Origin of the sequence: Pseudomonas lyxosi, from assembly GCF_047758685.1 — a bacterium.
Lineage (GTDB): Bacteria > Pseudomonadota > Gammaproteobacteria > Pseudomonadales > Pseudomonadaceae > Aquipseudomonas > Aquipseudomonas lyxosi.
Genome location: NZ_CP180481.1, coordinates 3,750,916 through 3,808,586 on the forward strand (window position 1 = coordinate 3,750,916; position 57,671 = coordinate 3,808,586).

Consider the following 57,671-nt stretch of genomic DNA (forward strand, 5'->3'; position numbering starts at 1 on the left):
AAAAAACCGCCTTCGGGCGGTTTTTTTTATGACTGGATGACGGGTTGCGTCAGCTCGACACCGTTTCTTGCTGGGTGGCAGCGGCCTGTTCGTTCTCGGTCGTGGCGGCCCCAATCTTGACTGCGTGCAGCCCTTTGGGTCCCTGGACGATCTCGAAGCTTACGAGTTGCCCGGCCTTGAGAGTTTTGTATCCGTCCATTTCAATGGCGGAATAGTGTGCAAAGAAATCAATAAGATGACCGTCTTCATCACGGCCTTCTCTGGCGTCGGTGTTAATGAAACCGAATCCCTTGGCATTGTTGAACCATTTCACCTTACCGACTGACATACCCATATCCCTCTGCAACAGACTCCATCACTGGAGTATCATCCAGTTCATCCGCAGTCATTTCCTGGAAATAAGATTGACTCCGCGGACCTTTTTTACCCACTGTGGGCTCTATTGGTTGTAACACCGTTTTGCCGATAGTCAAGGTGACCGGGCGGTCGGAGTTGAAATCGTCCATAGCCGCCCCCACCACTGTATTTGAACAACTGACGAACCTTTCTTTCCATGCATGCAATCAGCCAGATTCGACTAACATTCAATCAGGATCGCCCGGCTCTCCAGAAAGATCACCCGGGGACTCACGACGACGATTCCGCAGGCATTGCTGTTCAGGAGGCAAAGCCTGCTTTACAGGCGCCGCCGATGTACAAGGTGGTTTTGTTCAATGATGACTACACACCGATGGATTTCGTCGTCGAAGTGCTCGAGGTGTTTTTTAACCTGAATCGGGAGCTGGCGACCAAGGTCATGCTGGCCGTCCACACAGAAGGACGGGCAGTATGTGGAGTGTTTACCCGCGACATCGCCGAGACTAAGGCCATGCAGGTCAACCAGTACGCCAGGGAAAGCCAGCATCCGCTACTCTGTGAAATCGAGAAGGACGGTTAATCGCCGACCACTTGGGTATGAGGTGAAGCTATGTTAAACCGCGAGCTCGAAGTCACCCTCAATCTTGCCTTCAAGGAGGCTCGATCGAAACGTCATGAATTCATGACCGTCGAACACCTCCTGCTGGCCCTATTGGACAATGAGGCTGCCGCCACCGTTTTGCGTGCCTGCGGCGCAAACCTCGACAAACTCAAGCACGATCTGCAGGAGTTCATCGACTCCACCACGCCATTGATCCCCGTTCATGACGAGGATCGTGAGACCCAGCCAACCCTGGGCTTCCAGCGTGTTCTGCAACGTGCTGTCTTTCACGTACAGAGCTCGGGCAAACGCGAAGTGACTGGCGCCAACGTACTGGTCGCGATCTTCAGTGAGCAAGAGAGTCAGGCAGTGTTCCTGCTGAAACAGCAGAGCGTTGCGCGCATCGATGTCGTCAACTACATCGCACACGGCATTTCCAAAGTGCCGGGGCATGGCGATCACTCTGAAGGTGAACAAGATATGCAGGACGACGAGGGCGGTGAGTCTTCTTCTTCAGGCAATCCTCTGGATGCTTATGCCAGCAACCTCAACGAACTCGCGCGCCAGGGTCGTATCGATCCATTGGTAGGCCGTGAGCTGGAAGTCGAGCGCGTTGCGCAGATCCTGGCGCGTCGTCGCAAAAACAATCCGTTGCTGGTGGGCGAGGCGGGCGTGGGTAAAACCGCGATTGCCGAAGGCCTGGCCAAACGCATTGTCGACAACCAGGTGCCGGACCTGCTGGCCAACAGTGTGGTGTATTCCCTCGATCTGGGGGCTTTGCTGGCCGGGACCAAATACCGCGGCGATTTCGAGAAGCGCTTCAAGGCGTTGCTCAATGAGCTGAAAAAACGTCCGCAGGCGATCCTGTTCATCGACGAAATCCACACCATCATTGGTGCGGGTGCAGCGTCCGGTGGGGTCATGGATGCCTCGAACCTGCTCAAACCGCTGCTGTCGTCGGGTGATATCCGCTGCATCGGCTCGACCACGTTCCAGGAATTCCGCGGGATCTTCGAGAAGGACCGTGCTTTGGCCCGGCGCTTCCAGAAGGTCGATGTGTCGGAACCTTCGGTGGAAGACACCATTGGCATCCTGCGCGGCCTGAAAGGTCGTTTCGAAGCGCACCACAACATCGAATACAGCGATGAAGCGTTGCGTGCGGCGGCCGAACTGGCCTCGCGCTATATCAATGACCGGCACATGCCGGACAAGGCCATCGACGTCATCGACGAGGCGGGCGCCTACCAGCGTCTGCAGCCAATCGAGAAACGCGTGAAACGCATCGAAGTGCCTCAAGTCGAGGACATCGTCGCGAAAATTGCGCGGATTCCGCCTAAGCACGTCACCAGCTCCGACAAAGAGCTGCTGCGTAACCTTGAGCGTGACCTGAAGCTGACAGTATTTGGCCAGGATGCCGCAATCGACTCGCTGTCGACCGCGATCAAACTGTCCCGTGCCGGCCTCAAGTCGCCTGATAAGCCAGTCGGTTCGTTCCTGTTCGCAGGGCCTACCGGTGTCGGTAAAACCGAAGCGGCGCGTCAGCTGGCCAAGGCGTTGGGCATCGAACTGGTTCGCTTCGACATGTCCGAGTACATGGAGCGCCACACCGTATCGCGTCTGATCGGTGCGCCTCCAGGCTATGTCGGGTTCGATCAGGGCGGTCTGCTGACCGAAGCCATCACCAAGCAGCCTCACTGCGTGCTGTTGCTCGATGAGATCGAGAAGGCGCATCCGGAAGTCTTCAACCTGCTGCTGCAGGTGATGGACCACGGTACGCTGACCGATAACAACGGGCGCAAGGCGGACTTCCGTAACGTGATCGTCATCATGACGACCAACGCCGGTGCCGAAACGGCCGCTCGCGCTTCGATTGGTTTCACCCATCAGGACCACTCGTCCGATGCGATGGAAGTGATCAAGAAGAGCTTCACGCCGGAGTTCCGCAACCGTCTGGACACCATTATCCAGTTTGGTCGCCTCAGTCATGAGGTCATCAAAAGCGTGGTGGACAAGTTCCTTACCGAGCTTCAGGCGCAGTTGGAAGACAAGCGTGTGCAGCTGGAAGTGACGGACGCGGCGCGCAGCTGGCTGGCAGAAAGCGGCTACGACACGGCAATGGGCGCTCGACCAATGGCACGTTTGATTCAGGACAAGATCAAGCGTCCGCTGGCGGAAGAGATTCTCTTTGGCGAACTGGCCGACCATGGTGGTGTGGTTCACATCGATCTCAAGGACGGCGAGCTGACCTTCGACTTCGAGACCACGGCTGAAATGGCCTGACGGCTGTTGATCTGTTGTAAAACGAAAGGCGCCTTCGGGCGCCTTTTTGTTGTCTATTGGATTGGGTGTATATCCGTTGCTGCGGTAACGGCTGCTTAGGGTTTCGCCCTTACGGCCATCCCTTTCAAGGTCTTTTAATTTTGGCGGCCTTGAGCACCCGATCCGTCGACACATGGGCATGCACTGCTTTGCCTTCAAGCCACTCTTTGGATTTGGGTACCTTCGGGCCACGTTTACTTTTGGCGATCTGTTTGGGTGGGATGTTTCTAGCCAGCGCCAACAAACGCTGAGCCAGTCCTTCTGAGGGGGGAGTGATGGGCAAATGCTCTGGCGGCAAGGCAATCTGCATGCCCTCATAACCGCTACGAACCTGTATCACCAAATGGTAAATCGACGCTTCCCAGTCCTCGGGTTGGGTCTGGCGATGGGCCTGTTCAACGCTGCGCTTAAGCACTGATAAAACGTTGTAAGCCAGCACAGCCGAAGCAAACCCCAGCAGGGCTGCCTTGGGGCTGCCCAAGGTTTCGATCTCACTTTCCAGCACCGATTCCAAGCGCTGGAACATGCCTTCGATACTCCAGCGACGACGGTACAAATCGTTGATTTGTACGGCGCTGATGGTCTCGGGCAGGTTGCTCCAGAACAACAGCATGGTGTCGCCTGATTCGGTGGGGGTTTGTAGGTTCAGTTCGACGCGTCGCCACTGACGCCCACCTTTCACGCCAATGGTTTGCTCGCGCACGCTTCCTGTCGAGACTTTGACAGACTCCTGCCATTGGCCTTCCTGAAGCAGGCGCGGATGCTTACTCGGCTCACGAATAATGAACGAAGCCCCGGCATCTTCGCAGGCCTCCATGACCGGGAGGGTGCAGTAGAGTCGATCAGCCATCCACAACTGGCCCGCACTGGCGTTTTCCAGCAACGGCAGCACACCGACGCGCTCACTGGCATAAGCATCTTCACAGGGCTGAAGGTCGACGACCTGGTCAAGATCCGGGTCGTACACTACGACCGAAAAACCAGGCCGGGCGGCGCCCCGTTCACGGCGCAAAGCGCCCAGACGCTTTTCGCTGGAAGGCAGATGGTTACCGTCAACGATCCGCAGTTGCCAGCCAGGTAAAATGGCTGAGCAGCCCAACTCTTCAATCGTCGGAGCCAGGCGTTGCGCACTGCCAGTTACCAGGGCGCGCAGCAGCGCAGGTTCCGTGCGACTGACCTTGTCATACAACGCCGCCAAGCTGACGGGAAGATCATCCATCTGCCGTGCGGCAGCATGTAGCGAAGGTCGCAAGCCCAATGAAACAAGGGACATCAGCTCAACGATGGTCGAGAATAAAAGCTCACGCGGGTACTGTCGTTGACGATGTTCTTCGAACACCTGATCGACCCACTCGGCTGCAACAGCCTGTTCCAACACCAATTTGGCCATGACACTGGCCGGTGCCTTTTTCTCGAACCGCGCTAAAACCTCTGCCCACATCGTCTCGTCGTCCTGACCGGATTTTTAGTGGATTCTAAACGAAGACCTTGAAAGGGATGGCTGTAAGAGCGAAACCGCCAGAAGCCCTAGCCGCAGCAATGGATATACACTCGAACCCCAAAAAAACGCACACACAAAAACGCCCGGCATAAACCGGGCGTTTTGTATTGACTTGATTAGCGAGCGCGGTAAGTGATGCGCCCTTTGCTCAAGTCATAGGGCGTCAGCTCGACGCGCACTTTGTCGCCGGTAAGAATACGAATGTAATTCTTGCGCATCTTGCCGGAAATATGCGCGGTTACGACGTGCCCATTTTCCAACTCCACACGAAACATGGTGTTGGGCAGGGTGTCGACGACAGTGCCTTCCATTTCGAAGCTGTCTTCTTTCGACATGCAGTAAAGCCCTCGGTGTCCAATGAATGGCCCGGTGCAACTGCGCCAGGCAAAAGCGGCGTGCATTGTGCCCGAAAAATGGGGTTTAAGCCAAGGGGTTTACGGCTTGCTCTAGTTCAGGATGACCCAGCGCTGATTAATCAGCAGTTCGATAGGGCGATATTGAGTCTTGTAACTCATCTTTTTGCAGTTTTTGATCCAATAGCCCAGATAGACGGCTTCCAGCCCCAGACGCTGAGCCTCGGCAATTTGCCAGAGAATCGCGTAACGCCCCAGGCTGCGGCGTTCTTCAGCGGGCTCGTAGAAGGTGTAGACCGCCGACAGACCGTTCGGCAGCAAGTCGGTGACGGCCACCGCCACCAGTCGTCCTTCGAGGCGGAATTCGTAGAACCGGGAAAACGGCAGGTCACGTACCAGGAACGTCGCAAACTGATCGCGACTCGGCGGGTACATATCGCCATCGGCGTGACGCTGTTCGATATAGCGCTGATAAAGGTCGAAATACTCTTCGCTGAATTGCGGCCTGGCAGGGCGCACTTGCAGGTCGACGTTGCGTTTGAAGATGCGTTTCTGCTGGCGGTTGGGCGAAAATTGCGCCACAGGGATGCGCGCCGGTACGCATGCATTGCAATTCTGGCAATGAGGCCGGTAAAGATGATCGCCGCTACGACGGAAACCCATTTCAGACAGGTCTGCATAGACATGCACATCCATGGGCTGACTAGGGTCGAGGAACAAGGTCGTGGCCTGCTCCTCGGGCAGATAACTGCAAGAGTGGGGCTGAGTGGCATAGAACTTCAAACGCGCCAACTCGGTCATGATCAACCCTCGGGATAAGCTTTGAATTAAGTGTAAGCCACGCGCGCAAAAGTCGCTCAGCAAACCCAGGTTGCGCGGCTGGGTTGGTCCAGATGCTGCGCAAGGTAGTCGGCAAACTCGCTGCGAGGAATCGCTCGGGCGCCGAGGCTGTGCAGATGATCGGTAGGCATCTGGCAGTCGATCAGCACAAAGCCTGAGTCTTTCAGATGTCGGACGAGTGTGGCAAAGCCATATTTCGAGGCGTTGTCGGCGCGGCTGAACATGGATTCGCCGAAAAACAGCTGACCCATCGCCAGGCCATAGAGGCCACCGACCAGTTCGCCCTGGTCCCAGACTTCCACCGAATGGGCGTAGCCACGCCTGTGCAGCTCGAGGTAGGCGTTCTGCATGGCTTCGGTGATCCAGGTGCCGTCGGCGTAATCCCGAGGCGCGGCGCAAGCGCGGATGACCGCGGCAAAATCCTGATCAAAGGTCACTTGATAGCGTTGCTGGCGCAGCAGTTTGTTCAGGCTGCGCGAGACATGCAGTTCGTCGGGAAACAGTACGGTGCGCGGATCCGGCGACCACCAGAGAATCGGCTGGCCTTCCGAGAACCACGGAAAACAGCCGTGGCGATAGGCCTGAATCAGACGATCGGCGGACAGATCCCCGCCCGCGGCCAACAGCCCGTTGGGATCGCGCATGGCTTTTTCCAGGGGCGGGAAGGTCAGGGTATTGCGTTGTAACCAAGTCAGCATGGCATCCGGGCTTGCAGAAGGGGAGGGCAGTGGTGGGCGGGTAGGCCCACCGTGAAGTGTGCCGTCAAACGACTGGAATGTCGTCGAGATACTTCTCGGCGTCCAGCGCGGCCATGCAACCGGCCCCGGCAGACGTGACGGCCTGGCGGTAAACGTGATCGGCCACGTCACCGGCGGCAAACACACCGGGGATTTCGGTGCTGGTAGCGTCGCCTTCGCTGCCGCCCTTGACCAGCAGGTAGCCGTCACGCATTTTCAGCTGGCCCTCGAACAGGTCGGTATTGGGCTTGTGGCCGATGGCGATGAACACGCCAGCCAGCGCCAATTCACGGGTTTCGCCCGTGTGGCTGTCCCGCAGGCGGGCACCGGTCACGCCGCTGGCATCGCCCAGCACTTCGTCGAGGTTCTGGTTCCAGTGCAGGCGGATATTGCCTTTGGCGGCTTTTTCGAAGAGCTTGTCCTGAAGAATCTTCTCCGAGCGCAACTTTTCGCGCCGGTGAATCAGGTGAACTTCCTTGGCGATGTTCGACAGGTACAGCGCCTCTTCAACTGCCGTGTTGCCGCCGCCCACGACCGCGACCACCTGATTGCGGTAGAAGAAACCGTCGCACGTCGCGCAAGCCGAAACCCCTCTGCCAGCGAACGTCTCTTCCGATGGCAGTCCCAGGTATTGCGCCGAGGCGCCGGTGGCGATAATCAGCGCGTCACAGGTGTAAGTGCCGCCGTCTCCGATAAGTTCGAACGGGCGCTGCTGCAACTTGGAAGTGTGGATGTGGTCGTAAACGATCTCTGTATGAAAGCGCTCGGCGTGTTTTTGCATGCGTTCCATCAGCACCGGGCCGGTGAGGCCTTCGACATCACCGGGCCAGTTGTCGACTTCGACGGTGGTGGTGAGCTGGCCACCTGCCTGTATACCGGTAATGACAACGGGATTGAGGTTGGCGCGGGCGGCATAAACGGCTGCGCTGTAACCGGCAGGGCCGGAACCCAGAATGATCAGGCGGGAATGCTTCGCTTCGCTCATAAAAACACCTCATAAGCCTTTGTCACAAAAGAGAATGCATGCTCAAATTGAACCGCGAGTAATGTGCTGTTGGCTATGCTACACCTTGGGTTTCAAGCATGGCATCGGACGAACAAACCCGTACAATGCCTGCCTGTTACAGTGCTTGTAATAAAATAAGCGGTACGCGCCGTGTTTATAAAAACCGGAGCGTAGTGTTAAAAGTAGTCCCAGTTACGCCTGTTCACTTTTTTACCTGCCTGGATTGGGCAGTTTTTTATAGTCATTCAACAGATGGACGCGCCATGGGCGCAGGAAAAGAAGCGTTTTGAAGAAATCCACCGCAGCACCAAAAACAGTCGTTCCGCTCTGGCGCCAGCAATTGCACTACCGGCTCAAGGAAGGTGCATTGATCGCCATCGGCGGCTTGTGCCTGTTCCTGATGATGGCCTTGTTGACCTATGGCAAGGACGATCCGGGCTGGAGCCATAACAGCAAGATCGACGATGTGCAGAACTTCGGCGGACCGGTCGGCTCCTACAGCGCCGATATCCTGTTCATGGTGTTGGGTTACTTCGCCTACATCTTCCCGCTGTTGCTGGCGATCAAGGCTTATCAAATCTTCCGCCAACGCCACGAGCAGTGGGAGTGGAGCGGCTGGCTGTTCTCCTGGCGACTGATTGGCCTGGTGTTTCTGGTGCTCTCGGGCGCGGCCCTGGCCCATATCCATTTCCACGCCGCGACTGGTCTGCCGGCCGGCGCTGGCGGCGCTTTGGGCGAAAGCCTCGGTGATCTGGCCCGGAACGCCCTGAATATTCAGGGCAGTACGCTGTTGTTCATCGCGCTGTTCCTGTTCGGCCTGACGGTGTTCACCGACCTGTCGTGGTTCAGGGTGATGGACCTCACCGGCAAGATCACCCTCGACCTGTTCGAATTGTTCCAGGGCGCAGCCAATCGCTGGTGGGCCGCCCGTGTCGAGCGCAAACAATTGGTTGCGCAGTTGCGTGAAGTCGATGATCGCGTCCATGACGTGGTGGCGCCGACCGTCACCGACAAACGCGAGCAGGCCAAGGTCAAGGAACGCTTGATCGAGCGTGAACAAGCCCTGAGCAAGCACATGTCCGACCGCGAGAAGCAGGTGCCGCCGGTGATTGCCCCAGCGCCGCCCAAGCCATCGGCGCCCAGCAAGCGCGTTGAAAAAGAGAAACAGGCGCCGTTGTTCGTCGACAGCGCCGTCGAAGGCACCTTGCCGCCGATTTCGATTCTCGACCCGGCAGAAAAGAAACAACTCAATTACTCGCCTGAATCCCTGGCTGCGGTCGGCCACTTGCTGGAAATCAAGCTCAAGGAATTCGGCGTCGAAGTCTCGGTGGATTCGATTCACCCGGGCCCGGTGATTACCCGTTACGAAATCCAGCCAGCGGCCGGCGTCAAGGTCAGCAGAATCTCCAATCTGGCGAAAGACCTGGCACGTTCCCTGGCCGTGACCAGCGTGCGTGTGGTGGAAGTGATTCCGGGCAAGACCACCGTCGGTATCGAGATTCCTAACGAAGATCGCCAGATCGTGCGCTTCTCCGAAGTGCTGTCGACCCCTGAGTACGATAACTTCAAGTCGCCGGTCACTTTGGCCCTGGGTCACGACATTGGTGGCAAGCCGGTCATCACCGACCTGGCGAAAATGCCTCACTTGCTGGTAGCCGGTACGACCGGTTCCGGTAAGTCGGTGGGTGTGAACGCGATGATCCTGTCGATCCTGTTCAAGTCCGGCCCGGAAGACGCCAAGCTGATCATGATCGACCCGAAAATGCTTGAGCTTTCGATCTACGAAGGCATTCCGCACCTGTTGTGCCCGGTCGTGACCGACATGAAGGACGCCGCCAACGCCCTGCGCTGGAGCGTGGCGGAGATGGAGCGTCGCTACAAACTGATGGCGAAAATGGGCGTGCGAAACCTTTCCGGCTTCAATGCCAAGGTCAAGGAAGCCCAGGACGCCGGTACACCGTTGGCCGACCCTCTGTACAAGCGCGAAAGCATTCACGACGAAGCGCCGCTGCTGACCAAGCTGCCGACCATCGTCGTGGTGGTGGACGAATTCGCCGACATGATGATGATCGTCGGCAAGAAGGTTGAAGAACTGATCGCCCGTATCGCCCAGAAGGCGCGTGCTGCCGGTATCCACTTGATCCTTGCGACCCAGCGTCCGTCGGTTGACGTGATCACCGGTCTGATCAAGGCCAACATTCCGACGCGAATGGCGTTCCAGGTGTCGAGCAAGATCGACTCCCGGACCATCATCGACCAGGGCGGCGCCGAACAACTGCTGGGCCACGGTGACATGCTCTACATGCCGCCGGGCACCAGTCTGCCGATTCGTGTCCACGGTGCCTTCGTGTCCGATGACGAGGTTCACCGGGTGGTTGAAGCCTGGAAACTGCGCGGCGCGCCGGAGTACAACGACGAGATTCTCGCCGGTGTCGAAGAGCCGGGTAGTGGCTTTGACGGCGGCAGCGGTGGCGACGAAGACAGTGAATCCGACGCGCTCTACGACGAAGCGGTGCAGTTCGTACTGGAAAGCCGTCGAGCGTCCATCTCAGCGGTTCAGCGCAAGCTGAAAATCGGCTACAACCGCGCCGCGCGCATGATCGAAGCCATGGAAATGGCCGGGGTCGTGACGTCCATGAACACCAACGGTTCGCGTGAAGTCCTGGCTCCGGGCCCGGTACGCGACTGAATTGATTGAAACGCGGTGGCGTAATGACGCGCCATCGCACCCCCACGAATGTTATGAGGACTCCCATGCGTCTTATCCGCATGCTGTTGCTGCCGGTTTTGGCTTTGACCACGCTCTCGGCCCACGCCGATGACAAGGACGTGGCGCGTCTGACCCAACTGCTGGAAAAATCCCAGACCCTGACCGCACGTTTCTCCCAGCTGACCCTCGATGGCAGCGGCACCCAGTTGCAGGAAACCGCGGGTGAAATGTCCTTGCAGCGTCCTGGCTTGTTTTACTGGCACACCAATGCGCCGGCCGAACAAACCATGGTCTCTGACGGCAAGAAGGTGACGTTGTGGGATCCGGACCTGGAGCAGGCCACCATCAAGAACCTCGATCAGCGTCTGACTCAGACTCCGGCGTTGCTGCTGTCCGGTGACGTGTCCAAGATCAGCCAGAGCTTCGACATCAGCGCCAAGGAAGCCGGTGGCGTGATCGACTTCACCTTGAAGCCGAAAACCAAGGACACCCTGTTCGACAGCCTGCGCCTGTCGTTCCGTAACGGTTTGGTCAATGACATGCAGATGATCGACAGCGTCGGCCAGCGCACCAACATCCTGTTCACCGGCGTGAAAGCCAACGAGCCGATCCCGGCGTCCAAGTTCAAGTTCGACATCCCCAAGGGTGCCGATGTGATCCAGGAATAAATCAGAGGTTTCAAACGCACGTGATGGACCTGTTTCGCAGTGCCCCGATTGCTCAGCCCTTGGCCGCCCGTTTGCGTGCGGCCAATCTGGACGAGTACGTCGGTCAGGAACACGTGCTCGCTCGCGGCAAGCCTTTGCGCGAAGCCCTGGAGCAGGGTGCCCTGCACTCGATGATTTTCTGGGGCCCGCCGGGTGTGGGCAAGACCACACTGGCGCGGCTGCTGGCGGAAGTCTCGGATGCGCACTTCGAAACGGTTTCGGCGGTGCTGGCCGGGGTGAAGGAAATCCGTCAGGCGGTGGAAATCGCCAAGCAGCAGGCCGGGCAGTACGGCAAGCGGACCATCCTGTTCGTTGATGAAGTGCATCGCTTCAACAAGTCCCAGCAGGATGCGTTCCTGCCATACGTCGAAGATGGCACGCTGATTTTCATCGGCGCAACCACTGAAAATCCCTCGTTTGAACTCAACAACGCGTTGCTCTCCCGAGCCCGCGTCTACGTGCTCAAAAGCCTCGATGAAGCGGCCCTGCGCAAACTGGTGCATCGCGCGCTGACTGAAGAGCGTGGCTTGGGCAAGCGGCAACTGACCCTTAGCGATGAAGGTTTCCAGATGCTGCTGTCGGCCGCCGATGGCGATGGCCGGCGTCTGCTCAACCTGCTGGAAAACGCCTCGGACCTCGCCGAAGACAACAGCGAGATCGGCGTCGATCTGCTGCAAAGCCTGCTCGGTGATACCCGCCGACGTTTCGACAAGGGCGGCGAAGCGTTTTACGACCAGATTTCCGCGCTGCATAAATCGGTGCGTGGTTCCAACCCTGATGGCGCGTTGTACTGGTTCGCCCGAATGATCGACGGCGGTTGCGATCCGCTGTACCTGGCCCGGCGCGTGGTGCGCATGGCCAGCGAAGACATCGGCAACGCCGACCCCCGCGCTCTGAGCCTGTGCCTGGCCGCGTGGGAAGTGCAGGAGCGCCTCGGCAGCCCCGAAGGCGAATTAGCGGTGGCCCAGGCCATCACCTATCTGGCCTGCGCGCCGAAAAGCAACGCGGTGTACATGGGTTTCAAAGCCGCCATGCGCAGCGCCACCGAACACGGTTCGCTGGAAGTGCCGCTGCACCTGCGCAACGCGCCGACCAAATTGATGAAGCAACTGGGTTATGGCGACGAATACCGTTACGCCCACGATGAGCCGGACGCTTACGCCGCTGGCGAAGACTATTTCCCGGAGGAACTCGAGCCACAACCGTTCTATCAGCCGGTGCCGCGTGGCCTGGAGCTGAAGATCGGCGAGAAGCTCAATCACCTCGCGCAACTTGATCGCCTCAGCCCCCGGCAGCGGAGAAAATAGTGATCCCTTTGATTGTTGCCGTTTCTGTGGGTGGTATCGCCGGAACGCTTTTACGCTTTGCCACGGGGAACTGGATCAACGCTAATTGGCCGCGGCACTTCTATACCGCGACGCTGGCCGTTAATATCGTCGGCTGTTTGCTGATCGGCGTTCTATACGGTCTGTTTTTAGTACGCCCGGAGGTGCCGATTGAGGTGCGCGCCGGGTTGATGGTCGGCTTCCTCGGGGGGCTGACGACTTTTTCATCTTTTTCACTGGATACGGTGCGTCTGCTGGAAACCGGGCAAATGCCGCTGGCTATTGTCTATGCTGCCATCAGCGTATTCGGCGGGCTGCTCGCTACCTGGGCTGGCCTGTCCTTGACCAAACTTTGATAACGAGAGACCGACATGCTCGATTCCAAACTGTTACGTAGTAACCTTCAGGACGTAGCGGACCGCCTGGCATCCCGTGGCTACACGCTGGATGTTGCGCGCATCGAAGCGCTGGAAGAACAGCGCAAGACCGTCCAGACCCGCACCGAAGCACTGCAGGCAGACCGTAATGCGCGCTCCAAATCCATCGGCCAGGCCAAGCAGCGCGGCGAAGACATCGCACCGCTGATGGCCGACGTCGAGCGCATGGCGAGCGAGTTGAGTGACGGTAAAGTCGAGCTGGACGGGATTCAGACCGATCTGGATTCGATTCTGCTCGGTATCCCGAACCTGCCGCACGAGTCCGTGCCGATCGGTGATGACGAAGACGGCAACGTTGAAGTGCGCCGCTGGGGCACCCCGACGGCTTTCGATTTCCCGATCCAGGACCACGTCGCCCTGGGTGAGAAGTTCGGCTGGCTGGACTTCGAAACCGCCGCCAAGCTGTCCGGCGCCCGTTTCGCCCTGTTGCGCGGCCCGATCGCTCGTATGCACCGTGCCCTGGCGCAGTTCATGATCAACCTGCACACCAGCGAACACGGTTACGAAGAGGCCTACACGCCTTATCTGGTTCAAGCGCCGGCGCTGCAAGGCACGGGTCAGCTGCCGAAGTTCGAAGAAGACCTGTTCAAGATCACTCGCGAAGGCGAAGCCGATCTGTATCTGATTCCCACCGCCGAAGTGTCGCTGACCAACATCGTCGCTGGCGAAATCGTCGATTCGAAACTGCTGCCGATCAAGTTCGTCGCCCACACCCCATGCTTCCGCAGTGAGGCTGGTGCCTCGGGTCGCGATACGCGCGGCATGATCCGTCAGCACCAGTTCGACAAGGTTGAAATGGTCCAGATCGTTGAGCCGTCGACCTCGATGGAAGCGCTGGAAGGCCTGACTGCCAACGCTGAAAAAGTCCTGCAATTGCTCGAGCTGCCATATCGCACCATTGCGCTGTGCACTGGCGACATGGGCTTCAGCGCGGTCAAGACCTACGACCTGGAAGTGTGGATCCCGAGCCAGGACAAATACCGCGAGATTTCGTCGTGCTCCAACTGCGGTGATTTCCAGGCCCGCCGCATGCAAGCGCGTTTCCGTAACCCGGAAACCGGCAAGCCTGAACTGGTTCACACCTTGAACGGTTCTGGCCTGGCGGTCGGTCGTACCCTGGTGGCGGTGTTGGAAAACTACCAGCAAGCCGACGGTTCGATCCGTGTGCCAGACGTGCTGAAACCGTACATGGGTGGCCTTGAGGTCATCGGCTAAATGGACTATCTGCCGCTGTTCCATAACCTTCGCGGCAGTCGTGTCTTGGTCGTCGGCGGGGGGGAGATTGCCTTGCGTAAATCCCGCCTGCTGGCCGAAGCCGGTGCGCTGCTGCGGGTGGTCGCACCTGAAATCGAACCGCAACTGCGCGAACTGGTTGCCGGCAGCGGTGGCGAGTGTTTGGTCCGAGGCTACGTTGAGTCGGACCTGGACGGTTGCGGGCTGATCATTGCCGCCACCGACGACGAACCGCTGAACGCGCAAGTCTCCGCCGATGCCCATCGGCGTTGCGTGCCGGTCAATGTGGTGGACGCGCCGGCCTTGTGCAGCGTGATCTTCCCGGCAATCGTCGACCGTTCTCCTTTGATCATTGCGGTCTCCAGCGGCGGCGATGCGCCGGTGCTGGCACGGTTGATCCGCGCCAAACTGGAAACCTGGATTCCTTCCACCTACGGTCAACTGGCCGGCCTGGCAGCGCGGTTCCGCAGTCAGGTCAAACGCCTGTTTCCGGATGTGCAGCAGCGTCGGGCGTTCTGGGAAGATGTGTTCCAGGGCCCGATTGCCGACCGGCAACTGGCCGGGCAGGGCGCCGAAGCCGAGCGCTTGATGCTGGCGAAAATTGCCGGTGAAGCACCGACTGCAACGGGCGAAGTCTATTTGGTGGGCGCCGGCCCGGGTGATCCCGACCTGCTGACCTTCCGTGCCTTGCGTCTGATGCAGCAAGCCGATGTGGTGCTGTATGACCGCTTGGTGGCGCCGGCGATTCTGGATTTGTGCCGTCGCGATGCCGAGCGGATTTACGTCGGCAAGCGTCGCGCCGATCACGCCGTGCCTCAGGATCAGATCAACCAGCAATTGGTGGATTTGGCCAAGCAAGGCAAGCGGGTCGTGCGGTTGAAGGGCGGTGATCCGTTCATCTTCGGTCGCGGCGGTGAAGAGATCGAAGAACTGGCGGCCCATGGCATCCCGTTCCAGGTGGTGCCGGGTATCACCGCGGCCAGCGGTTGCGCGGCGTATGCCGGGATTCCGCTGACTCACCGTGATTACGCGCAGTCTGTGCGTTTTGTCACCGGGCACTTGAAGGACGGTTCCACCGATTTGCCGTGGGCCGACCTGGTCGCGCCGGCGCAAACCCTGGTGTTTTACATGGGGCTGGTGGGCTTGCCGATCATCTGTGAACAGTTGATCAAGCATGGTCGCGCGGCGGATACGCCGGCGGCGTTGATCCAGCAGGGCACCACGGTCAATCAGCGGGTGTTTACCGGCACGTTGGCGGATTTGCCAAGTCTGGTGGCGGAACATGAAGTGCATGCGCCGACGCTGGTGATCGTTGGGGAAGTGGTGCAATTGCGCGAGAAACTGGCGTGGTTTGAAGGTGCTCAGGCGCAAGTCTGAATACCTGGTAACTGATCGTTCCCACGCAGAGCGTGGGAACGATCGTCTGTCAGGCCTTGCGCCAAACCCCTTTCCCGCTCAACCGTTCCCGATCATGCGGCGCTGTGAAGTCCTGCTCCGGCCCTTTAGGCACGATCCCGGTCGGATTAATGGTCTTGTGGCTGCCGTAGTAGTGATTCTTGATGTGCTCAAAATCCACCGTCTCGGCAATCCCCGGCCACTGATAAATCTCCCGCAGCCAGTTCGACAGATTTGGGTAATCGGCGATCCGCCGCAGGTTGCACTTGAAGTGCCCGTAATACACCGCATCAAAGCGAATCAACGTGGTGAACAGCCGAATATCTGCTTCAGTCAGGTACTCCCCCGTCAGGTAGCGATTGGCACCCAACAGCTGTTCCAGCTGATCAAGCTCCTCGAACAACCCATCGAACGCCTCTTCATAAGCCTTCTGCGCCGTGGCAAACCCTGCGCGATACACGCCATTGTTCACCGCCGGATAAATCCGTTCGTTCAGCGCGTCGATCTCGCCCCGCAGCGGCGCCGGGTAAAAATCCAGGTCATTGCCGGTCAAATCATCAAAGGCGCCATTGAACATGCGGATGATCTCCGCTGATTCATTGTTGACGATGCGATTTTGCTGTTTGTCCCAAAGCACCGGCACCGTGACGCGGCCGGTGTAGTCGGCGGTATCGGCGGTGTAGCGCTGGTGCATGAACTTGAAATGATCGAGCTTGTCCCCGGTCGACCCAAGGTTCTGATCGAAGGTCCAGCCGTTTTCCAACATCAACCAACTGACCACCGAGACGTCGATGCGGCTTTCAAGGCCTTTGAGTTTGCGCAGGATCAGTGTGCGGTGAGCCCATGGACAGGCGAGGGACACGTAGAGGTGATAACGACCGGCCTCGGCCGCGAAGCCACCGACACCTGTCGGGCCAGGTTTGCCGTCGGCGGTCAGCCAGTTACGACGCTGCGCTTGTTCACGCTGGAACGTGCCGTCCTTGCCGCTTTCGTACCACTGGTCATGCCAGCGACCTTCAACTAACAAACCCATGTTCAAGACTCCTCAACCAATAAGCGTTGGAGAGGAGTCTATTCGCATAGGTTCGATAAAAAAGCGCAAAGGTTGGGCGCTTATGATCGGTTAAATCGATTTGTCCCGGGCATCCCAGTACTGCTGGGCGGTTTCGAAGGCCTGTTCGCGGGTTTGGCCGAGGCCGCGCAAGGCCAGGGCCATGGTCGAAATCAGCGCCATTTGCGGGTAGCTGTCGACTACGTCGCCACGCCACACGGCTTTCAAATGCTCGGGATCGAGGGTGGCCGGTTTGACGTGGCGTTGTGCCGACAGCTGCGGCCATTCCTCGTCCCAGCTTTCGCCGCCAGTGGTGCCGTATAGGTGACTGTCGGCGTCCGGGTTGATCTCGATTTCGCCGCCGTCGCCTTTCACCACGATCGCGGTATCGCCGAGCAAACCGCTGGCATCGCGATGCACCGCCTGGTAACCGGGATGGAAAATGCTTTGCAGGCCACAGCGAGCACTCAACGGGTTGAGAATCCGCGTCAGGGAATGGATTGGCGAACGCAGGCCCAATGTATTGCGCAGGTCGATCATGCGCTGAAGCTGGGGCGCCCAATCCACCAGCGGCATGAAGGCCAGACCGCCGTTATCGAGCGCTACACGCACTTGCTGCCAGTTGCGGCACAACGGAATCTTCAACTCCTCCAGCAATTGTTCGCTATAGAGCCGACCCGCCGTGTGCGCGCCGCCGCCGTGCATGAAGATCCGCACGCCGTTCTGCGCCAGGCACTTGGCCGCCAGCAGATACCACGGTAGGTGACGCTTCTTGCCGGCATAGGTTGGCCAGTCCAGATCCACATTCAACGTCGGTGCCTGCAAACGTTCACGCAACGCTTCGGTAAAACCCGCCATCTCCTCAGCGCTTTCTTCCTTGTGCCGCAGCAGCATCAGGAATGCGCCGAGCTGGGTGTCTTCGACCTTGTGGTCGAGCACCATGCCCATGGCTTCTCGGGCTTCTTCGCGGGTCAGGTCGCGGGCGCCGCGTTTGCCTTTGCCGAGGATGCGCACGAACTGGGCGAACGGGTGTTCGGCGGGTGTTTCGAGGGTCAGCGCTGGGTAATCGGTCATAAGCAATTCGTCGGTTTGGGCAGGCCCGCCAGTTTCGCGGCGAGTTTGGCAGGGGTGCCTTTGAACAGTCGGTTCAGGTGCAGGCTGTTGCCCTTGTCCGGGCCCAGCTTCAGCGCGGTGTACTTGATCAGCGGACGAGTGGCCGGCGACAACTGGAATTCGGCATAGAAACTGCGCAGCAGTTCGAGGATTTCCCAGTGTTCGGGGCTCAACTCGATGTCTTCGGCGGCGGCCAGGGCGCTGGCCACGTCGGAGGACCAGTCGCTCAGTTCTACCAGGAAACCGTCCTTGTCCAGCTCGATGGCGCGGGCGCCGACCGTCAGGGAGTTCATAGCCAACTGTTGACCTTGTCGTAGTGAATCGACAGCTCGACGAAGGCCGGGTAATCGATGGCCTTGGCCGTGTCAGGAATCTCCAGCGCGCGAGCCTGGGCGTCTTCGGCCAGCACGAACAGTTTCAGATTGCGGGCGTTCAGCGCATTGAAAGGCGCAGTGCCCGGTTGCAAGGCATAGACCGCGTCGCCAGTCAGCAGCAGCGCATCGTCAGTGCCCATCAAGCGCAGGCAACTGGTCAGGCGATCGTCGCCGAACGGGGAATGAGACAACACATGCAAAGTCGACATCAGAGGGTGATCACCTGATCGTAACGGTCAATAAGTGCGGTGATTTCGTGGGCGGCCAGCACTTGAGCTTCTTCCAGCGACAAGCCGGCCGGGTTCAGGCCCCGTTCCGAAACGCTGTCACCACAGACAAACAGCTCGTCGACACCGAACATCGGCAAGGCTTGCAGGTTGGCGCTCAGGTCCTTCTGCTGGAGGGCCTTGGCATCCTGTTTCGCGGCGAGCTGGAACACCCCGTCATCGAGAAACAACAGGCCGATCGGCAGGTCAAAGGCACCGCCGGCGAGCACGATGTCCAGTGCTTCCCGCGCGCTCGGCCCGGACCAGGGCGCCTGACGGCTGATAATCAGCAAGGATTTAGCCATCTCACGCGCCTCCGAAACAGATCAGGCGGTCAGCGTCCTGCACCGCGTCATGCAACTGGCCGAGACCAGACAACTCCCACGGCGCGCCCACCGCAACGGCTTCACGTTGATAACGCCCGGCTTCTTCTTCGTTCAACACGCCACGACGCAGGGCGGCCGCGATACACACGACACCGTCCAGTTGATGCTCGGTGACGAAATTGCGCCATTGCTTGGGCAAGTCCTGCTCATCTTGCGGCGTGACCACGCTGCCGGAGGCGTTGTAGACGCCGTCCTGATAGAAAAACAGCCGGACAATTTCATGCCCACCGGCCAGCGCAGCCTGAGCAAACAATAAGGCGCGGCGCGAGGAGGGCGCATGGGCAGCGGAAAATAGCGCGATGGCAAACTTCATGACGGACTCGATCAGTAAAACTGCGGCCATGATAAAGCTTTATGGCCGGGGCGGCGAAGGGCTTTGCCGCGATGTGGTGTGTCAGGTACTCCCAATTCGATCGTTCCCACGCTCCCGCGTGGGAACGATCAGTCGAGATCAGCGCGGCATGTAACCCAACTGCCAGCGCCGCGGGATTTTCAGCGACAGCAGCCCGACCGCGCCGGCCAGCAGGCCGCTGACAAACAACGCCTTGAGCCCCAGGTGATGTTCCAGTACGGCGCCGAGTACCGCGCCGGCAAACATTCCGGTCCAGGGGATCAGTTGCACGCGCCAACCGTTGCGCCGTTCGCCGAGCATCCAGCGCCCCAGCCCACGGCCGAAGCGCGACAGGGCGCCGGTGACGTAGGTCAGGCCGACCGGCAGGCCGTTCACTTCTTCCACGGCGGCATTGAGCATGCCCATGGCGATGATCGCCGCCAGCAGTGCTGGCAATTGGTCGTCGTAGGGCCAGGCGGCGGCGCCGCAGAGCAGCATGGCGATGCACAGCAGCAAGGGTAGCGCGCGGCGACCGCCGAGGCGGCTGACGACAATTCCCAAGGCGTTGCCGACGATGAAGGTGCCGACGAGGATCACCAGGCGCAAGGTCAGGCCCAGGTCGCCGTCGCTGATGGCGACGGCGAGGCGGGTGGTGTTGCCGCTCATGAACGAGACGAAATCGCCGCTGGCCATGAAGCCGATGGCGTCGGTCATGCCCGCGAGCACCGAGAGGCTGGCCACCAGCGACATGCCGATGCGTCCGCGCCATTTGCGGGTATGCAGATGGCCTGGGCTGGCGCGGTCAGTGGAGAGGGATGGCAACATCAGCGAAGGTCGTCCTCAGGCAGCGACCGAAATGGTCACTTACTCAATCCATATAACTCGCAATACTCCACCCAGTCCATGCCGGCCATCTCGGCCACTTCCTTGTGCACTTCCAGGCGCTGTGCCTGATAGTCCTCAGCCGTCGCGGCAGTCAGTTGCAGCGTCAGCTCCCAGGCAAACAATCCCAGGCGCTCGGCCTCGGCTTCGAAGGCTTCATGCAAGCGCTCGTCGCGGTACTGCGCCGCGGTCTCGCCCTTGGCCTGAGCCAACAACGGGTTGAGGTTGTCGAGTTCGACGCGCAGTTCAGGGCGCTCATCGAGAAACTTCTTCAGCGCTTGCTCGTGTTGCTGTTCGGTTGCCGCCATGGTCGCTCCTTGAGGCTGGATTACGAAGACTGCTTCTTGCTGGCCTTGGCCGCTGCTGCCAGGCATTCGAGGGCAAACTGCTCGGGATACGTCATTTGAATCGGCGTGGTTTCACCTTTGACGGTTCTTTCGCCGTCGAGGATGTAACGAATCCGCTTGTCGGTGACGCCAATTCGCTTGGCAATCCAGGACGGCGTCTGACCGATCTGGCTGATCAGCTTGTCGGCATATTCAGCGGTCGGTTTGTAATATTCGGCGTTGGGTGTCATGACCTTTCCAGAAAATAAGCCCGGAAAACGGGCGATGCGGTGTTAATGGCGCGACAGGGTGCGCGAATCGTCACTCGGTGTCGCGGTATAAATGAAGTAAAGCAGAACGATACGCCGTGCCGCGGTGATACAGTCCGCTTTTTCTTGATGAGCGAACGCAATGCGAATTCTGATGGTGGCGCTGGCCGTAACGTTGCTGGCGGGATGCGCGGGCTCGGCGATGAACGACGCCCGCACTGGAACCCCTTACAAAACCCTGACGTCGGACAAACCGGAAAAAGTCGTCGCCCAGTGTGTGCAGTTTTCCTGGCAGGACGAGGCGGTGTTCGGTGTCGATGCGGGCGCGTATTTGCAGCCTGGCGAGAAGGGCGGCACCACCGTTTACACGCGCTCGGCAGAGTCCTTTGTGGACGTGAAGACTGACGCTTCCGCCACCGTGCTGAATTATTACGCGCAGCATGACGACTTTGTGGCCAAGCGCCGACTGGCGGCGTTGGCGACCTGCCTCTGAGGCCGACGCAGTACCCAATGTGGGAGCGGGCTTGCTCGCGAAGGCGGCGGGTCAGTCAACATCAATGTTGAATGAAAAACCGATTTCGCGAGCAAGCCCGCTCCCACAGGGTTTTGTGTGATCAGTAAGTCAGGCGCTTCTGGAAAAAGAAGCGCTTGTGGCCCGGCGGGTAGTCAGCGATCTGCCCGAACTCGCTGTAGCCCAGTTTCTTGTAGAACTCTGGCGCCTGGAAGTCGAAGGTGTCGAGCCAGACCCCGATGCATCCCTTCTCCCGCGCCAGGTCTTCAGCCATCTGCATCAGCTTCGACCCCATCCCCTGGCCCCGGGCCTGTTCCGGTACCGACAGCAATTCGATGTATAACCACTGGTAAAACATCCGACCATAGAGGCCGCCGAGGATCTCGTTGTTGTCGTCGCGGATCAGCAAGGCAATTGGCTCCGGTACCGTGAAGCCGGCCTTTGAGGCGTTATAGGCACGCAACGGCAGCACGATTGCATGTTCCTCGGCATCCGTGGGGTTTTGCGATAGTTCGATCCGCAGGGTCATCAGCTATTTCCGTATGGCTTGAGTGAACAACAGCCTCAAGACTATCGCGGCCAGCGGTCGTTGTTCCAGCCCCTCGGGCGGAACCGTCGCCAGCGCGCAGATGTCTAGCCTAAACAGCGTCATTCCAGAACGCGGCCTACGAGGACAATTCCGTGAATATTTTTGAAGCCTTGCGCGAAAGCCACGACCGCCAACGCACCTACGCCGATGCGCTGATCCAGACCAGCGGCGACACCCCCGAGCGGGTCGAGGCTTACAAGCAACTCAAGTCCGAACTTCAGGCCCACGAAACCGCTGAAGAGCGGCATTTCTACATCCCGCTGATGGAGTTCGATAACGGCGTCGACCTCAGCCGCCATGCCATTTCAGAACATCACGAGATGGACGAAATGATGGAGGAACTGGACGAGACCGAGATGTCCAGCCCGGCCTGGCTGGCGGTCGCGAAGAAGCTCGCCGAGAAGGTCAATCACCACCTGGAAGAGGAAGAGCAGAAGTTCTTCCAGATGGCCGGCAAGCTACTCGACGACAAACAGAAAGAGACGCTGGCGGGTCAGTATGAGAGGGAATACAAGGCTCAGCTTTCTTAGCGCCAGGCTTTCGTTTTCGCCTAAGATGTGCGCCTTCTGACGAAAAAAGGGATGCGTTGTCATGTCGAACACAGCCGAGCGGGTCAACCTCATCGAGTCTCAGGTGTTGTCCCACGACTGGTACCTGCTCAAGAAAATCACCTTCGATTACCTGCGCAACAACGGCGAATGGCAGCGCCAGACCCGCGAGGTCTATGACCGTGGCAACGGCGCGGCGATTTTGCTGTTCAACCGCGAAAAGAAAACCGTGGTGTTGACTCGGCAATTCCGGTTGCCGGTGTTCGTCAACGGCCACGATGGGTTGCTGATCGAAGTGGCGGCCGGGCTGCTAGAAGGTGCGGCGCCTGAAGAGCGCATCCGCGAAGAGGCTGAGGAAGAAACCGGTTATCGCGTGCACCACGTGCACAAGGTGTTTGAGGCTTACATGAGCCCAGGCTCGGTGACTGAAAAACTGCACTTCTTCATCGCTGAGTACGACGCTGCTTCCAAGGTCAGTGATGGCGGCGGGCTGGAGGAGGAGACCGAGGAACTGGAGGTGCTGGAGTGGAAGTTCGATGACGCGCTTGAGGCGTTTTATCGCGGGGAGATCTGCGATGCGAAGACCATCATGCTGTTGCAGTTTGCGGCGATGAAAAACATCTTCTCAGATCAGAAAAGCTAACACATGTAGCAGCTGGCGAAGCCTGCGTTCGGCTGCGAAGCAGTCGTCAATCCTGTGCACGCGGTTTTCCTGAAAGACCGCGGCGTCTGATTTCACGACTGCTGCGCAGCCGAACGCAGGCTTCGCCAGCTGCTACAGATCGTGTTGAGGCTTGCAATCCCGTCAGGTCGAAAACAAATCATCCATTCTGCTGTTGCCCGACCATTCGCATCCTTCCAGCGTCAACAGCCGTTCCTTCGCCTCAAGTCCACCGGCAAACCCGGTGAGTTTCCCCGAAGCGCCAATCACCCGATGACACGGTGCAACAATCGAAATCGGGTTCTTGCCATTCGCCGCACCCACCGCCCTCACTGCGCTGGGATTGCCGATCTGCCGGGCAATCTCGCTATAGCTGCGAGTCTCGCCAAACGGAATGGTCAGCAACGCCGCCCAGACCTTCTTCTGAAATTCCGTCCCGGCAAAATCCAGTTCCAGGTCGAAACGATTGCGCGTGCCCGCAAAGTATTCCCGTAGCTGCTGAGCGGTGCGCATCAGGATTGGATTATCCGGCGCCTCGCGCATCGGCCCAAGCCGCACCCGACCGGGTTTGTCGTTTTCCCAGAGGATGGCCGCCAGTCGCGAGCCGTTCGCGACCAGCTTCAACTCGCCCACCGGCGTGGCGAGGGTGATGAAGGTGTAACTCATGCCGGTGGACTCCGTAAAAGTGCTGAACTGGGGCCAAGCATACTGCCTCGACGGGGAGGCGCAATACGCAATCCCAGCCATACTTGCCTCTGCTCTTGAAGCCTTCCCTCTGTTTTTTTACAGAGCCTAAAAACAAAAAGAGACCGACTCATGAAGTTCGAACCTTTTGCCAAATCGCTGATTGCGACCTCATTGGCGCTCAGCTGCCTCAGTGCTTACGCGGCCTCCGTGGCGCCGGTTGCGGCCGAAAACGGCATGGTCGTCACCGCGCAGCATCTGGCCAGTCATGTGGGCGTCGATGTACTCAAGAACGGCGGCAATGCCGTCGATGCCGCAGTAGCGGTCGGTTACGCGCTGGCGGTGGTTTATCCCGCGGCGGGCAACCTGGGCGGCGGCGGTTTCATGACCATTCAGTTGGCGGACGGGCGCAAGACCTTCCTCGACTTCCGTGAAAAAGCACCGCTGGCCGCCACCGCCGACATGTACCTCGACAAGGAGGGCAACGTCGTCCCTGACCTGAGCACCCGTGGTCACTTGGCCGTTGGCGTGCCGGGCACCGTGTCCGGTATGGAGCTGGCGCTGAAGAAATACGGCACCAAACCGCGCAAGGAGGTGATCGCCCCGGCCATCAAGCTCGCCGAAGACGGTTTTGTGCTGGAGCAAGGCGATGTCGAGTTGCTGGAATATGCCACCGACGTATTCAAGAAGGACATCAAGGATTCCGGCTCGATATTCCTGAGCAACGGCGAGCCGATGCAAGTCGGTCAGAAACTGGTGCAAAAAGACCTCGGCAAGACCCTGCGGGAAATCTCCGAGAAGGGCGCCGATGGCTTCTATAAAGGCTGGGTGGCCGATGCCATCGTCACCGCCAGCCAGGCCAACAAAGGCATCATCACCCAGGCCGACCTCGACAAATACAAGACCCGCGAACTGGCCCCGATTGAATGCGATTACCGTGGCTACCATGTGGTCTCGGCACCGCCGCCAAGCTCTGGTGGCGTGGTGATTTGCGAGATCATGAACATTCTCGAAGGCTATCCGATGAAAGACCTGGGCTATCACTCGGCCCAGAGCATGCACTACCAGATTGAAGCGATGCGTCACGCCTACGTGGACCGCAACAGCTACCTGGGCGACCCGGATTTCGTGAAAAACCCGATCACCCATCTGCTGGATAAAAACTACGCCACCAAAGTCCGCACCGCCATCGATCCGCAAAAGGCCGGTGTGTCCCGCGAGCTCAAACCCGGCGTAGCGCCCCATGAAGGCAGCAACACCACCCATTACTCCATCGTCGATAAATGGGGCAACGCGGTTTCGGTGACCTACACCTTGAACGACTGGTTCGGCGCCGGCGTCATGGCCAGCAAAACCGGGGTCATCCTCAACGACGAAATGGACGATTTCACCTCGAAAATCGGCGTGCCAAACATGTACGGCCTGGTGCAAGGGGAGGCCAACGCCATCGCGCCCGGCAAGGCACCGCTGTCGTCCATGAGCCCGACCATCGTCACCAAGGACGGCAAAGTGGTAATGGTGGTCGGCACCCCCGGTGGCAGTCGCATCATCACCGCAACCTTGCTGACCATGCTCAACGTGATCGACTACGGCATGAACATCCAGGAAGCGGTCGATGCACCGCGTTTCCACCAGCAGTGGTTGCCGGAAGAGACCAACCTTGAGACCTTCACTACCAGCCCTGATACGGTGAAGATGCTCGAAAGTTGGGGGCACAAGTTTGCCGGGCCACAGGACGCCAACCATGTGGCGGCGATTCTGGTCGGCGCACCGTCGCTGGAAGGCAAACCGGTCGGCAAGAACCGTTTCTATGGGGCGAATGACCCACGTCGTAATACCGGGTTGTCGCTCGGTTATTGAGGGTTGTTTTTGAAAGGGGACGGATCTATTTTCGTCCCCTGATCCACTGACTTTTCAAGGAAGGGACCATGGCTACCGCACTGCTGATCATCGACGTCCAGCGCGCCCTGTGCACTGGTGAGTACGCCTGTTTTGAGATCAAGCGCGTTATCGAGAACATCAACGGCCTCAGTGCCAAGGCTCGCGAAGCAGGCATTCCGGTCATCCTCATCCAGCACGAAGAAAAGGGCGACCTGCTGCAGCACGGTTCCGAAGGCTGGCAACTGGCCGAAAGCCTGAAGACTTCGCCGCAAGACCTTCGCGTGCGAAAAACCAATAGAGACTCGTTCTACCGGACCCACTTGCAAGCCCAATTACAGGATTTGGGCATCGACCGCCTGATCATCTGCGGGCTGCAAACCGACTATTGCGTCAACGCCACTGTCCGCCAGGCCCTGAACCTGGGCTATGACGTCGTGCTCGCCGCCGATGCGCATTCCACCGTCGACAACGGCAACCTCGCCGCCGAAGACATTATCACCGAGCACAACGCAGACCTGGCGCACTTGACGGGGCCCGTGGCGCGGATCGACGTTATCCCGACCAGCGAAATCCGCATTTAAGTGCCGAAGATGTCGATCAACTCAGTCAAAAAAGCACTGACCAAATCCCGCTGACGCGCCGAATGCCTGACCGCCGCATGAAAGCCGACCTCATAGCGCAACAGCTCAGGATTCAGCGGATGCAACTGCCCCAGCTGTTCATGCTTCGCCGCATAGTGCTGCGGCAGAAAGCCCAAATGCTGGCCCGACAGGATGAGCAGGGCGGCGCCGTCCATGCTGTCCGTGAGCACCGTCAGGCGTTCTATCGAGGTGGGCGCCGGCATTTCCGGCAAAGGATGGCTGGGCCATACCCAATCGTAATCGCTGACGTCATCCCGGGTCAGCTCGCCCACTTGCTCGAACAGCGGATGAGTGGGGGCGCAGTAGGCGATCTGGGTTTCCTGGAATAACGCAAAGTAATCAATGTTAGGCAGACGGTGCCAGAAATAGCCGATCGCCAGATCGATATGGCCGTTGATGATTTTCTCTTCCAGCAGCGATGACGACAGCTCCGTGAAATGGAAATACAACCCTTCATGTCGGGACCGTAACCGCGCAATAGCCAAGGCGATTTTCTTGTTGGCCACCGGATCGATCTGACCGAGCAGGCCGATGTTGATGTTGCCTGACACCTTGCGATTGATGTGCTGGACTTCAACCCGGAACCCTTCGGCAGCCGCCAGCAATCGGCGCGCCGCCTCGACAAACTGACTGCCCTTGGGTGTCACCGAAAATCCGCCGCGCCCACGCTCGCAAAGACGAAATCCCACCCGCGCTTCCAGCGTCGCCAATTGCGCACTGATGGTGGGTTGAGTGGTATTGAGCGCCGTTTGCGCGGCCGAAATCCCGCCCGCCTCAACGACGGTCAGAAATACCCGGATCAAACGCAGATCCAGCTCCGATACAGTTCCCAGCATGCGTGCTCCCGATACTCACTCACATAGACGTGGATCTATGTAAACAGTGTGCCTGCGATATTTTACAGCCCTGATCAACGCCCTACATTGCAATGAAACCGGCACTTTGCCTATAAAAACAACAATCACCAGCATAGGAACACTCGTATGTCAGGGTCCCCTCAATCTGCGCAAGCCATCGAGGCGAGCAGCGGGTTGGCCATCGAAGGCCACTCGATCGATTACATTCCGGAAAACGAACGTCACGCCAAGCTCAGCAGCCAGGGCCCTTTCTGGTTTCTAGGCAACTTCCACTTCTTCACCATCTCCATCGGGTTTGTCGGCCCAAGCCTTGGCTTGTCGGCGCTGTGGACGATGTTGGCCGGTGCGCTGGGCATCATGTTCGGCACCATTTTCATGGCATTTCATGGCTCTCAGGGTCCGGAAATGGGCCTGCCGCAAATGATCCAGTCGCGTGCGCAGTTTGGTTATCGCGGGGTGATCCTGGCGTTGATGGCGACGATGTTTGTGTTCGTCGGATTCAACGTGGTGAACATCTCGCTGATCATGAACGGCCTCGAGCACGTGTTTGGTATTGACCCGACCATTGTTGCCGTAGCCGTGGTGCTGATCGGCGCGCTGCTGTCGATCTACGGCCACGACCTGATGCACAAAGCTTTCAAGTGGGCGTTGCTGGCCACGTTGCCGCTGTACGCGCTGGTCACCATCGCCTTGATGTTCGGCGCAGGCCAGGAGGGCATCACCCCGGCGACCGATCTGGGTTTCAGCTGGATTGCCTTTGCCACGCTGTTTGCCATTGGCGCGAGCTACAACATTTCCTATGCGCCTTATGTCTCCGACTATTCCCGTTACCTGCCGAAAAACACCAGTCGACCAAAACTGATCGCCGCCGTATTCATCGGCGCGTCGTTGTCGGGCGGCTGGATGATCGGTCTCGGGGCCTGGCTTGCGCAGCAGTTGAAAGCGGCGGATGCGCTGGTGGCGCTGAACCAGGTTGGCTCTTCGATGATTCCAGGCCTGGGCAATGTGTTGGTGATTGTCTCGGTGGCGGGCTTTCTGCCGATCATCGCGCTCAACACCTACAGCGCCATGCTGACGTTGCTGACGGGTGTGGACTCGATCAAAAAAATCACACCGACGCCTCGCGCCCGAGTGATGTCGATCTCCGCGATCAGCGTCATTCTGTTGACTTGTGTGCTGTCGATCAAAGGCGATGGCATCGCCCTGTTGAACACCTTCCTCGTGCTGCTCCTGTACTTTCTCGTGCCGTGGACCGCGGTCAATCTGGTGGACTACTTCTTCGTGCGCAAAGGCCGCTACGCGATCCCGCATTTCTTCACGCCGAAGGGCATTTATGGCGCCTGGCAATTTCGCGGCATCGTCTCTTATCTGATCGGCTTCGCCGCCATGGTGCCGTTCTTCTACATCTTTGATGCGGCGGCGGGCAAAGAGGTGTTCGTCGGGCCGCTGGCGAGGATGCTGGAAGGCGTGGATATCGCCTGGCTGGTGGGTCTGGTGGTCTCGGGCCTGACGTATTACCTCCTCAGCCGTTCGATAGACCTTGAGTACGAGCGCCGGATCATCGATTCGATTACTGAGAACGACATTGTTTCCATGGCTCATCAGTCTGTGGAGGAGGGGCGTTGAACAGCGCAAAAAATACCGTGGTCGCTTGCTGCCAACTGGCGCCGAAAATAGGCGACCTCGCTTACAACCGGAAGCTGACCGAACGAGCGATTCGTTCGGCGGCTTACCAAGGCGCCCAGGTGGTGGTGCTACCTGAGCTGGTCCAGAGCGGCTACCTGTTTGCCGACCGCAGCGAAGCCCTGTCCCTGGCGGAAACCGTCGAAGGACCGACCTTGCGTCTGTGGACGGCGCTGGCCCGGGAACTGAACATCGTGGTGGTGGGGGGATTCTGCGAGCGGTTAGCCGGCGATGAACTGGCCAACAGCGCGGCGATGATCGATGCCCAAGGCCTGCGCGCCGTGTACCGCAAGGCGCACCTCTGGGATGGCGAGAACGAAATCTTCAGCGCTGGCAACGACGCGCCGCCGGTTGTAGAAACCGTTCATGGACGGATTGGCATGCTGATTTGCTACGACCTGGAATTCCCCGAGTGGGTGCGACTGCCGGCGCTGGCCGGTGCGGATCTGCTCTGCGCACCGGTCAATTGGCCCGATGGGCCACGGCCGCAAACCGAGCGTCCGGCGGAAGTTGTGCGAGTCCAGGCCAACGCCTCGGTCAACCGAATGTTCATCGCCGCGTGTGATCGGCATGGTCATGAACGTGGGGTCAGTTGGGTGCAGGGCTCGGTGATCGTCGATGCCGATGGCTACCCTGTGGCAGGGCCGGCGGAGCAGGGGGGCGAGCAGATTTTGCTGGCGACGCTGAACCTTGCTGGGGCGCGGAACAAGCGAATCAGTGCGCGTAATGATTTGCATCGGGATCGGCGGTCGCAGTTGTATGGGGTGAATAGTTTGGTTGAGTAATGCGGGTGGACGTTTTGTGACGGAGGGGCTGTGGCATGTCGACATGGCACTAAAGCGAATAAAACGATTGAAAAAAACCTCTATAAGCTTTAAACGGGAGGCTCGCCGGCGCATTGCTGGCAAACAGTACGTGAGTATCGCCAGTTTCTGGCTCAGGGAGCGCTGATGAGTTTTCGTCCATTGACCGACTCTGCGCGGCAATCGAACGATTGCGACGTTGTTGCCTCTCAACAAAAAGAGAATTCGGATACTGTCGGCCTGGCCTACGCCGGCAACGAGGACACGATCGAACAACTGCTGGAGTCAGCGCGCAACTGGGCCCACACCACCGCCTGGGTCGTTTACCGTGCCGGTGAACAAATGCATTGGGTCGGGCAGGGCAACCCGCTGGAGCAGTGGCCGTCAAGCGTTGCGAATGACGAGTTTGAAGCCTTTTGCCTGTCCATGCAGTTGCACCGCTGGCCGACCGGTAGAGGCGAAAGTGTGCTGGGTTGGCTACTCGCGCCAGTCAACGATGCCGGGGAACCGGCGCTCGCCGAGTTTGCCCGGCGCCTGGGCATTCAGGTTCAGACCAGTACCCTTGCCCGTGCGCAGATTACTCAGCGTGTGCTGTATGAAATTACCTACCTGGCCAGTTCGACCCGCGACCGGTCGGTGTTTCTGGTGGGGGTTCACCGCCTGCTGGCTAGCCTGATCGACGCCGAGAACTTTTATCTGGCGCTGTATGACCCGCACAGCGGCAAGATTGACTACCCGTATTACGTCGACATCATCGACGTTGATGCCGTGGAATCCTCGCACTACGAATACCTTGATCCTTCGCACCTGTCGTTGACCGGCCAGGTGTTGACCACTGGCCAGCCGTTGCTGATCGACGCCGCCGGCATTCTTGCGGCTCAGGCCGAGGACCGTTTTTACTGCGTGGGTGATCGTCCCGAATTCTGGATGGGCGCACCGTTGAAAAATGCCTCGGATGACGTGTTCGGCATGCTTGCCATGCAGGTCTACGACGTTTCGCGTACCTACAGCGCCGAAGACCGCGCGCTGTTTCTGGTGGTGGCGCGCCACGTGGCCATGGCGCTGGACCGGATTCTGCACCGAGAGGACCTGGAAGCGACGGTGATGCGTCGAACCCTGGAGCTGTCGGCACTCAACGACGCATTGAGGCAGGAAGTGGCAGAACGAGAGCGCGCCGAACATCTGCAGAGCGCGCTGTTCCAGATTGCTGAATTGTCGAGCCAGCCTGGCGACATGGCTGAGTTGTTTCAAACCTTGCACGGCATCGTCGGTGATCTGCTGTTCGCGCGGAACTTCTACATTGCGCTGTTCGACGACGCGACCAGTGAAGTGACCTTTCCGTATTACGTTGATGAGCGGCAAACGACCTGCCCGGTGGCACGGCGTGGGAGCCGGGGCTTGACCGAGTACGTTATCCGTCAGCGTCGACCTTGCCTGATTGACGCCGACGAAGCTGAGCGATTGACTGCGCACGGTGAAATCGAAGTTGCCGATGCGTATTTGCAATCCTATTCCTGGCTGGGCATCCCCTTGTTCGATGGCGATGTGGTGCGCGGCGTGCTCGCGGTGCAAAGCTATACCTCGCGGGTGCGGTATACCCTGCGTGACCAGGAACTGCTGACGTTTGTGTCGCGGCACATTGACACAGCGTTGTCACGACGCACGGCCGCCGAAGCGATCCATGCCGCCAACCTCAAGCTGGAAGCCCGGGTGCAGAACCGCACCCGCGAGCTCGATCACGCCAATGCCAAGTTGCAACACGAAAACTCCCACGATGCGCTGACCGGGCTGCCGAATCGTACCTACCTGCAACAGCGCCTCAACACGGCCTGGTCGCAGTTCGGCAGCGAAGGCGGGCACCTGGCGGTGATGTTCATCGACCTCGACCGGTTCAAGATGGTCAACGACAGCCTCGGTCACCATTTTGGCGATCTGCTGCTGATGCAGGCCGCCCACCGTTTACGCGGTTGTCTGCGCGACACCGACATGCTGGCGCGCCTGGGGGGCGATGAATTTTCGGTGCTGGCTCCCGAGGCGCCGCTGGACGTGGTGATCGACATCGCCGAACGGATTCTGGTGGCGTTTGACCTGCCGTTTTTCATCAATGGCTATGAAGTTTTTTCGTCCTGCAGTATCGGTATTGTCAGCGCGGACAGTCAGTTCCATCACGAGCCAGCCGACTTGCTGCGCGATGCCGATGCGGCGATGTACCGGGTCAAGAGTGCCGGGCGCGACAGCTACGCGGTGTTCAATCAGGAAGTGCGCCGCGAAGTTTCGGATCAGGTTGAGCGTGAAGGGGCCTTGCGCAATGCGCTCAAACGTACCGACGAACTGCTGCCGTATTTCCAACCGATTGTCAGCGTCGAAACCGGCGAACTGTTGGCCCTTGAAGCGCTGATCCGTTGGCATCAGCCAGGCGGCCGGGTGATCGCGCCGGGCGAGTTTTTACCGGACGTCGAAGGTTTGCGTCTGATCGGTCGACTGGACCTGTACATGCTGACCAGCATCGCAGTGATCCTCGCACAGCCCGAGCACGCCAATTGGCCTGCGGTGCACGTCAATTGCTCCAGCTACAGCATGACGCGTCCGGACTTCGCCAGTGATGTGCTTGCGCTGTTGGCGCGGTACGGGGTTTCGCCGTCGCGGATCTGCCTGGAGTTGACCGAAGGTGCGTTGGTCGCTGAGCCGGCGATTGCCCGACTGACCATGCAGCAATTGGCCGACAACGGCATGTCGGTGGTGCTCGATGACTTCGGTGCAGGGTTTTCATCCCTGAGCTATGTGCATCAATACCGTTTCAGCGGCTTGAAGATCGACAAGTCGTTCATCCTCGAATTGACCACCAGTCCCCGCAGTCGCGCAATCGTCCGGGCGATTGTGCGGATGGCCGAATCGCTGGACCTCAGCGTGGTGGCCGAAGGTGTCGAGGATGAAGCGACGCTGGACTTGCTGCGCGAAATGGGCGCAGGGCAGGCCCAGGGTTATTACTTTGCCAAGCCGATGGGGTTGGAGGCGTTGTTGGCGAGTTCGCTGCTCGGTCGCTAGCGTGCCAGTCCGGCCATGCTCTGGTGGATAAGCCCGCTATACAAACGTAACCTTGCCAGTTCGCTTCCCAAGACAAGAAAAAAACCAGGAGTCATTGATGCAACCGATCCGTCTCGGTCTGGTGGGCTACGGCAAGATTGCCCGGGATCAACACGTCCCCGCTATCAACGCCAACCCTGCGTTCCAGTTGGTCTCTGTCGCAACACAAGGGCAGCCCTGCGCCGGGGTAGCGAACTTTCAGTCCCTGAGCGAGCTGCTCGAAAACGGCCCGTCCGTCGATGCGATTGCGTTTTGCACGCCGCCGCAAGGACGATACGTTCTGGTGCAACAAGCGCTGGCCGCTGGCAAACACGTGCTGGTCGAAAAACCGCCGTGCGCCACGTTGGGTGAAGCGATGGCGTTGGTGAATCAGGCAGATGAGCAAGGCGTCAGCGGTCTGTTCGCCTGGCATTCACGCTACGCGCCCGGCATCGAAGCCGCCCGCAACTGGCTGGCCACCCGCACCCTGCAAAGCGTACAGATCGACTGGAAGGAAGACGTGCGCAAGTGGCACCCAGGCCAGGCATGGATCTGGCAGCCCGGAGGCCTGGGCGTCTTCGATCCCGGCATCAATGCTTTGTCGATTGCAACCCATCTGCTGGCGCTGCCGCTGTTTGTCGAGTCTGCCGAACTGCGAGTTCCCAGCAACTGCCAGTCGCCTATCGCCGCTTCGATTAAAATGTCTGACGCGCACCACCTCGATGTTCGCGCGGAGTTCGATTTCGACCACGGTCACGAAGAACTTTGGAGCATCGAGATTCGCTGCTCCGAAGGCATCCTGAGACTGGACAACGGTGGTGCCCTGTTGAGCATTGACGGCGTGCGCCAAGCCGTATCGGAGGAAGGCGAGTACGCGGCGGTGTATCGACATTTTCAACAGCTGATTGGCGACAAAGCCAGTGACCTGGACCTCCAGCCGCTGCGACTGGTTGCCGACAGCTTTTTTGTCGGCAGTCGGGCGTTGGTTGCGCCGTTCTACGATTAGCGTCCGCTCAGAAACGCAGAGGTGGGCGAAAGGCACGCTGTTGCGTGCCTGGGTTTTGTCGACCACCTCGTAGAAGTGCCGCGCAGGTGAAACTCAGTTGGTGACCAACAGTTCCGGGCCGAGGTAGTCGTTGATGTGGTCGATATCGTCGTCGCCCAGACTGCCCACCGAAGAGGCCAGGCGCAGGCGCGACATCAAGTAGCGCAGCTTGGCCTCGAACAGATCGTGGCGCGCAACGAAGAGCAGCTCTTCGGCATTGAGGACGTCCGCATTGGTGCTGGTGCCACCCTCTTTGAAGCCCTTGCGTGTCGAATTCAGTGAGCGTTCGTTGGACTCCACTGCCTTCTCCAGCGCGCGAATACGTTGGGCGCCGCTCTCTACGCCGCGATACTCACGGGTGGTACCGGTGATGACTTCCTGGCGCGTGGCGTCGAGTTCGTCCAGGGCCTTATAGCTATTGGCACTGGCCTGGCGTGTCAACGCGCTGGTGCCGCCACCGCTGTACAACGGGAAGTTTACTTCCAGCCCGATTGAGCCGTAGCGGTTGCGTTGATTCAACTCGGAGATTGATTGGCTCTGACCCGCGGTGTAGCCGGCCACGAAATCCAGTGTTGGCCAGTGGCCGGCCTTGGCGCGCTTCACTTCTTCTTCGGCGAGGTCGCTGCTATGACGGCGCGCATGGATCAGCGGGCTGTCGGCCTGGGCTTTGACCAACCAGTCTTGCAGGTTGCTCGGCAGCAGCGGTGGTGTATCGAAGCTCGGACGCAAAGTGGTCAGCGATTCGGGGGTTTCACCGATAAATTCCTCAAGCTTGCGGCGCGCGTTGACCAGGTTGTCCTGCGCTTCGATCAGCTCAACCGCGGCGAGGTCGTGGCGAGCGGCCGACTCGTCGATGTCGGTGATGGTCCCGGCCCCCAACTCCATGCGCCGTTTCGCCGAAGCGAGTTGCTCGTCGAAGGCGTTCAGTTTGGACTTGGCAAGGGTGATGGTTTCGCTGGCCAGGAGTACGTCGAAATAGCTTTCAGCCAGGCGCACTGCGGCGTCCTGACTCTTGGCATCGAACACCGCGACGCTGTAGTCGGCACGCTGCTTGCCCTGGCGGTACTCGGCCATCTTCTGTTTGTTGAACAGCGGCTGGCGCAGGCGCACGTTAGCGCCCTTGGAGGTGTAGTCGAGATCTCTATCGACGCCGCTCTGGCGTTGGGTGCCATTGACCTTGTTGTCGTAGGCCGAGGCATTGATTTGCGGTAGCAGACCGGCCCTGCCGATGTCGCGGTTTTGTGCACCAGCCTCCTTTTCATGCACGGCGGCGCGATAGACGGGGCCTTGATACTGCAACAGATCCCAGGCTTGTTTGAGGTCCATGGCGCTGGTCGGGAGGGACAGCGCCAGCAGGCAGAAGAACAGGCAATGACGGTCCATTTCATTGTTCCTTGAAGGAGCTGTCAACACGCTCAAGCATCGGTTTGAGAAGATAGCTCATCATGTTGCGCTCGCCAGTCTTGATGGTGACGCTGGCGGGCATACCGGGACGAATGTGATTGCTGCCAAGAAGGCTCATGCCATCGGGCGTGACTTCTACCTGAGCCAGGTAGAACGGTTGCTTGCTTTCCTCGTCGAGCAGGCGGTCAGCGGAGACGGTCTTCACGCGGCCGGGTATGTTGGGCGTCCGGGCATGGTTGAAGGCCGGGAAGGATATGTCCACGGCCAGGCCGGGGACCATCTTGTCGATGGCTTGCACGGGAATCATCGCGTCGACCTGCAGCGGTTCGTTGTCCGGAACGATTTCCATGATCTTGAAGCCGGGCTGAATGATCCCGCCGATGGTGGCGATGCTCAGAGACTGGACCATGCCATCGATGGGCGATCGAATCACCGTGTGGGTCACTTCATAGTCCAGCGCACGCAAGCGGTCGGCCAGGGTGGTGTTTTCCTTGGCGGTGTCGGTGAGCTGCGATTCGACTTCCTTCAGGTAATCGTGCTGGCGCTGCAGGATGCGCAGCTTGATTTCGGTGGTCTGGCTACGCACACGAGCGATGTTGTTGAGGTTCTCGGCCTGGCCGGCGGAGAGGTCGGCATTGCTGCGTTCCAGCTCAAGCAGACGGTTGCGCGGGACATAGCCTTCGGCCGCCAGCGCGCGGGTGCCTGTTAGTTCCTGGCTGAGGAAGTTGATCTGCGAGGCGCGGGCGCCATAGACCTGCTGCAGACCCTTGAGCTGCACCGCCGACGCCGCGAGGTTTTCCTGCAGGATGCTGATTTCGCCAGCGAGGCCGGCGCGTCGGGTGTCCAGCAGGCGTTGTTGCAGATCCATGGCGGCCATCAGGCGCTGGTCATTCCCGAAGCGCTTGAACAATTCGGGATCGTAGATCACCACATCGCGACCGTCACGTTCCGCTTCCAGGCGGTTTTCCACCGTCTTGCTGACGATGTACTGGGCGCTGACTGCACCTTGTTCGGCAGCGGCACGCAGCGAGTCAAGGCGGACCACCTCCTGGCCCTTTTTCACTGTATCGCCTTCGCGAACCAGAATGGCCTCCACGGTACCGCCGCTCAGATGCTGCACGGCTTTGCGATTGCTGGTGACTTTTACCGTGCCTGTCGCTACCACGCCGGCATCCAGCGGCGCCAGCCAGGACCACAGGAGGAAGCCGCCGAAGCCGGCGAGCATCAGCAACATGCCCCAGCGCACGGGTTTACCGACGTCCAGATCCACCACGTTCCTGGGATCGGCGAGAATCATGTCGGTGTGTTGGCTCATTTGCATGATCGGTTACTCCCGTGCTTTGACGGAGGCCAGCGGAGTTGACGCGCCTGCAGGCATCACACTGGCCTTGCGCAGCGCTGCGAATACTTCGTCGCGAGTACCGAGCATCTGCACGCCGCCGTCGCGCAGCATCAGCACCTTATCGACGGCGCAGAGCACATTGGGACGGTGGGAAATCAGAATGACGGTGGCGCCGCGGTTTTTGAGTTGGGCCAGCGCATCGACCAAGGCCTTTTCACCGACGTCGTCGAGGTTGGCGTTCGGCTCGTCCAGCACAATCAGATTGGGTTCTCCATACAGCGCGCGGGCCAAGGCGATGCGTTGCTTCTGGCCACCGGAAAGCGGGCTGCCATCGGTGCCCAGACGGGTCTCATAACCCTGCGCCAAACGCAGGATCATCTCGTGCACCCCAGTCGTCCTGGCGGCGCGGATGACCGCGTCGCTGTCCACTTCGCCAAAGCGCGCAATGTTGTCGGCGATGGTGCCCTCGAACAGCTCCACGTCCTGTGGCAGGTAACCGAGCCAGGGGCCAAGTTCGCCCTTGTTCCAGGTGAATATGTCCGCGCCGTCCAGGCGCACCTTGCCGGCCTGTGCCGGCCAGACGCCGACCAACAGGCGGGCGAGGGTGGATTTGCCGGAGGCGGATGGACCAATAATGCCAAGGCTTTCGCCGGGGGAAAGGTTGAAGCTCACCCCGCGCAGAATCGTGTTGGCGGTGCCGGGAGCACCGGCATACACATTTTCCACCGCCAGCATGCCCAGCGGCCGCTGCAGTGACATGCTCGGTGGCCGGCGCGGATAGTCGTTCAGCATCTCGTTCAACCGGCCCCAAGCCGAACGGCAGCCAAGCAGCTGCTTCCACGACGCGATGACTTGTTCCACGGGGCCCAGCGCGCGGCCGGTGAGGATCGAGCAAGCAATCATCATCCCGGGGGTGATCTTGCCTTCGATCGCCAGCAGCGCGCCGGCGCCGAGGATCAGCGACTGCAAAGTGATACGCACGAAGCGCCCGGTGCTGCTGATCAGGGCGGCACGGTCGGAGGCCAGGGTCTGCATTTCCAGAATGCGCAAATGGCTTTGGTACCAGCGCTTGCCGATCGACGGCAGCATGCCCATGGCCTCAATGACTTCGGCGTTGCGCAGGTTGTTGTTGGCGTAGCTGGCGGAGGAGAGGGCGGCCTGATTGGCTTCGGCCAGCGGCTTTTGCGTCGCCTTCTCGGTGAGATAAGCCAGGGCCACCAGAATCAGCGAGCCGATCAGCGTGACCAGTCCGAGCAGCGGGTGGATCAGATAGGCGACCAGCAGGTAGATCGGCGTCCATGGCGCATCAAAGAAAGCGAACAGGCCATTGCCGGTGAGGAACTGACGCACCTGCGCGAGATCCTGCAGGGCCTGGGCCGGATTACCTCCGGCGCGGCTCAGGTTGCGCTCGAATGCTGCGGTGAAAATGCGTCGATTGAGGTCCATGTCGAGGCAGTTGCCGACCCGGATCAGCACGCGGGTGCGGAACATTTCCAGCGTGGCCATCAGCAAGAACAGGCCTATCACCAGAATGGTCAACATCGTCAACGTTGTGACGTTGCGGCTGACCAAGGCCCGATCGTAGACCTGCAGCATATAAATAGCTGGCGTCAACATCATGACGTTGATCACGCCGCTGAAGCCTGCCAGCGAGTAAAAACTACGGCGAAGTCTGAAAAGCGCGTCAGCCAGTTCTGATCGAGTGCTCGATTGTTTGTGCATTTGGGCGACCCCTCTTCGAAAAGCCGTTAGCCCTTGCGGCGCAACAGCTAACAGATGTAGTCCGCAGGCAGTTTGTCGATATGCAGGGTGGTCGCTCTAGGGCGAATCTCCTGCAAATCTCTGCGTTGCTTCCATAGCCAGCAGCGTAGGTGGCGTCGACACAATCTGAAATAACATTTCGCTCTAATGCTGCAATGAACTATCTATAAGTCTTTTAAAAACAGCTAGTTGTGAGGTCAATCACCAGTCGTCAGTTTTACGTGTCGTAAAATTGACAATTTTTCGCTATGCAACTTTAGTCTCAGTCATTGAGGGAGCCGCTCGCCTGAAGCCTGTCAACTTTTTGGCAACGCAAGGTGTGATGATTTTCCCGATGGAGCACACCATGTCGATGATTTCGTTCTACTGCGAAGTGAAGGGGCTGTTCACGAAGTTCGCCGTTACTTCAAGTTTCCATGGCCCACCCAGGGCTGGGGTTCGCTCTGCCTAATCGCCGAGCGAGCCATTCTTTCGCGAATTCCAGGCGCGCATCCCGGGGGGCCGTGTAACGGCTTTGCCATCCCGCGCCAGCGATCGCCAAAAAAAAAGAACCAACACACTGCGCAAGCCAGCACCGGACTGGGCGCGGGAGGATTCTTATCGTCCCGTGTCCTTTCCCCAAAGAGATCGAGGGCAATCAAAATGGCCAATTTCAACAAGTCGGACCTGGAGTTCATCCTCAAACAAATCTTCATCGCAGAAGCGCATGCCGACGGCGCCAGCCTCAGTGATTTGCTACCCAACAGTCAGGTGCCATTCGGCCTGCGCACTGTCGATGGCAGCTACAACAACCTGGTCGCCGGGCAAAGCGAGTTTGGCGCCGCGGACAATTCCTTCCTGCGCGTGCTTGATGCCCAGTATCGAGCGGCCTATGCCGCGTCAGGGAATGTGGTCGACCCGCAGCCACGGATTATCAGTAACCTGATCGTTGACCAGACTGCCAACAACCCGGCCGCGGTTGCGGCGAACGGCGGCGCCGACCCGGTGATCAGTCCCGGTCTGGATGGCGTGTTCGGCACGGCCGACGACAAGGAAGTGTTCTTCATCCCCAACGTGTCGCCGGACGCCGGTCTGACCGCTGGCTTCAACTCGTGGATGACCTTCTTCGGCCAGTTCTTCGACCACGGCCTCGACCTGGTCACCAAGAGCAGTACCGACTTCGTGTTTATTCCGCTGCAGCCGGACGATCCGTTGTACGTGCCGGGCAGCCCGACCAACTTCATGGTGCTGCCACGTGCAGTGCATACCCCCGGCGCAGACGGAATACTCGGCACTGCCGATGATGGCCAGCCCAACACCACCTCGCCGTTCGTGGACCAAAGCCAGACTTACAGCTCGCACCCCTCGCATCAGGTGTTCCTGCGCGAGTATGTCCTCAATGCGGCAGGTGACCCTGTTGCAACGGGGCGCTTGATTACCAACCGCGATCTCGGTGCCGACGGCAAGTTCGGCACGGCCGATGATGGCGACGGCACCAATGGCGGCATGGCGACCTGGGCAGTGGTCAAGGCCCAGGCCCGTGACATTCTCGGCATCAACCTGACCGACGCCGATGTGCACAGCGTGCCGCTGCTGGCAACCGATGCGTATGGCAACTTCATCCGGGGCTCGAGCGGCATGCCGCAGGTGGTGATGCGCGTCAGTAACGGCGCTGACGGGATCGCCGGGACAGCTGATGACGTCACTCAACTAGTCGAAGGCAACCGGGATGCTCCGATCAGCCTGGCCAACGCCGTGAGCGCCGGGCATGGCTTCCTCGACGACATCGCCCACAATGCCGCGCCGGTAGTCGTTGGCGGGGTTCTGCAGGCGGATGCTGATGACGATATCGGCAATGCGCAGCCGGTTGGCGCGGGCGGCAACAACCTGACCTACGACAACGAACTGCTCGACGCTCACTACATTGCCGGCGACGGCCGGGTGAACGAGAACATCGGCCTGACCACCGTGCACCATGTGTTCCACTCCGAACACAACCGGCTGGTCCAGCAAACCAAGGACACCCTCCTTGCCGCCGGCGATCTGGCCTTCCTCAATGAGTGGCTGGTGGACGACGTGACCTCGATACCGACTACACCCGCCGGAATCGCGGCGTTGGTGTGGGACGGCGAACGCCTGTTCCAGGCCGCCAAGTTCGGCACCGAGATGCAGTACCAGCATCTGGTATTCGAAGAATTTGCGCGGACCATTCAGCCGCAGATCGACGGATTCCTTGCACCCAACGGGTATGACACCTCGATCAACCCGGCAATCCTCGCCGAGTTCGCCCACGTGGTGTATCGCTTCGGTCACTCGATGTTGACCGAGACCGTCGATCGCTTCGACCCCGAATTCAATCCGCTGCTCACTGACCCGAACAACCCGGACTCGCAAATGGGTTTGATCGCGGCCTTCCTCAACCCGCTGGCGTTCGCCGGCAGCGGGGCGACGCCGGACGAAGCGGCAGGGGCGATCATTCGCGGTGTGACCCGCCAGCTCGGCAACGAGATCGACGAGTTCGTCACCGAAGCGTTGCGCAACAATCTGCTCGGTCTACCGCTCGATTTGCCGGCGCTGAACCTGGCGCGTGGTCGCGACACTGGCATCCCCACGTTGAATGAAGCGCGCCGTGAGATGTACGCATCAACCGGCGACAGCCAACTCAAGCCGTACATCAGTTGGGCTGACTTTGCGGACCACCTCAAGCACCCCGAATCCCTGGTCAACTTCATCGCGGCCTTCGGCACCCACGGGGCATTGACTGCGGCCGACGTGGATACGCTGGTGGAGATGCGTGCGGTCGCCGCTGCCCTGGTGTTTGGCGGCAGCGCGGTGATCAACGCCGGCACTGTCGATGAGCGTACCTTTACCGCCAGTGAAGCGGATCGCCTGGACTTTCTTAACAGTTCGGGCATCTACGCCATGGTCAACGCTGTCACCACCACCGGTGTGGACGACATTGACTTCTGGGTCGGTGGCCTCGCCGAGGAGAAAATGCCGTTCGGCGGCATGCTCGGCTCGACGTTCAACTTCGTGTTTGAAACCCAGCTGGAGGCGTTGCAGAACGGCGACCGCTTCTACTACCTGTCGCGTACCGCGGGCCTGAACTTCGGCACCGAGTTGGAGAACAACTCCTTTGCCAAGCTGATCATGCTCAACACCGATGTCACCCACCTGGCGAACACCGTGTTCCTGACGCCAACGTTCACCCTCGAAGTGAATCAGGACAATCAGTTCACTAACCTTGGCCTGGACGGCAAAGCCGATCCGACGGGCGGCATCATGATCAACGGCGTGGAAATCGTGCCGCTGGTGATCCGCGACAACCCCGACACCCCTGGCCTGGACAGTAATTATCTGCAGTACACCGGTGAAGACCATGTCGTCCTGGGCGGTACCGCCGGTAATGACATCATCATCTCCGGTGACGGCGATGACACCCTTTACGGCGACGGCGGTAACGATCGCCTCGAAGGCGGTGCCGGCAACGATGCGGTACTCGGCGGCGCGGGCGATGACATCATCACCGACTCGTTCGGCGACAACCGTCTGGAAGGCAATGCCGGTAACGATGTGATCATCGCCGGTAGCATGCTGGTTGGAGGCAACCTGATCCTTGGGGGCGATGGCCAGGACTTCATCGTCACCACCGAAGACATCACCACGACCTTTGGCGGTCAGGGTGACGATTTCATCCTCGGCGCCAAGACCAACCTGCCACCTACCGGCAACGAAGGTGATGACTGGATCGAGAAAGGCACCCAGGACGGTGCGCCTGGCGATAACGCTGCGCCGTTGCTCACTGACGATACGATCGGCAACGACATCTTTGTCGGTGGTGGTGGCTTCGACGAAATGATCGGCGAGGGTGGCGATGACATCTTTGTCGGCAGCGATGCCCAGGACAAGATGGACGGCATGTCCGGTTTCGACTGGGTGACCTACAAAAATGACAGGGTCGGCGTGACCGTTGACCTGTCCTTGGCCGCGCTGGCTCAGCCACACGGCAATGCGCCAAACCAGAACACCGGAGTGTTCAATCCGGTCGGCGCCTCGCCGGCCTCGATTCTCGACCGTTTTGCCGAGGTTGAAGGCTTGTCGGGTTCGAAATTCGCCGATGTGCTCAAGGGCGATAATGTTGATGCGGTCACGATCATCAACCACGGTGGTGCCACGGGCGGTGCACTGACCAATGTGGCGTTGATCCGCGGACTGGAGCAGTTTCTGGCCGATGCCGGTTTGCCGACCACCGGCTTTGCCACGGGCAACATCATCCTCGGTGGCAATGGCAGTGACCTGATCGAGGGGCGCGGTGGCGATGATCTGATCGACGGCGACAAATGGATCAACGTCAGAATCGCAGTGTATGCCCCCGGTGACGCCAACCATACCGGCCCTGAGATCGCCACCTTCGACAGCATGGTCGATATGATTCCGTTCATGCTGGACGGCACGTATAACCCGGGTCAGCTCAAGGCTGTGCGGGAAATCATGCCCGGCACCTCGACGGGCGGGGCGGCCTTCGACACCGCCATTTTCTCCGGGCTTCAGTCCGAGTATGTGGTGACGCGCGACACCCGCGGCACGGCCAATGTGGCGGACGATGTCTGGACGGTGACCGATACCGAAGCGGGTCGTGACGGTACCGATACCTTGCTGCATATCGAACGCCTGCAATTCGCCGATACCCAGCAAGTGCTGGTGACGGGGCTGAACGAACAACCGGTGGGCAGGCCGACCGTCACGGACGGAAACGGCGGCGCGATCACCGTGGGCGACACACTGACCGTGAGCATGGCCGGTGTGCGCGATGCCAACAACATCGGGGTGGGTAACCTGCAGGGTACTGTCAACAACACCTCAGTGTCCTACTACTGGCAGTTCGAATCCACGCCTGGCAGTGGCGTGTTCGAAGACATCATCCTGCTGCCTGCAGGTGACTTGGCGTTCCAAAGTGCCGACGGCACCTCGTTCAAGGTCTCCCCGGACCTTGCCGGGCTGTCACTGCGGGTCAAGGCGATCTACCTGGATGGTCATGGCACGACTGAAATAGTGTTCTCGCAGCCGACGGCCGTCGTAGTTCCCGGCGCGCCGGTTGTGCCGACGGCGCAGGCACCGGTAGTCGATGCCACTGCGGGTGGCGAGGGCCTTCACATGGTCCGCTCCGACCTCAACTTCATTCTTGATCAGATCAAGATTGCCGAGGCTGACGCGGCCGGTCAGGACATCCTCTCGCTGATCCCGAATATCCGCGCGCCATTGGGCCTGCGTGCGGTCGATGGCTCGAACAACAACCTGATGAACCTCAACGGCATTAACAACACCGAGTTTGGTGCCGCCGATAACACCTTCCCGCGCTTGACCGATCCGGTCTTCAATCCGGCGGAAGGTGCTCCTGCCGGCTTCTTCGGCCCCGGCTCGCCGGCCATTCCGGGATCGTCGTATCAGCAGACCAGCGGCTCTGTGTTTGACTCGCAGCCGCGCACCATCAGTAATCTGATCGTCGACCAGACGTCGAACAACCCGGCGGCTTATGCCACGGCTTACGACCCGGGTGCGGACGGTGTGCTCAACTTCGGCACGGTGAATAACGACGACGTGCTCAAGGATGGCGTACGGATAGTTGCCAGCCCCGGCATGGATGGTCAGTTCGGTACTGACGACGACCACGATGTGTACCTGTTCGAGAACACCGCGGCGGATGCGGGGTTGTCCGCGCCGTTCAACGCCTGGATGACCTTCTTCGGGCAGTTCTTCGATCACGGTCTGGACCTGGTGACCAAAGGCGGTTCGGGCACCATCTTCATCCCGCTGAAAGCGGATGATCCACTGTATGTGGAAGGCGGCAACGCCAACTTCATGGTGCTGACCCGCGCGACCAACCTGCCAGGGGCGGATGGCGTTCTCGGCACGGCCGACGACATCCATGAGCACACCAACACCACCTCGCCGTTCGTGGACCAAAACCAGACCTACAGCTCGCACCCGTCGCACCAGGTTTTCCTGCGCGGTTATGAGCTGACCCCCGACGGCCCCATAGCGACCGGCAGGCTGATCACTAACGTTGACCTGGGATTGGATGGCAAGTATGGCACCGGAGACGACACCGAAATCGGTGGCATGGCGACCTGGAAGGTGGTCAAGGCGCAGGCCAACGACATCCTGGGTATCCACCTTACCGATGCCGACGTCGGTAACGCCCCGTTGTTGGCGACTGACGCCTACGGCAATTTCATCAAGGGGCCGAACGGCTTCCCGATGGTTGTGATGAAAGGGGCTGACGGTCTGGGTGGCACGGCTGATGACATCCTTGTCGAAGGCAATCCGCTGTCTCCCATTAGCCTGACCAATGCTGTGCGCACCGGTCACCAGTTCCTCGTCGACATTAACAACAATGCAGCGCCGGTAATCGTCGGCGGGGTTCTGCAGGCGGATACTGACACTGATGTCGGCAATGCGCAGCCAGCGGGCCCAGGCGGCAACAACCTGACCTATGACAACGAACTGCTCGACGCTCACTACATCGCTGGCGACGGCCGGGTCAACGAGAACATCGGCCTGACCGCGGTGCATGCGATCTTCCACGCCGAGCACAATCGGCTGGTCGCACAGACCAAGGACACCGTGCTCGATTCGCATGACGTGGCCTTCCTCAACGAGTGGCTGCTCAACCCGGTGAGCGCTTTGCCAGTCAGCCAGGCTGAGATCGATGCGCTGGTGTGGAATGGCGAGCGCTTGTTCCAGGCCGCCAAGTTCGGCACCGAGATGCAGTATCAGCACCTGGTGTTCGAGGAGTTTGCGCGGACCATCCAGCCCAGGGTCGACCTGTTCTTCGCACCGACCCAGGTCTATGACGTTGACCTCGATGCCTCGATCGTCGCCGAGTTCGCCCACACCGTGTACCGGTTTGGCCACTCGATGCTGACCGAGACCGTCGATCGCTTCGACGTCAATTTCAACGTGATTGGCGATCCGAACAACGGTGATCCGAATCAGCAAATCGGCTTGATCGCGGCGTTCCTCAACCCGTTGGCGTACGCCGCCAGTGGTGTGACGCCAGAGGATGCGACCAGTGCGATTATCCGTGGGGTGACTCGCCAAGCCGGTAACGAAATCGACGAGTTCGTCACCGAGGCGCTGCGCAATAACCTGCTCGGTCTGCCGCTCGACTTGCCGGCGCTCAACATCGCTCGCGGCCGCGACGTGGGGATTCCCTCGCTCAATGCGATCCGCCGCGACATCTTCAGCCAAACCGGTGATACCCAACTCAAGCCGTACAGCAGCTGGGTCGACCTGGTGCAGCACCTCAAACATCCAGAGTCGTTGATCAACTTCATCGCGGCCTATGGCACGCATGACACGATCACGGAGGCGACCACGCTGGAAGGCAAACGCGCTGCAGCGATGGCGCTGGTATTTGGTGGTGTTGATGCGCCGTCTGACCGCCTGGCCTTCCTCAACGGCAGCGGTGACTGGGCCAACGTGACGCTGGCCGGCAAGGATGGGGTGCTGGGGACTGCCGACGATCTGAAGGGCGTGACTATCACGGGCGTCGATGCCATCGACCTCTGGATCGGCGGCCTGGCCGAAGAGAAAACTCCGTTCGGCGGCATGCTCGGCACGACCTTCAACTTCGTGTTCGAGAACCAGCTGGAAAAACTGCAGGACGGTGACCGCTTCTACTATCTGGAGCGTACCGCTGGCCTGTCGATGAACGCCGAACTGGAAAGCAACTCGTTCGCCAAGCTGATCATGGCCAACACCTCGGCCACGCACTTGCCGGGCCTGGTGTTCTCGGACCCTGGGTTTTATCTGGAAAGAGACCAGAGCAAGCAGTACAACGATGGTCTGGGCAACGCCGATCCGCTTGGCGAGAACGGCGAACAGGTGGTGTTCCGCGACAACCCGCTGACGGTGGGGCCGGACACCAACTACATCCGGTACTCGGGTGCAGAGCACATCGTGCTGGGCGGCACCAACGGCGCAGACATCCTCGTGTCGAGTGAAGGTGATGACACGGTCTGGGGTGACGGCGGCAACGATCGCATTGACGGCGGTTACGGCAACGACCAACTGCGTGGTGGTGCCGGCGACGACATCATCACTGACGTCGGCGGCGACGATAACATTCAGGGTGGCGACGGCAACGACGTTCTGCACGGTGGCAACGGCGTCAACCTGATCATTGGCGGGTTCGGCAATGACTTCATCATTACCGGTGAGGACGCTTCCGAGGCCATTGGTGGCCAGGGCAACGACTTCATCCTGGGCAGCAAAGCCAACGAACAGGACATGGGTAACGAAGGCGACGACTGGATCGAGAAGGGCACTTCGGACGGTGCACCTGGCGACAACTTCGACCCGGCTGGCAATGACCCGGTGATCGGCCACGATGTGTTCATCGGCGGTAACGAGAACGATAAGTTCAACGGTGAAGGCGGCGACGACATCATGGTCGGCAGTCTCGGCCTGGGTGACCGCTATATCGGCGGCTCCGGCTTTGACTGGGCGACCTTCAAGGGGCTCGCCCAAGGCGTGACCATCGATTACACCGACCGCTTTTTCGATGTTCCACCAATGCCGGGTTCGGGTGCTTCGGCGCTGGTACGTTTCGACATCATGGAAGGTTTGTCGGGTTCATCGCACGGTGACTTCCTGCGCGGTGATAACGAAGATGCCACATCGCTGCCCACTGCGGGTGCGACCGGCAGTGTGCTGACCAACATCAACCTGATCAACGGCCTGGCGGATTTGCTGCCAGACGGAGCGACGTTCTTCGATGGCGGCAACATCATCCTCGGCGGTAGCGGTAGCGACCTGATCGAAGGTCGCGGTGGTGACGACATCATCGATGGTGACAAGTGGCTGAACGTACGCATCAGCGTACGGGAACACGTTGATGGCACTGGCGCGGAAATCGCCACGTTCGACAGCATGGAGCCATTGGTGCCGTTTATGCTGAACGGTACTTACAATCCGGGCCAGTTGGTCATCGTGCGGGAGATTCTGACCGGCGATAACAGCTTCGACACCGCGTTGTTCACCGGTAATTTGGGGGAATACGGCATCGAGATCGATGGCGACACTGTCATTGTGACCGACTCGGTGGCAGGGCGTGATGGCGTCGATCGCCTGACGGGCATCGAACGTCTGCAGTTCGCTGACGTGGCGCAATCGTCCGGGGTGGGCACCGCTCAAAACAACGACCCAGTGGGTCATCTGGCAATCCTCGATGCTGCCACCGGTGTGCGTGACGAAACGCCTGTCGCCGGCCAGTTGCTGCGCGTCAGTGATCGCGGGGTACACGACGCGGACAACCAAAGCGTAACCAATCCGACCGGTGCGGTGACTGGCGCGGTGTCTTACTACTGGCAAGTCGAAACCATTGCCGGATCGGGCATCTATGACGACATCACCACCGTCGCCGCTGGCGAGGCGACACGGGCGACTGGCACCACCTTCCGGGTGGGGGCCGATGAGGCGGGTCTGAACATCCGCGTCCGTGCGGTGTATCAGGATGCCAAGGGCACGCTGGAGATCGTCGACTCGTCCGGGAACAGTACACCGACCGAAGGGCCGACCGTTATCGGGCTTGCAGCGCAGAACCAGGTGTTGACCGCTGACCCGTCGAGCATCATCGACCTCGATGGCCTGAGCAATCCTCAGTTCACCTACCAGTGGCAGGCGAACGACGGGCTGGGCTTCGTCAACATCGCCGGCGCTACCGCTAGCACGTTCGCGCTTGGCCAGACTCAGGTCGGCCAGGAAGTGCGCGTGGTGATGGGTTACGTGGATAACTTCGGTGTGGCCGAAAGCGTTTCGTCCAACATCGTGGGACCGGTGGACAACGTCAACGATGCACCGACTGCAGGGCCGACCGTAACCGGGCTTGCAGTGCAGAACCAGGTGTTGACTGCTAACCCGGCGAGCATCATCGACGTTGATGGCCTCAGCAATCCGCAGTTCACCTACCAATGGCAGGCGAACAACGGGCCTGGCTTCGTCAACATCGCCGGCGCTACCGGTAGCACGTTCGCGCTTGGCCAGGCTCAGGTCGGCCAGGCAGTGCGCGTGGTGGTCAGTTACGTGGATGACTTCGGTGCGGCCGAAAGCGCTTCGTCCAACATCCTGGGACCGGTGGCCAACGTCAACGATGCACCGACAGGCGTGTTGCTGATCAGCGATACGACACCGGATCAAGGGCAGGTGCTGACCGCGCTGACGGGTGGGATTGCCGATGCGGATGGGCTGGGCACCTTCAGCTTCCAGTGGCAGCAAGGTGTCGGCACGTCCTTCACTAACATCAACGGCGCGACTGCTGCGACCTTCACCCCTGGTGCGGCGCAGGTCAATCTGCAACTGCGAGTGATCGTGCGCTACACCGATGGCTTCGGCACGCTGGAGTCGGTGACCTCGGCGGCGACGGCGGCGGTTGTGATACAGGGCGTGGTGCTGCAGGGCAATGCTTTGGCGAACACCCTCACCGGCACCGCGGGTAACGATGTGCTGCTTGGCCTGGGCGGGAACGATACGCTCAATGGCCTGGCCGGTGTCGACCAGTTGTTTGGCGGCACTGGCAACGACATCCTCAACGGCGGAGACGACAACGACGTCCTCAATGGCGAGGACGGCAACGACACCCTCAACGGTGGGCTCGGCGCGGATGCCATGAACGGCGGTGCCGGCAACGACACGTTTGTGGTCGACAACGTCGGTGACGTTGTCACCGAGGCGCTGGGTGGTGGTACCGATCTGGTGCAAACCAGCCTGACGAACTATCTGCTCGGTGCCAACGTCGAGAACCTGACCTATACGGGCGCCGGTAACTTCACCGGTACCGGTAACGCGCTGGCCAACACCATCACCGGCGGGGTGGGTAACGACCTCCTCAATGGCGGTGCGGGTGCTGACCGGATGGTGGGGGGCGCCGGCAACGATACCTACGTTGTCGATGCAGCCGCAGACGTGGTGGTCGAGGCGGCGGGTGGCGGTACGGACACCGTGCAGACCTCGCTGGCCAGCTACACGCTGGGCGCTAATGTCGAAAATCTGACCTACACCGGAGCCGGCAACTTCGTCGGCAACGGCAACGGGTTGAACAACTCCATCACCGGCGGGGTGGGTAATGACACCCTCAATGGTGGCGACGGCAACGACATCCTCACCGGCAACGGTGGCAACGACACACTGAATGGCGACGCCGGTAACGACCAACTGTTCGGTGGCATTGGCACGGATACCCTCAACGGCGGCACTGGCGATGATAGCCTCGACGGCGGTGATGGGGCGGATATCTTGAATGGTGGGGCAGGCAACGACACGCTGCTCGGTGGTGATGCTAACGACACATTGTTGGGTGGTGCCGGTAATGACTCTATCGATGGCGGTACTGGCAACAATACGGTGACTGGCGGTGCCGGCAACGACGTGATGGTTGCCAGCGGTGGCAACGATATCTTCATGTTCTCAGCGGGCTTCGGGGTCGATCAGATCATCGGCTTCGATGCCAACGCGGTGGGAGGCCAGGACCGGCTCGATATTTCCGCGTTCGGCGTCACTGCTGCGACCTTTGCCGGCACCGTCATCATCACCGATGTCGGTGCGGATACCTTGATCAGCGCCGCAGGAATAGCTGATTCCATCCGTCTGGTCGGTGTGGCCGATGCAACAACCGTCACTGCCGCAGACTTCATTCTCGCCACTTGAGGTCCTGATCAGTACTGTCGCAGACGCGTGAAAAGAGGAGGGGAGGGCATGGATGCCCTCCCTTTTTTTCTCTAAAAAACTGGCTGTTTGTTGAGTGGAAAAAGAGGAGCTCAGCCTTATCGGATTTCGACACACCCGCCACCTGTAACCCAAATGTGATGAGTGCTTCCCACTGATTCTTAACTGCTGAACAAGCCGATAAGACTCCAGGCGGCCCCTATCGAAAAAATGAAAAGAATGAGTGCCAGCGTGAGGATTAGCGGCTCGATGCGCATGAAAGTGACTCCTCGGAAGGGCTGGCAATGCGCGCCTGATCTGCGGCGCAGGTGTTTTTCAAGGCAACGGTTGCAGGTATAGGGAGTGCCTCAGGAAAGCTGTTTTTCCAGTGGTAACAGCGCTTCAAACTCTCAATTAATGCGCTAGTGAACTCGCAGCATTCTCTATGCCAAAAAATTTAACAGCCTATAATTCCCCGCCGGCAGGGCTGCCTGATTCTGTGGCCAGTTCTCCATCAAAAAAGTTGAAACAGGATGCGGGTAATACAGCCCATTTATGGGGGATTTCTCGCAATGTGGGTACGGCAATACCACAGGTGCCTGCACCTTTCGCTACCTGCCGATATCGACCTGATGCGGACACTGAATAAGGAACTGCGGTTGAACGAACAGACATTGTCCATGCGCCTGGAGCGCGTGGCGGCGCATGTGCCAACAGATGCGCGCCTGGCCGATATCGGCTCGGATCACGGCTACCTGCCGGTGGCGTTGATGCGCCGTGGCGCCATCGCGGCGGCGGTGGCCGGCGAGGTAGCATTGACGCCGTTCCACTCGGCCGAACGCACCGTGCGCGAGAACGGCCTGGACCAGCGGATTAACGTGCGCCTGGCCAATGGTCTGGCGGCGATCGAGCCGGGAGACGGGATCACGGCGATCAGCATCTGTGGCATGGGCGGCGAGACGATCCGCGACATCCTCGACAGCGGCAAGGCGCGCCTGAGCGGCCAGGAGCGCCTGATTCTGCAGCCCAACGGCGGCGAGCAGCCACTGCGCCAATGGCTGATGGAAAATGGCTACCGCATCCTCTGCGAGGAACTGCTGCGGGAAAATCGCTTCGACTACGAAATCATCGTCGCCGAGCGCGCCGGGCCGGTGATGTACACCGCCGAGGAGCTTTACTTCGGCCCGCTGCAGATGCAGGCACGCAGCCCGGCGTTCCTGATCAAGTGGCAGCGCATTCTGCGCGAGAAACAGAAGACCCTGACCCACTTCGCCCGTGCGCGGCAGGCTGTGCCAGAGGATAAGGTGCAAGACATCGCCCGGCAGGCCCGGTGGATCACCGAGCTGCTGGCTTGAGCCCGGCGGACTGATCCCGTGGCTTCGCACTAGCGACGATAGTAGCGGTGATCGTCCTCGTAGCGGTGCCGCATGGCCCGATCCTGGTGGCGCTCCCAATCACGATGGCGTTCAGCTTCTCGGCGGGCTTGCTCTCTACGCCACTTATCTCTACGCCAGTCGTCTCGGCGCCAATCGTCTCTACGATCGTGCCAACGGTCGTCATGCCAGTATCGGTCGTCATGGGCAAGCAACGGCCTTGGCTGCGTGCCGGCCATACTGGCCAAGGTCGGCCAAGGGTTGCCGGTGGCCTGGGCAGGAGCCTGAGCGGCTGTGACTTCAGTTGCGAAAACAGGGGTTGAGGTCTTCATCTGTGTTGCTGATGCCGAGCCCACTGCCGCGAACGCGAACAGGCCGAAGAGCATCATCCGTGGGTCATGGAATTTCATGAGCGAAGACAACCTCTGATTGACAATCGGACGTGTGGCCATCTGGCTGCGGGAAGCCTGCGGGTGAGCGCTTACCGAGCGGATGTGCCTATCCACATAGACAGATAAATAGGCAAAAGTTCTAGGGAGCCACAGCTTAAATAGCCAACGGTCTCAGTGTTCGGCCCCCTTTGAGGTTTGCTGTCTCGATGTCCCTTCTGGCCGATAACTACCGGTTGCGAAGGGCAGCAATCGATCCGAAGCAGATCTCACCCCCGCACCGATACGCTGCCCAAAAGCTGCTAATGGTTGTGCGCGTTATGACAGGCGCGATTCGCGTGTCGCGCTGCTCAAGCGCTCGGCCGTTATACCGATGCGCGAAAACACCAGCCACACAAAAAGCAGCACACTGCAGCCAATGAGGATTGATGCGACGGCAATCAATGGCTCGACTGACGGGAAGCCCTTAAGGCGCAGCGTCAGTGCGCCGAGCATCACCGGGACGCCAACGTTGTACGTCCAGAACTGTGCTGCAGCAGCGCGCCCTTCGGTGATCGACGGGTGGGCTGTGCCGATGAGTCCGAACAGTGCCATCGATACCCATCCCAGCAGATTGACATGGGCATGTACCGCGAAGAGCGAGTGGTCGCCGGAAGCGCCCATTGCCACTCCCAGCACCACGCCAATGGCAAAGTAGAGGGCAGCGAGCCGAAACCAGGTCCGCGAACGGGGTGTGTGATTCATGGCATTCACCTCATGCGCCCTGAGGCGCGCTCAGTTGCTGAAAAATCGTCTATCATGAGACTTGAGTCTCATTACAAGACAAGATCTCATTTATCCCATGAATACCCCGAAGTCAAGCCCGTCTATCCGTGATGGCGATCAGGGCCGCGCCAACCAGCGGGGCCGAACGCGCCAAGCACTTATCGATGCCGCCGTCGCATTGCGCGATGAGGGCCATAACCCTACTGTTGCGCAAGTGGCCGAGCGCGCGATGGTGTCGCGCGCCACGGCGTATCGCTACTTTCCTTCGTCTGAGGCGTTGATAAGCGAGACGGCGGCCGATCGTGACATGACGCCGCTGGAGCGCATCTGGCGACAGGGAGACGATCCGGTCAAGGGCATTGGACTGGCGGCGAACGCGTTGAACAAACTCTTGCTCGACGACGAGATCGGCCTGCACGTGATGGAACGTTCGTTCATGACCGTGTGGCTCGAAAGTGAGTCCCACGAGCCTCTGCGGCCGGGCCGGCGCATGAGCTACATTGAGCCGATTGTCGACTCACTGAAGGACGTGCTCTCACCTCGGGCGCGCAAACGACTGAAGCAGGCCCTGTCGATCGTCATGGGCACCGAGGCTTTGATCGCCGTGCGCGATATCAGTCGCGCGAGCGTCGAAGAATCACTCGACACCGCCGCCTGGGCGGCTCGGGCGCTCGTTCGTCAGGCACTGGCGGAGGAAGAACAAGCGCGACGAAAGCGCGACCCTTTGCATAAGAACTCGCGGTCTTCTCCGCCATAACACCGAATAGCTCACGTTTCTTCAGGCCGTTGTGAATGGCTCCTTTTGGCTGTTTTCTGCCTGTCGCCACCAGCAGCAATAGGTATCTGTCCAGCGAGACAAATCGCCAACCTACACTCCAAGCCCCTGCCTTTGTACGGGGCCGAGTGAGTAGAAGAACGTGGTTTTCGCGTCCCTAAGAGGTCTCTACAAATGAACGACCAACCTGAACTTTCCCTTCGTTTAATCTCCGCGCCAGATGGCACTTTTAAACACCGCTATATTGATACACCGTCGCACTCCAATACTGGCTGCCGCTACGTTTTTGGCGAACCCATCCATCGGCCACCAGTTGTTTGGCGATCATTCGATTCATAAAGCCATGACCGAGCAGCAGAACCGGTCCTTCGTTGGCAAGGGACTGAAGTCGTCGAGCTGCCGTGCTGGCGCGCATCCTCGCAGTTCCGGCGGATTCGACGCTGCGTGAGTAACCGCACAACCATAAGACTCGAAGGATAAATGCCCAGGTAAACGGCGATAGCCGTGGCAGTTTCCAGTGACCATAAGGCAGTTGCGCTTCACAGAAAAGCGCGTCGACAAGGGCGGGCTTCAGGCCAAGAGCCTGGACGGAGGTCAGCGCACGAGGCGCGTTGCTTGAGACAATCACTTTGGCGGTTGCGGCGAGCTGCATGCTGGCATCCGGGACGGGTTGGTTGGTAATTCCGGACCGGTTGTATTGCTCGATCCAGTCTTCCATATCGAGCGCTGACATTTTGTCGGTTGCGACCAGTTTTGGCTGGCCGTGACGCATCAGGATTATTTCCCTACTCACTGTATGTTTACGTCCTTGTTCAGGTGTGCGGTCAATGTGGAAGGAGTGCGGTTCCGAGAACTTAAGGTTTGACTCTCAAACCAACCGTGATCGCGGTACCACGCCACCGTGTCGGTGATTGTCAGCTCTAGTGGCCGGAAACTCAGGCCAAGCTCTTGTTCACTCTTGCTGTGGTTGAAACAGGTGCGGTCCTTCTCTCGTACCAACAGGCGCAACGTGGCCATGCTCAACAGAATGGGCTTGCTGGTAATACGCGCATACATCTCCTGCACAGCCGCCAACGTGTATAGAAAGGGGAGCGGTAGTTGTCGAACGGGTGTCTTGACGCCCGCTATACGTCCGAGCATAGGCACCAGCTCACGCATTGTCATATGCCGGCCCGCCGCGAGATAGCGCTCACCTCGCCGCCCATGTTTGGCTGCGGCAATCTGCGCCAATGCCACATCGCGGGCATCGACAAAGGAGAAACTACCGGGGATCAGTCCGGGCAGTTTGCCGAGCACGACATCGTTAACCAACTGTCCCGAGGAGGTGGGACCCATGTCGGCTGGGCCCCACATCCAGCCAGGCAGGACCATGCAGGCGTGCATCTCGGGATGGACCTCCAGGAACGACAAGACGACACGGTCGGCAAGAATCTTGCTACGGTAGTAGTCATCCGCATCAGCGTCGGCCCGCAGACATGTCTCATCGATGGACGTGCCAGGTGCGCCGTCGAGCACGGCAATGGAAGATGTATGGATGAACCGTCGTATACCGGCGCAGTAGGCCTGGTTTAGCAGGCGCCGCGTACCAGACACATTAATCTTTTCGAGTTCCTTCCAGTGGCTGCCGCCCTTGTAGTTGTCGCGAAAGAACGCCGCGGTGTGAAACACCGTATCGCAGCCTTGCAGCGACGCTGCGAATGCGCCGACATCAGCCATGTCCCCAACGACCAGTTCCACACCCGGCAAATTGTTGAACTGCTGTTCACCTTTGGCTCTTGAACGGACCAGGGCTTTGACCGCGTAGCCACGAGCAACCAATTCACGCACCAGGTTGTTGCCCAACAAGCCGGTTGCGCCAGTAACGAATGCGCTGTGCATGGCTCAACCCTCAGCTGGATAGGCTAACGGCATCAGCACCGCACTGTCGAAGAAGGCCTCTTCACGGATGGCCAGCCCATCTCTGAAGGTGAAGTGTGCGGCGTAGTACGCGGTAATATGGCGTCCATGAGGTGGAATCACCCGGCCTGGCAGCACCAAGGGTGCGGCGAATGTGCCGGTCAGGAAGGCAGTCAGCGCCAAACGATCGTTACCGACGGCGAATGGGCTGAAAATCACTTGGGCATCGGGGAGCGCTTCGAGCAATGCGATCTCTCGTTTGCGCATGGCTTCGCGACCGGTTTGTATCCCCATGCTATCGAGGTAGATGAAGTCTTCGCAAACCAGCGCAAGCATCGCCTCCACATCACGGCGATTGAAGGCACTGGCGGCGCGTTCCGCATAGTCGTTGGGGCCAGTAGTCATACAGTCCATTCCATTCGTTTTCGAAGGCTTGTAGATATACCTTTGAGGCCTCTCCCGAAAAACAGCGACTACTGCATAATGGATTTGCACATATGCAGACCAGGGAGGATATGAAGCATGGCGTTGCAAGCAAATTGGGACGATCTTCGTCTGTTGTTGGCAGTCTCGCGGCGTGGCAGCTTTCTTCAAGCTGGCCAGATGCTGGGTATTGCGGCGTCTACTGTGTCCCGCCGGTTGACCCAACTTGAGAGGGCCCTGGGCGAGCTACTCGTCGAGCGGGGCGTTGAAGGATGCTGGTTGACCTCGCGCGGCCAATCCCTCGTGGAAGTTGCCCTGGCGGCGGAGGCGGGCTTGAGGCGTCAAACCGTTGCTGGCATGTCCGGGCTACACACCGAGCTATTTGGCAGTGTCCTGGTCAGTGCAGGAGAGGGATTTTCGTCTTGCGTGCTGGAGGCTGCGAGTCGCTTCACCTCTCTTCACCCGCGTTGCTCGGTGGAGTTGATGGCAACAGCCGACTTTCACAAGATCGTCCGCGGCGTGGCCGACATTGCTGTACGCACAGCTCATCTAGGCGAACCGTCGCTGATTTATCGACCAATAGGCAGGCTCTCTTACGGTGTCTTCGCCGATGCAGGTTATCTGAAACGGTATCCAGAGGTGACTCCGGCCACTGCGGTCAATATTGCCTTGCTTCCTCCGCTGGACATGTTGCCGCAAATGCGTGCGGCAAAGGCCGCGGGTCTGGAACGCGCGCAGATCAGCGTGAACTCGTTCGCGGTTCAGCTCGAATCGGTGAGGCGAGGAATGGGTGTGGCAGTACTGCCCCGTATTCTGGCGAAGGACCTGATCGAGTTGTTCCCGGATCTCCAACTTCCAGATATGGAAGTCTATCTGGTGACCCGGCCTCAGGCATTGAAACAGGCTCACATTAAATGTTTTTTTGCCATCCTGGAGCAGGTGCTGCTCGAAGCCCTTTCCATAGAAAATGTGGAAGGTTACCTCTTGGGCGGCGACCTGAAATGGGTGCATGGAGAAAATTGACTGTCCAATGCGGCCGAATAGCTCGCCATTGCCGCGCTGCAAAACATCGTAGGCTGAAGCGCCGCAGTACCGGCCCGACGCGGTCTGCAATTCCTCCACGGCGTGCCAGCAAGCAGCGTTCGCCATCTCGTTCAGGTCGAACCGCTGGAGCTCATCGATCAACCCCTCGGTGACAAGGGCAGAGCTCATTTCGTGAAGGGGCTGTCGGTGGGCCTCGGGGTTCTGCATTCGAAAGTCGTGGTCGTCGAGGGTCGAGCGCCACTGCTGAAGTCTCAGCGCCTAGCCTGGTCTGAACGATTTAGCCAATCTGTTGCATCGACCGGTTGAATCCACAGCTGGAAGCGGTCAGTCGTAACGTCTGCTATAGGCCAGAACCATTCACCCGATACTTTCCCCTCTCAGATAGCGAGCTGGCATTAGCGATAGTCGGAGCTAGCCATGCTCGCACTCCTTTCATGCAACCGGTTTTCTACTGCTCAAGCATCAAACTGCGCCATAGGATCACAGGTGGTGCAACAGGCACAATGTCCCGTTGCTGCACTTCCTGTTTCTGCAACTCTAGCGTAGTCACCTCGCTCAGCCCGGATGATGACTGCTGGTGCGCTAAAAGTTGCTCGGCCTCTTCGGTCGACTCATCGATAGGCGGCGGAGTCATTTGATCGTAACAACGACTTTGCCCTTGGCTCGTCCCTGCTCGACGTACTTCAACGCCTCTGCCGTTGATTCAAAGGTGAAGGCGCGGTCAATCACAGGTTTGATGATTCCGGCCTCAACGAGCGCGGTGATTTGTTGCAGTTGGGCGCCATTGGCCCGCATGAACACGAACGCGTAGCTGACGTCCTGCTTGCGTGCCTTGCGCCGAATGCCGAGGCTCAGCAGGCGCATGACTTGCTGCAATGGCCAGGACAACCCTTGCTCCTGAGCGAACTGCGCAGTGGGTGGCCCTGAAATGGAAATGAGTTGCCCACCGGGTTTGAGGACCTTGAGTGACTTCTCCAGTACGTCGGCGCCGAGGCTGTTCAATACCACGTCGTAGTCGTGCAAGACGCTTTCAAAGTTCTGCTGTGTGTAGTCGATCACCAGGTCGGCCCCCAGCGCCTTCACCCATTCGACATTCGCGGTGCTGGTGGTGGTCGCGACAAAGGCACCGAGGTGTTTGGCGAGTTGGATGGCGACGGTGCCGACACCGCCGGAGCCAGCATGGATCAGCACTTTCTGGCCCTTTTTCAGTCGAGCGGTTTCGACCAGCACTTGCCAGGCGGTCAGTGCGACCAAGGGGAGGGACGCGGCTTGTGCCATGTTGGTGTTGGCAGGTTTCAGGGCGATCGCGTTTTCGTTCACGGCGATCAATTC

General features: G+C 59.5%; 48 protein-coding genes (1 of these 48 running past the window's edge). 21 read left to right on the plus strand and 27 right to left on the minus strand.

Translation table 11 applies throughout. The features are described from left to right. Positions 1–49: 49 nt before the first annotated feature. Positions 50–328 (minus strand): cold shock domain-containing protein, encoded by a 279-nt coding sequence (locus ACMXYI_RS17240; RefSeq protein ID WP_415768254.1) that lies wholly within the window; start codon positions 326–328, stop codon positions 50–52. 225 nt (positions 329–553) lie between these two features. Here ACMXYI_RS17240 and clpS point away from each other — a divergent pair, with 225 nt between their 5' ends. Both clpS and clpA read left to right on the plus strand, forming a co-directional pair. Beyond that, positions 554–937, plus strand: a complete 384-nt coding sequence (gene clpS, locus ACMXYI_RS17245; RefSeq protein WP_074878178.1) for an ATP-dependent Clp protease adapter ClpS — start codon at positions 554–556, stop codon at positions 935–937. A gap of 30 nt (positions 938–967) precedes the next feature. After that, positions 968–3,238, plus strand: coding sequence for an ATP-dependent Clp protease ATP-binding subunit ClpA (gene clpA / locus ACMXYI_RS17250; protein WP_415768255.1), 2,271 nt, complete (start codon positions 968–970; stop codon positions 3,236–3,238). Positions 3,239–3,362: 124 nt separating this feature from the next. Here clpA and ACMXYI_RS17255 read toward each other — a convergent pair whose 3' ends face one another. The 5 genes from ACMXYI_RS17255 to trxB all read right to left on the minus strand — a co-directional run bounded on the left by ACMXYI_RS17255 (position 3,363) and on the right by trxB (position 7,693). Continuing rightward, positions 3,363–4,667 carry an IS4 family transposase gene (locus tag ACMXYI_RS17255; RefSeq protein WP_415773907.1) on the minus strand — a complete coding sequence of 435 codons (1,305 nt, stop codon included), beginning with the start codon at positions 4,665–4,667 and terminating at the stop codon, positions 3,363–3,365. 227 nt (positions 4,668–4,894) lie between these two features. Beyond that, complete coding sequence (gene infA, locus ACMXYI_RS17260; protein WP_002553999.1) at positions 4,895–5,113, minus strand: translation initiation factor IF-1; 219 nt, start codon at positions 5,111–5,113, stop codon at positions 4,895–4,897. Between the two features lie 111 nt (positions 5,114–5,224). After that, the gene (locus ACMXYI_RS17265) at positions 5,225–5,932 is read right to left on the minus strand and encodes an arginyltransferase (RefSeq protein WP_111448957.1); all 708 of its coding nucleotides are present in this window, start codon (positions 5,930–5,932) and stop codon (positions 5,225–5,227) included. Between the two features lie 56 nt (positions 5,933–5,988). Then, a complete protein-coding gene (gene aat, locus ACMXYI_RS17270; RefSeq protein WP_056743911.1) occupies positions 5,989–6,669 on the minus strand; it encodes a leucyl/phenylalanyl-tRNA--protein transferase in 681 nt (226 codons plus the stop codon). Positions 6,670–6,733: 64 nt separating this feature from the next. Next, the gene (gene trxB / locus ACMXYI_RS17275; protein ID WP_415768256.1) at positions 6,734–7,693 is read right to left on the minus strand and encodes a thioredoxin-disulfide reductase; all 960 of its coding nucleotides are present in this window, start codon (positions 7,691–7,693) and stop codon (positions 6,734–6,736) included. Between the two features lie 307 nt (positions 7,694–8,000). Here trxB and ACMXYI_RS17280 point away from each other — a divergent pair, with 307 nt between their 5' ends. The 6 genes from ACMXYI_RS17280 (at position 8,001) to cysG (ending at position 15,503) form a co-directional block, all read left to right on the plus strand. Continuing rightward, a complete protein-coding gene (locus tag ACMXYI_RS17280; protein WP_415768257.1) occupies positions 8,001–10,403 on the plus strand; it encodes a DNA translocase FtsK in 2,403 nt (800 codons plus the stop codon). Between the two features lie 65 nt (positions 10,404–10,468). Beyond that, positions 10,469–11,092: an outer membrane lipoprotein chaperone LolA gene (lolA, locus tag ACMXYI_RS17285; RefSeq protein ID WP_008154853.1), complete on the plus strand. Its 624-nt coding sequence runs from the start codon at positions 10,469–10,471 to the stop codon at positions 11,090–11,092. A gap of 23 nt (positions 11,093–11,115) precedes the next feature. Beyond that, positions 11,116–12,438 carry a replication-associated recombination protein A gene (locus ACMXYI_RS17290; RefSeq protein ID WP_008029505.1) on the plus strand — a complete coding sequence of 441 codons (1,323 nt, stop codon included), beginning with the start codon at positions 11,116–11,118 and terminating at the stop codon, positions 12,436–12,438. Next, positions 12,438–12,812, plus strand: a complete 375-nt coding sequence (crcB, locus tag ACMXYI_RS17295) for a fluoride efflux transporter CrcB (protein WP_415768258.1) — start codon at positions 12,438–12,440, stop codon at positions 12,810–12,812. The genes ACMXYI_RS17290 and crcB overlap by 1 nt, the downstream gene beginning before the upstream one ends. Before the next feature lie 15 nt (positions 12,813–12,827). Continuing rightward, entirely contained in the window at positions 12,828–14,108 is a 1,281-nt protein-coding gene (serS, locus tag ACMXYI_RS17300; RefSeq protein ID WP_415768259.1) for a serine--tRNA ligase, read from the plus strand. Then, positions 14,109–15,503 (plus strand): siroheme synthase CysG, encoded by a 1,395-nt coding sequence (gene cysG / locus ACMXYI_RS17305; RefSeq protein ID WP_415768261.1) that lies wholly within the window; start codon positions 14,109–14,111, stop codon positions 15,501–15,503. 49 nt (positions 15,504–15,552) lie between these two features. Here cysG and ACMXYI_RS17310 read toward each other — a convergent pair whose 3' ends face one another. The 9 genes from ACMXYI_RS17310 to ACMXYI_RS17350 form a co-directional block, all read right to left on the minus strand. Continuing rightward, positions 15,553–16,554, minus strand: a complete 1,002-nt coding sequence (locus tag ACMXYI_RS17310; RefSeq protein ID WP_415768262.1) for a glutathione S-transferase family protein — start codon at positions 16,552–16,554, stop codon at positions 15,553–15,555. Between the two features lie 90 nt (positions 16,555–16,644). Next, the gene (locus tag ACMXYI_RS17315; protein WP_415768263.1) at positions 16,645–17,646 is read right to left on the minus strand and encodes a glycosyl transferase family protein; all 1,002 of its coding nucleotides are present in this window, start codon (positions 17,644–17,646) and stop codon (positions 16,645–16,647) included. Next, positions 17,643–17,978 carry a TusE/DsrC/DsvC family sulfur relay protein gene (locus tag ACMXYI_RS17320; protein WP_129436893.1) on the minus strand — a complete coding sequence of 112 codons (336 nt, stop codon included), beginning with the start codon at positions 17,976–17,978 and terminating at the stop codon, positions 17,643–17,645. Before ACMXYI_RS17320 ends, ACMXYI_RS17315 begins: the two co-directional genes overlap by 4 nt. Continuing rightward, the gene (gene tusB, locus ACMXYI_RS17325) at positions 17,975–18,268 is read right to left on the minus strand and encodes a sulfurtransferase complex subunit TusB (RefSeq protein ID WP_415768264.1); all 294 of its coding nucleotides are present in this window, start codon (positions 18,266–18,268) and stop codon (positions 17,975–17,977) included. The genes ACMXYI_RS17320 and tusB overlap by 4 nt, the downstream gene beginning before the upstream one ends. After that, on the minus strand, positions 18,268–18,630 hold the full coding sequence (gene tusC / locus ACMXYI_RS17330; protein WP_415768265.1) for a sulfurtransferase complex subunit TusC: 363 nt from the start codon (positions 18,628–18,630) through the stop codon (positions 18,268–18,270). The genes tusB and tusC overlap by 1 nt, the downstream gene beginning before the upstream one ends. A 1-nt stretch (position 18,631) precedes the next feature. After that, entirely contained in the window at positions 18,632–19,024 is a 393-nt protein-coding gene (gene tusD, locus ACMXYI_RS17335) for a sulfurtransferase complex subunit TusD (protein WP_008154829.1), read from the minus strand. A 138-nt stretch (positions 19,025–19,162) separates the two neighbouring features. Beyond that, positions 19,163–19,867, minus strand: coding sequence for a YoaK family protein (locus ACMXYI_RS17340; protein WP_415768266.1), 705 nt, complete (start codon positions 19,865–19,867; stop codon positions 19,163–19,165). 35 nt (positions 19,868–19,902) lie between these two features. Then, the gene (locus tag ACMXYI_RS17345) at positions 19,903–20,232 is read right to left on the minus strand and encodes a DUF6388 family protein (RefSeq protein WP_415768267.1); all 330 of its coding nucleotides are present in this window, start codon (positions 20,230–20,232) and stop codon (positions 19,903–19,905) included. A 20-nt stretch (positions 20,233–20,252) separates the two neighbouring features. Beyond that, positions 20,253–20,501, minus strand: coding sequence for a hypothetical protein (locus tag ACMXYI_RS17350; RefSeq protein WP_008154823.1), 249 nt, complete (start codon positions 20,499–20,501; stop codon positions 20,253–20,255). A 160-nt stretch (positions 20,502–20,661) separates the two neighbouring features. Between ACMXYI_RS17350 and ACMXYI_RS17355 the strand changes: the two genes are divergently transcribed. Next, a complete protein-coding gene (locus tag ACMXYI_RS17355; RefSeq protein ID WP_008154821.1) occupies positions 20,662–21,012 on the plus strand; it encodes a hypothetical protein in 351 nt (116 codons plus the stop codon). A 121-nt stretch (positions 21,013–21,133) separates the two neighbouring features. Here the strand turns inward: ACMXYI_RS17355 and ACMXYI_RS17360 are convergent, their stop codons facing one another. Then, on the minus strand, positions 21,134–21,559 hold the full coding sequence (locus ACMXYI_RS17360; protein ID WP_415768268.1) for a GNAT family N-acetyltransferase: 426 nt from the start codon (positions 21,557–21,559) through the stop codon (positions 21,134–21,136). 152 nt (positions 21,560–21,711) lie between these two features. Between ACMXYI_RS17360 and ACMXYI_RS17365 the strand changes: the two genes are divergently transcribed. Further along, entirely contained in the window at positions 21,712–22,149 is a 438-nt protein-coding gene (locus ACMXYI_RS17365; protein ID WP_415768269.1) for a hemerythrin domain-containing protein, read from the plus strand. 61 nt (positions 22,150–22,210) lie between these two features. Next, positions 22,211–22,810, plus strand: coding sequence for an NUDIX domain-containing protein (locus ACMXYI_RS17370; protein WP_415768270.1), 600 nt, complete (start codon positions 22,211–22,213; stop codon positions 22,808–22,810). Between the two features lie 162 nt (positions 22,811–22,972). On the opposite strand, the gene ACMXYI_RS17375 is transcribed toward ACMXYI_RS17370, so the two are convergent. Next, a complete protein-coding gene (locus ACMXYI_RS17375; RefSeq protein ID WP_415768271.1) occupies positions 22,973–23,494 on the minus strand; it encodes a methylated-DNA--[protein]-cysteine S-methyltransferase in 522 nt (173 codons plus the stop codon). A 150-nt stretch (positions 23,495–23,644) separates the two neighbouring features. Here ACMXYI_RS17375 and ggt point away from each other — a divergent pair, with 150 nt between their 5' ends. Both ggt and ACMXYI_RS17385 read left to right on the plus strand, forming a co-directional pair. Further along, a complete protein-coding gene (gene ggt, locus ACMXYI_RS17380; RefSeq protein WP_415768272.1) occupies positions 23,645–25,372 on the plus strand; it encodes a gamma-glutamyltransferase in 1,728 nt (575 codons plus the stop codon). A 68-nt stretch (positions 25,373–25,440) separates the two neighbouring features. Beyond that, on the plus strand, positions 25,441–25,974 hold the full coding sequence (locus ACMXYI_RS17385) for a cysteine hydrolase family protein (RefSeq protein ID WP_415768274.1): 534 nt from the start codon (positions 25,441–25,443) through the stop codon (positions 25,972–25,974). Here ACMXYI_RS17385 and ACMXYI_RS17390 read toward each other — a convergent pair. Then, a complete protein-coding gene (locus tag ACMXYI_RS17390) occupies positions 25,971–26,870 on the minus strand; it encodes a LysR family transcriptional regulator (protein ID WP_415768275.1) in 900 nt (299 codons plus the stop codon). The two genes, ACMXYI_RS17385 and ACMXYI_RS17390, sit on opposite strands and share 4 nt — an antisense overlap. A gap of 147 nt (positions 26,871–27,017) precedes the next feature. On the opposite strand from ACMXYI_RS17390, the gene ACMXYI_RS17395 reads away from it, so the two are divergent. From ACMXYI_RS17395 to ACMXYI_RS17410, 4 genes are all read left to right on the plus strand, one after another. Beyond that, complete coding sequence (locus tag ACMXYI_RS17395) at positions 27,018–28,517, plus strand: purine-cytosine permease family protein (protein ID WP_415768276.1); 1,500 nt, start codon at positions 27,018–27,020, stop codon at positions 28,515–28,517. Continuing rightward, complete coding sequence (locus ACMXYI_RS17400) at positions 28,514–29,359, plus strand: nitrilase family protein (RefSeq protein WP_415768277.1); 846 nt, start codon at positions 28,514–28,516, stop codon at positions 29,357–29,359. Before ACMXYI_RS17395 ends, ACMXYI_RS17400 begins: the two co-directional genes overlap by 4 nt. 165 nt (positions 29,360–29,524) lie before the next feature. Beyond that, positions 29,525–32,422: an EAL domain-containing protein gene (locus ACMXYI_RS17405; RefSeq protein WP_415768278.1), complete on the plus strand. Its 2,898-nt coding sequence runs from the start codon at positions 29,525–29,527 to the stop codon at positions 32,420–32,422. A 97-nt stretch (positions 32,423–32,519) separates the two neighbouring features. Further along, positions 32,520–33,446: a Gfo/Idh/MocA family protein gene (locus ACMXYI_RS17410; protein WP_415768279.1), complete on the plus strand. Its 927-nt coding sequence runs from the start codon at positions 32,520–32,522 to the stop codon at positions 33,444–33,446. Between the two features lie 93 nt (positions 33,447–33,539). Here the strand turns inward: ACMXYI_RS17410 and ACMXYI_RS17415 are convergent, their stop codons facing one another. The 3 genes from ACMXYI_RS17415 to ACMXYI_RS17425 are packed head-to-tail and all read right to left on the minus strand — an operon-like array spanning position 33,540 to position 37,953. Then, complete coding sequence (locus ACMXYI_RS17415; protein WP_415768280.1) at positions 33,540–34,868, minus strand: TolC family outer membrane protein; 1,329 nt, start codon at positions 34,866–34,868, stop codon at positions 33,540–33,542. A 1-nt stretch (position 34,869) separates the two neighbouring features. After that, on the minus strand, positions 34,870–36,210 hold the full coding sequence (locus ACMXYI_RS17420; RefSeq protein WP_415768281.1) for an HlyD family type I secretion periplasmic adaptor subunit: 1,341 nt from the start codon (positions 36,208–36,210) through the stop codon (positions 34,870–34,872). 6 nt (positions 36,211–36,216) lie between these two features. Continuing rightward, positions 36,217–37,953, minus strand: a complete 1,737-nt coding sequence (locus tag ACMXYI_RS17425) for a type I secretion system permease/ATPase (protein ID WP_415768282.1) — start codon at positions 37,951–37,953, stop codon at positions 36,217–36,219. 681 nt (positions 37,954–38,634) lie between these two features. Here ACMXYI_RS17425 and ACMXYI_RS17430 point away from each other — a divergent pair. Together ACMXYI_RS17430 and ACMXYI_RS17435 are read left to right on the plus strand one after the other, a co-directional pair. After that, the gene (locus ACMXYI_RS17430) at positions 38,635–49,677 is read left to right on the plus strand and encodes a peroxidase family protein (RefSeq protein ID WP_415768283.1); all 11,043 of its coding nucleotides are present in this window, start codon (positions 38,635–38,637) and stop codon (positions 49,675–49,677) included. Positions 49,678–50,333: 656 nt separating this feature from the next. Continuing rightward, a complete protein-coding gene (locus ACMXYI_RS17435) occupies positions 50,334–51,029 on the plus strand; it encodes a tRNA (adenine(22)-N(1))-methyltransferase (RefSeq protein WP_415768284.1) in 696 nt (231 codons plus the stop codon). A gap of 29 nt (positions 51,030–51,058) precedes the next feature. Here ACMXYI_RS17435 and ACMXYI_RS17440 read toward each other — a convergent pair whose 3' ends face one another. Together ACMXYI_RS17440 and ACMXYI_RS17445 are read right to left on the minus strand one after the other, a co-directional pair. Beyond that, positions 51,059–51,457: a hypothetical protein gene (locus ACMXYI_RS17440; RefSeq protein ID WP_415768285.1), complete on the minus strand. Its 399-nt coding sequence runs from the start codon at positions 51,455–51,457 to the stop codon at positions 51,059–51,061. 297 nt (positions 51,458–51,754) lie between these two features. Then, positions 51,755–52,180, minus strand: coding sequence for a hypothetical protein (locus tag ACMXYI_RS17445; RefSeq protein WP_415768286.1), 426 nt, complete (start codon positions 52,178–52,180; stop codon positions 51,755–51,757). A 97-nt stretch (positions 52,181–52,277) separates the two neighbouring features. On the opposite strand from ACMXYI_RS17445, the gene ACMXYI_RS17450 reads away from it, so the two are divergent. Further along, complete coding sequence (locus ACMXYI_RS17450; RefSeq protein WP_415768287.1) at positions 52,278–52,958, plus strand: TetR/AcrR family transcriptional regulator; 681 nt, start codon at positions 52,278–52,280, stop codon at positions 52,956–52,958. A 247-nt stretch (positions 52,959–53,205) separates the two neighbouring features. On the opposite strand, the gene ACMXYI_RS17455 is transcribed toward ACMXYI_RS17450, so the two are convergent. The 3 genes from ACMXYI_RS17455 to ACMXYI_RS17465 are packed head-to-tail and all read right to left on the minus strand — an operon-like array spanning position 53,206 to position 55,277. After that, the gene (locus ACMXYI_RS17455; RefSeq protein WP_415768288.1) at positions 53,206–53,748 is read right to left on the minus strand and encodes a histidine phosphatase family protein; all 543 of its coding nucleotides are present in this window, start codon (positions 53,746–53,748) and stop codon (positions 53,206–53,208) included. Between the two features lie 17 nt (positions 53,749–53,765). Then, positions 53,766–54,854 (minus strand): SDR family oxidoreductase, encoded by a 1,089-nt coding sequence (locus ACMXYI_RS17460; RefSeq protein ID WP_415768289.1) that lies wholly within the window; start codon positions 54,852–54,854, stop codon positions 53,766–53,768. A 3-nt stretch (positions 54,855–54,857) separates the two neighbouring features. Continuing rightward, the gene (locus ACMXYI_RS17465; protein ID WP_008154664.1) at positions 54,858–55,277 is read right to left on the minus strand and encodes an ester cyclase; all 420 of its coding nucleotides are present in this window, start codon (positions 55,275–55,277) and stop codon (positions 54,858–54,860) included. A 117-nt stretch (positions 55,278–55,394) separates the two neighbouring features. Between ACMXYI_RS17465 and ACMXYI_RS17470 the strand changes: the two genes are divergently transcribed. Further along, positions 55,395–56,318: a LysR family transcriptional regulator gene (locus tag ACMXYI_RS17470; protein ID WP_415768290.1), complete on the plus strand. Its 924-nt coding sequence runs from the start codon at positions 55,395–55,397 to the stop codon at positions 56,316–56,318. 651 nt (positions 56,319–56,969) lie between these two features. Here ACMXYI_RS17470 and ACMXYI_RS17475 read toward each other — a convergent pair. Then, positions 56,970–57,671, minus strand: the 3' portion of a protein-coding gene (locus tag ACMXYI_RS17475) for an NADP-dependent oxidoreductase (protein WP_415768291.1). The gene runs 297 nt beyond the window's last position; 702 of the gene's 999 nt are visible here — the last part of the coding sequence; its start codon lies beyond the right edge, outside the window; it ends in the stop codon at positions 56,970–56,972.

What these genes read in the sequence shown, in the direction of transcription:
- ACMXYI_RS17240 (WP_415768254.1), bottom strand. Translation starts at nt 328, where the DNA reads ATGTCAGTCGGTAAGGTGAAATGGTTCAACAATGCCAAGGGATTCGGT.
- clpS (WP_074878178.1), top strand. Translation starts at nt 554, where the DNA reads ATGCATGCAATCAGCCAGATTCGACTAACATTCAATCAGGATCGCCCG.
- clpA (WP_415768255.1), top strand. Translation starts at nt 968, where the DNA reads ATGTTAAACCGCGAGCTCGAAGTCACCCTCAATCTTGCCTTCAAGGAG.
- ACMXYI_RS17255 (WP_415773907.1), bottom strand. Translation starts at nt 4,667, where the DNA reads ATGGCCAAATTGGTGTTGGAACAGGCTGTTGCAGCCGAGTGGGTCGAT.
- infA (WP_002553999.1), bottom strand. Translation starts at nt 5,113, where the DNA reads ATGTCGAAAGAAGACAGCTTCGAAATGGAAGGCACTGTCGTCGACACC.
- ACMXYI_RS17265 (WP_111448957.1), bottom strand. Translation starts at nt 5,932, where the DNA reads ATGACCGAGTTGGCGCGTTTGAAGTTCTATGCCACTCAGCCCCACTCT.
- aat (WP_056743911.1), bottom strand. Translation starts at nt 6,669, where the DNA reads ATGCTGACTTGGTTACAACGCAATACCCTGACCTTCCCGCCCCTGGAA.
- trxB (WP_415768256.1), bottom strand. Translation starts at nt 7,693, where the DNA reads ATGAGCGAAGCGAAGCATTCCCGCCTGATCATTCTGGGTTCCGGCCCT.
- lolA (WP_008154853.1), top strand. Translation starts at nt 10,469, where the DNA reads ATGCGTCTTATCCGCATGCTGTTGCTGCCGGTTTTGGCTTTGACCACG.
- ACMXYI_RS17290 (WP_008029505.1), top strand. Translation starts at nt 11,116, where the DNA reads ATGGACCTGTTTCGCAGTGCCCCGATTGCTCAGCCCTTGGCCGCCCGT.
- serS (WP_415768259.1), top strand. Translation starts at nt 12,828, where the DNA reads ATGCTCGATTCCAAACTGTTACGTAGTAACCTTCAGGACGTAGCGGAC.
- cysG (WP_415768261.1), top strand. Translation starts at nt 14,109, where the DNA reads ATGGACTATCTGCCGCTGTTCCATAACCTTCGCGGCAGTCGTGTCTTG.
- ACMXYI_RS17310 (WP_415768262.1), bottom strand. Translation starts at nt 16,554, where the DNA reads ATGGGTTTGTTAGTTGAAGGTCGCTGGCATGACCAGTGGTACGAAAGC.
- ACMXYI_RS17315 (WP_415768263.1), bottom strand. Translation starts at nt 17,646, where the DNA reads ATGACCGATTACCCAGCGCTGACCCTCGAAACACCCGCCGAACACCCG.
- ACMXYI_RS17320 (WP_129436893.1), bottom strand. Translation starts at nt 17,978, where the DNA reads ATGAACTCCCTGACGGTCGGCGCCCGCGCCATCGAGCTGGACAAGGAC.
- tusB (WP_415768264.1), bottom strand. Translation starts at nt 18,268, where the DNA reads ATGTCGACTTTGCATGTGTTGTCTCATTCCCCGTTCGGCGACGATCGC.
- tusC (WP_415768265.1), bottom strand. Translation starts at nt 18,630, where the DNA reads ATGGCTAAATCCTTGCTGATTATCAGCCGTCAGGCGCCCTGGTCCGGG.
- tusD (WP_008154829.1), bottom strand. Translation starts at nt 19,024, where the DNA reads ATGAAGTTTGCCATCGCGCTATTTTCCGCTGCCCATGCGCCCTCCTCG.
- ACMXYI_RS17340 (WP_415768266.1), bottom strand. Translation starts at nt 19,867, where the DNA reads ATGTTGCCATCCCTCTCCACTGACCGCGCCAGCCCAGGCCATCTGCAT.
- ACMXYI_RS17345 (WP_415768267.1), bottom strand. Translation starts at nt 20,232, where the DNA reads ATGGCGGCAACCGAACAGCAACACGAGCAAGCGCTGAAGAAGTTTCTC.
- ACMXYI_RS17350 (WP_008154823.1), bottom strand. Translation starts at nt 20,501, where the DNA reads ATGACACCCAACGCCGAATATTACAAACCGACCGCTGAATATGCCGAC.
- ACMXYI_RS17355 (WP_008154821.1), top strand. Translation starts at nt 20,662, where the DNA reads ATGCGAATTCTGATGGTGGCGCTGGCCGTAACGTTGCTGGCGGGATGC.
- ACMXYI_RS17360 (WP_415768268.1), bottom strand. Translation starts at nt 21,559, where the DNA reads ATGACCCTGCGGATCGAACTATCGCAAAACCCCACGGATGCCGAGGAA.
- ACMXYI_RS17370 (WP_415768270.1), top strand. Translation starts at nt 22,211, where the DNA reads ATGTCGAACACAGCCGAGCGGGTCAACCTCATCGAGTCTCAGGTGTTG.
- ACMXYI_RS17375 (WP_415768271.1), bottom strand. Translation starts at nt 23,494, where the DNA reads ATGAGTTACACCTTCATCACCCTCGCCACGCCGGTGGGCGAGTTGAAG.
- ggt (WP_415768272.1), top strand. Translation starts at nt 23,645, where the DNA reads ATGAAGTTCGAACCTTTTGCCAAATCGCTGATTGCGACCTCATTGGCG.
- ACMXYI_RS17385 (WP_415768274.1), top strand. Translation starts at nt 25,441, where the DNA reads ATGGCTACCGCACTGCTGATCATCGACGTCCAGCGCGCCCTGTGCACT.
- ACMXYI_RS17390 (WP_415768275.1), bottom strand. Translation starts at nt 26,870, where the DNA reads ATGCTGGGAACTGTATCGGAGCTGGATCTGCGTTTGATCCGGGTATTT.
- ACMXYI_RS17395 (WP_415768276.1), top strand. Translation starts at nt 27,018, where the DNA reads ATGTCAGGGTCCCCTCAATCTGCGCAAGCCATCGAGGCGAGCAGCGGG.
- ACMXYI_RS17405 (WP_415768278.1), top strand. Translation starts at nt 29,525, where the DNA reads ATGAGTTTTCGTCCATTGACCGACTCTGCGCGGCAATCGAACGATTGC.
- ACMXYI_RS17410 (WP_415768279.1), top strand. Translation starts at nt 32,520, where the DNA reads ATGCAACCGATCCGTCTCGGTCTGGTGGGCTACGGCAAGATTGCCCGG.
- ACMXYI_RS17415 (WP_415768280.1), bottom strand. Translation starts at nt 34,868, where the DNA reads ATGGACCGTCATTGCCTGTTCTTCTGCCTGCTGGCGCTGTCCCTCCCG.
- ACMXYI_RS17420 (WP_415768281.1), bottom strand. Translation starts at nt 36,210, where the DNA reads ATGCAAATGAGCCAACACACCGACATGATTCTCGCCGATCCCAGGAAC.
- ACMXYI_RS17425 (WP_415768282.1), bottom strand. Translation starts at nt 37,953, where the DNA reads ATGCACAAACAATCGAGCACTCGATCAGAACTGGCTGACGCGCTTTTC.
- ACMXYI_RS17430 (WP_415768283.1), top strand. Translation starts at nt 38,635, where the DNA reads ATGGCCAATTTCAACAAGTCGGACCTGGAGTTCATCCTCAAACAAATC.
- ACMXYI_RS17440 (WP_415768285.1), bottom strand. Translation starts at nt 51,457, where the DNA reads ATGAAATTCCATGACCCACGGATGATGCTCTTCGGCCTGTTCGCGTTC.
- ACMXYI_RS17445 (WP_415768286.1), bottom strand. Translation starts at nt 52,180, where the DNA reads ATGAATCACACACCCCGTTCGCGGACCTGGTTTCGGCTCGCTGCCCTC.
- ACMXYI_RS17450 (WP_415768287.1), top strand. Translation starts at nt 52,278, where the DNA reads ATGAATACCCCGAAGTCAAGCCCGTCTATCCGTGATGGCGATCAGGGC.
- ACMXYI_RS17455 (WP_415768288.1), bottom strand. Translation starts at nt 53,748, where the DNA reads ATGCGTCACGGCCAGCCAAAACTGGTCGCAACCGACAAAATGTCAGCG.
- ACMXYI_RS17460 (WP_415768289.1), bottom strand. Translation starts at nt 54,854, where the DNA reads ATGCACAGCGCATTCGTTACTGGCGCAACCGGCTTGTTGGGCAACAAC.
- ACMXYI_RS17465 (WP_008154664.1), bottom strand. Translation starts at nt 55,277, where the DNA reads ATGACTACTGGCCCCAACGACTATGCGGAACGCGCCGCCAGTGCCTTC.
- ACMXYI_RS17470 (WP_415768290.1), top strand. Translation starts at nt 55,395, where the DNA reads ATGGCGTTGCAAGCAAATTGGGACGATCTTCGTCTGTTGTTGGCAGTC.